Annotated in this window: 57 protein-coding genes and 2 tRNA genes (2 of these 59 cut by a window edge); 21 read left to right on the plus strand and 38 right to left on the minus strand. The window is 52.8% G+C overall.

Features of this window, described 5'->3' with window-relative positions; genetic code table 11:
• The 13 genes from AC2FNE_RS01330 to AC2FNE_RS01390 form a co-directional block, all read left to right on the plus strand.
• Positions 1–288: the 3' portion of a tripartite tricarboxylate transporter permease gene (locus tag AC2FNE_RS01330; protein WP_496804624.1), read on the plus strand. The gene continues 1317 nt to the left of window position 1, outside the view; 288 of the gene's 1605 nt are visible here — the last part of the coding sequence; its start codon lies beyond the left edge, outside the window; its stop codon occupies positions 286–288.
• Entirely contained in the window at positions 269–1525 is a 1257-nt protein-coding gene (locus AC2FNE_RS01335; RefSeq protein WP_170603917.1) for a cytochrome P450, read from the plus strand. Before AC2FNE_RS01330 ends, AC2FNE_RS01335 begins: the two co-directional genes overlap by 20 nt.
• A 7-nt stretch (positions 1526–1532) precedes the next feature.
• Positions 1533–2825 (plus strand): type I glutamate--ammonia ligase, encoded by a 1293-nt coding sequence (locus AC2FNE_RS01340; protein ID WP_170603916.1) that lies wholly within the window; start codon positions 1533–1535, stop codon positions 2823–2825.
• 1 nt (position 2826) lies between these two features.
• Positions 2827–3537 (plus strand): type 1 glutamine amidotransferase, encoded by a 711-nt coding sequence (locus AC2FNE_RS01345; RefSeq protein WP_496804625.1) that lies wholly within the window; start codon positions 2827–2829, stop codon positions 3535–3537.
• Entirely contained in the window at positions 3538–4353 is an 816-nt protein-coding gene (locus AC2FNE_RS01350; protein ID WP_170476089.1) for an IclR family transcriptional regulator, read from the plus strand.
• The gene (locus AC2FNE_RS01355) at positions 4350–5702 is read left to right on the plus strand and encodes an aminotransferase class III-fold pyridoxal phosphate-dependent enzyme (RefSeq protein ID WP_170603914.1); all 1353 of its coding nucleotides are present in this window, start codon (positions 4350–4352) and stop codon (positions 5700–5702) included. Before AC2FNE_RS01350 ends, AC2FNE_RS01355 begins: the two co-directional genes overlap by 4 nt.
• A gap of 178 nt (positions 5703–5880) precedes the next feature.
• On the plus strand, positions 5881–6270 hold the full coding sequence (locus tag AC2FNE_RS01360; protein WP_170603913.1) for a 5-carboxymethyl-2-hydroxymuconate isomerase: 390 nt from the start codon (positions 5881–5883) through the stop codon (positions 6268–6270).
• Positions 6267–7775 carry a 5-carboxymethyl-2-hydroxymuconate semialdehyde dehydrogenase gene (hpaE, locus tag AC2FNE_RS01365; RefSeq protein WP_496804626.1) on the plus strand — a complete coding sequence of 503 codons (1509 nt, stop codon included), beginning with the start codon at positions 6267–6269 and terminating at the stop codon, positions 7773–7775. The genes AC2FNE_RS01360 and hpaE overlap by 4 nt, the downstream gene beginning before the upstream one ends.
• Positions 7776–7856: 81 nt before the next feature.
• Positions 7857–8840 (plus strand): 3,4-dihydroxyphenylacetate 2,3-dioxygenase, encoded by a 984-nt coding sequence (gene hpaD, locus AC2FNE_RS01370; protein ID WP_496804627.1) that lies wholly within the window; start codon positions 7857–7859, stop codon positions 8838–8840.
• 20 nt (positions 8841–8860) lie between these two features.
• The gene (locus AC2FNE_RS01375; RefSeq protein ID WP_170603910.1) at positions 8861–10258 is read left to right on the plus strand and encodes a pyridoxal phosphate-dependent decarboxylase family protein; all 1398 of its coding nucleotides are present in this window, start codon (positions 8861–8863) and stop codon (positions 10256–10258) included.
• Positions 10255–11109, plus strand: coding sequence for a fumarylacetoacetate hydrolase family protein (locus AC2FNE_RS01380; RefSeq protein WP_496804628.1), 855 nt, complete (start codon positions 10255–10257; stop codon positions 11107–11109). The genes AC2FNE_RS01375 and AC2FNE_RS01380 overlap by 4 nt, the downstream gene beginning before the upstream one ends.
• Positions 11106–11906 (plus strand): 2-oxo-hept-4-ene-1,7-dioate hydratase, encoded by an 801-nt coding sequence (hpaH, locus tag AC2FNE_RS01385; RefSeq protein WP_170476075.1) that lies wholly within the window; start codon positions 11106–11108, stop codon positions 11904–11906. Before AC2FNE_RS01380 ends, hpaH begins: the two co-directional genes overlap by 4 nt.
• Before the next feature lie 11 nt (positions 11907–11917).
• The gene (locus AC2FNE_RS01390) at positions 11918–12712 is read left to right on the plus strand and encodes an aldolase/citrate lyase family protein (RefSeq protein WP_170476073.1); all 795 of its coding nucleotides are present in this window, start codon (positions 11918–11920) and stop codon (positions 12710–12712) included.
• A gap of 124 nt (positions 12713–12836) precedes the next feature.
• On the opposite strand, the gene AC2FNE_RS01395 is transcribed toward AC2FNE_RS01390, so the two are convergent.
• The 11 genes from AC2FNE_RS01395 to AC2FNE_RS01445 all read right to left on the minus strand — a co-directional run bounded on the left by AC2FNE_RS01395 (position 12837) and on the right by AC2FNE_RS01445 (position 24826).
• Complete coding sequence (locus AC2FNE_RS01395; protein ID WP_170603908.1) at positions 12837–13934, minus strand: M56 family metallopeptidase; 1098 nt, start codon at positions 13932–13934, stop codon at positions 12837–12839.
• Positions 13921–14316 (minus strand): BlaI/MecI/CopY family transcriptional regulator, encoded by a 396-nt coding sequence (locus tag AC2FNE_RS01400; protein WP_170476068.1) that lies wholly within the window; start codon positions 14314–14316, stop codon positions 13921–13923. The genes AC2FNE_RS01395 and AC2FNE_RS01400 overlap by 14 nt, the downstream gene beginning before the upstream one ends.
• A 68-nt stretch (positions 14317–14384) precedes the next feature.
• Positions 14385–14792 (minus strand): DUF2160 domain-containing protein, encoded by a 408-nt coding sequence (locus AC2FNE_RS01405; RefSeq protein ID WP_170476066.1) that lies wholly within the window; start codon positions 14790–14792, stop codon positions 14385–14387.
• 8 nt (positions 14793–14800) lie between these two features.
• On the minus strand, positions 14801–15598 hold the full coding sequence (locus AC2FNE_RS01410) for a carbohydrate ABC transporter permease (protein ID WP_170476065.1): 798 nt from the start codon (positions 15596–15598) through the stop codon (positions 14801–14803).
• Positions 15595–16458: a carbohydrate ABC transporter permease gene (locus AC2FNE_RS01415; RefSeq protein WP_170476063.1), complete on the minus strand. Its 864-nt coding sequence runs from the start codon at positions 16456–16458 to the stop codon at positions 15595–15597. The genes AC2FNE_RS01410 and AC2FNE_RS01415 overlap by 4 nt, the downstream gene beginning before the upstream one ends.
• Positions 16455–17531 carry an ABC transporter ATP-binding protein gene (locus AC2FNE_RS01420; RefSeq protein WP_170603907.1) on the minus strand — a complete coding sequence of 359 codons (1077 nt, stop codon included), beginning with the start codon at positions 17529–17531 and terminating at the stop codon, positions 16455–16457. The genes AC2FNE_RS01415 and AC2FNE_RS01420 overlap by 4 nt, the downstream gene beginning before the upstream one ends.
• Position 17532: 1 nt before the next feature.
• Positions 17533–18582 (minus strand): ABC transporter ATP-binding protein, encoded by a 1050-nt coding sequence (locus AC2FNE_RS01425; RefSeq protein WP_170603906.1) that lies wholly within the window; start codon positions 18580–18582, stop codon positions 17533–17535.
• An 86-nt stretch (positions 18583–18668) separates the two neighbouring features.
• A complete protein-coding gene (locus AC2FNE_RS01430; RefSeq protein WP_170603905.1) occupies positions 18669–20408 on the minus strand; it encodes an ABC transporter substrate-binding protein in 1740 nt (579 codons plus the stop codon).
• Positions 20409–20679: 271 nt separating this feature from the next.
• On the minus strand, positions 20680–21348 hold the full coding sequence (trhA, locus tag AC2FNE_RS01435) for a PAQR family membrane homeostasis protein TrhA (RefSeq protein WP_170476055.1): 669 nt from the start codon (positions 21346–21348) through the stop codon (positions 20680–20682).
• Positions 21349–21445: 97 nt separating this feature from the next.
• Positions 21446–23824 (minus strand): fatty acid cis/trans isomerase, encoded by a 2379-nt coding sequence (locus tag AC2FNE_RS01440; RefSeq protein WP_496804629.1) that lies wholly within the window; start codon positions 23822–23824, stop codon positions 21446–21448.
• A 120-nt stretch (positions 23825–23944) separates the two neighbouring features.
• Positions 23945–24826, minus strand: a complete 882-nt coding sequence (locus AC2FNE_RS01445; RefSeq protein ID WP_170603903.1) for a LysR family transcriptional regulator — start codon at positions 24824–24826, stop codon at positions 23945–23947.
• Positions 24827–24928: 102 nt separating this feature from the next.
• Here AC2FNE_RS01445 and AC2FNE_RS01450 point away from each other — a divergent pair, with 102 nt between their 5' ends.
• Genes AC2FNE_RS01450 through AC2FNE_RS01470 form a run of 5 tightly spaced genes read left to right on the plus strand, consistent with a single transcriptional unit; the run spans position 24929 to position 30682 of the window.
• Positions 24929–26374 (plus strand): aldehyde dehydrogenase family protein, encoded by a 1446-nt coding sequence (locus AC2FNE_RS01450; RefSeq protein ID WP_170603902.1) that lies wholly within the window; start codon positions 24929–24931, stop codon positions 26372–26374.
• Positions 26374–27351, plus strand: coding sequence for a membrane dipeptidase (locus tag AC2FNE_RS01455; RefSeq protein ID WP_496804630.1), 978 nt, complete (start codon positions 26374–26376; stop codon positions 27349–27351). Before AC2FNE_RS01450 ends, AC2FNE_RS01455 begins: the two co-directional genes overlap by 1 nt.
• Positions 27348–29033 (plus strand): hypothetical protein, encoded by a 1686-nt coding sequence (locus tag AC2FNE_RS01460; RefSeq protein ID WP_496804631.1) that lies wholly within the window; start codon positions 27348–27350, stop codon positions 29031–29033. Before AC2FNE_RS01455 ends, AC2FNE_RS01460 begins: the two co-directional genes overlap by 4 nt.
• On the plus strand, positions 29030–29659 hold the full coding sequence (locus AC2FNE_RS01465) for a DUF3726 domain-containing protein (protein ID WP_496804632.1): 630 nt from the start codon (positions 29030–29032) through the stop codon (positions 29657–29659). Before AC2FNE_RS01460 ends, AC2FNE_RS01465 begins: the two co-directional genes overlap by 4 nt.
• Before the next feature lie 12 nt (positions 29660–29671).
• Complete coding sequence (locus tag AC2FNE_RS01470; protein WP_170603898.1) at positions 29672–30682, plus strand: Ldh family oxidoreductase; 1011 nt, start codon at positions 29672–29674, stop codon at positions 30680–30682.
• A gap of 44 nt (positions 30683–30726) precedes the next feature.
• On the opposite strand, the gene AC2FNE_RS01475 is transcribed toward AC2FNE_RS01470, so the two are convergent.
• The 11 genes from AC2FNE_RS01475 to AC2FNE_RS01525 form a co-directional block, all read right to left on the minus strand.
• Complete coding sequence (locus AC2FNE_RS01475) at positions 30727–31848, minus strand: alpha-hydroxy acid oxidase (protein ID WP_496804633.1); 1122 nt, start codon at positions 31846–31848, stop codon at positions 30727–30729.
• The gene (comE, locus tag AC2FNE_RS01480) at positions 31848–32402 is read right to left on the minus strand and encodes a sulfopyruvate decarboxylase subunit beta (RefSeq protein ID WP_170476038.1); all 555 of its coding nucleotides are present in this window, start codon (positions 32400–32402) and stop codon (positions 31848–31850) included. The genes AC2FNE_RS01475 and comE overlap by 1 nt, the downstream gene beginning before the upstream one ends.
• Positions 32399–32905 carry a sulfopyruvate decarboxylase subunit alpha gene (gene comD / locus AC2FNE_RS01485; protein WP_170476036.1) on the minus strand — a complete coding sequence of 169 codons (507 nt, stop codon included), beginning with the start codon at positions 32903–32905 and terminating at the stop codon, positions 32399–32401. Before comD ends, comE begins: the two co-directional genes overlap by 4 nt.
• A 48-nt stretch (positions 32906–32953) precedes the next feature.
• Positions 32954–33364, minus strand: a complete 411-nt coding sequence (locus AC2FNE_RS01490) for a universal stress protein (protein ID WP_496804634.1) — start codon at positions 33362–33364, stop codon at positions 32954–32956.
• A gap of 23 nt (positions 33365–33387) precedes the next feature.
• A complete protein-coding gene (locus AC2FNE_RS01495; RefSeq protein ID WP_170603895.1) occupies positions 33388–34368 on the minus strand; it encodes an alcohol dehydrogenase catalytic domain-containing protein in 981 nt (326 codons plus the stop codon).
• Complete coding sequence (locus AC2FNE_RS01500) at positions 34365–35126, minus strand: SDR family NAD(P)-dependent oxidoreductase (RefSeq protein ID WP_170476031.1); 762 nt, start codon at positions 35124–35126, stop codon at positions 34365–34367. Before AC2FNE_RS01500 ends, AC2FNE_RS01495 begins: the two co-directional genes overlap by 4 nt.
• Positions 35119–36426, minus strand: a complete 1308-nt coding sequence (hisD, locus tag AC2FNE_RS01505; RefSeq protein WP_170476029.1) for a histidinol dehydrogenase — start codon at positions 36424–36426, stop codon at positions 35119–35121. The genes AC2FNE_RS01500 and hisD overlap by 8 nt, the downstream gene beginning before the upstream one ends.
• 12 nt (positions 36427–36438) lie before the next feature.
• Positions 36439–37767, minus strand: coding sequence for a TRAP transporter large permease (locus tag AC2FNE_RS01510; RefSeq protein ID WP_170603893.1), 1329 nt, complete (start codon positions 37765–37767; stop codon positions 36439–36441).
• 11 nt (positions 37768–37778) lie between these two features.
• On the minus strand, positions 37779–38291 hold the full coding sequence (locus tag AC2FNE_RS01515) for a TRAP transporter small permease (protein ID WP_170603892.1): 513 nt from the start codon (positions 38289–38291) through the stop codon (positions 37779–37781).
• A gap of 111 nt (positions 38292–38402) precedes the next feature.
• Complete coding sequence (locus AC2FNE_RS01520) at positions 38403–39548, minus strand: TRAP transporter substrate-binding protein (protein WP_170603891.1); 1146 nt, start codon at positions 39546–39548, stop codon at positions 38403–38405.
• A gap of 23 nt (positions 39549–39571) precedes the next feature.
• Complete coding sequence (locus AC2FNE_RS01525; RefSeq protein WP_170476021.1) at positions 39572–39757, minus strand: hypothetical protein; 186 nt, start codon at positions 39755–39757, stop codon at positions 39572–39574.
• A 137-nt stretch (positions 39758–39894) separates the two neighbouring features.
• Between AC2FNE_RS01525 and AC2FNE_RS01530 the strand changes: the two genes are divergently transcribed.
• Positions 39895–40914: a LacI family DNA-binding transcriptional regulator gene (locus AC2FNE_RS01530; RefSeq protein ID WP_170610322.1), complete on the plus strand. Its 1020-nt coding sequence runs from the start codon at positions 39895–39897 to the stop codon at positions 40912–40914.
• Positions 40915–40925: 11 nt separating this feature from the next.
• Here the strand turns inward: AC2FNE_RS01530 and AC2FNE_RS01535 are convergent, their stop codons facing one another.
• The 13 genes from AC2FNE_RS01535 to AC2FNE_RS01595 form a co-directional block, all read right to left on the minus strand.
• The gene (locus AC2FNE_RS01535) at positions 40926–42767 is read right to left on the minus strand and encodes a V-type ATP synthase subunit A (RefSeq protein ID WP_496804635.1); all 1842 of its coding nucleotides are present in this window, start codon (positions 42765–42767) and stop codon (positions 40926–40928) included.
• Positions 42764–43447 carry a hypothetical protein gene (locus tag AC2FNE_RS01540; protein ID WP_496804636.1) on the minus strand — a complete coding sequence of 228 codons (684 nt, stop codon included), beginning with the start codon at positions 43445–43447 and terminating at the stop codon, positions 42764–42766. Before AC2FNE_RS01540 ends, AC2FNE_RS01535 begins: the two co-directional genes overlap by 4 nt.
• A gap of 1 nt (position 43448) precedes the next feature.
• Positions 43449–44126, minus strand: a complete 678-nt coding sequence (locus tag AC2FNE_RS01545) for a hypothetical protein (protein ID WP_170476014.1) — start codon at positions 44124–44126, stop codon at positions 43449–43451.
• On the minus strand, positions 44126–44533 hold the full coding sequence (locus tag AC2FNE_RS01550; protein ID WP_496804658.1) for an ATP synthase subunit C: 408 nt from the start codon (positions 44531–44533) through the stop codon (positions 44126–44128). Before AC2FNE_RS01550 ends, AC2FNE_RS01545 begins: the two co-directional genes overlap by 1 nt.
• 32 nt (positions 44534–44565) lie before the next feature.
• Positions 44566–46362, minus strand: coding sequence for a V-type ATP synthase subunit I (locus tag AC2FNE_RS01555; protein WP_496804637.1), 1797 nt, complete (start codon positions 46360–46362; stop codon positions 44566–44568).
• Positions 46359–46964 (minus strand): V-type ATP synthase subunit D, encoded by a 606-nt coding sequence (locus tag AC2FNE_RS01560; protein ID WP_170603886.1) that lies wholly within the window; start codon positions 46962–46964, stop codon positions 46359–46361. The genes AC2FNE_RS01555 and AC2FNE_RS01560 overlap by 4 nt, the downstream gene beginning before the upstream one ends.
• Positions 46942–48303, minus strand: a complete 1362-nt coding sequence (locus AC2FNE_RS01565; RefSeq protein WP_170603885.1) for a V-type ATP synthase subunit B — start codon at positions 48301–48303, stop codon at positions 46942–46944. The genes AC2FNE_RS01560 and AC2FNE_RS01565 overlap by 23 nt, the downstream gene beginning before the upstream one ends.
• Before the next feature lie 379 nt (positions 48304–48682).
• A tRNA-Glu gene (locus AC2FNE_RS01570) sits at positions 48683–48757 on the minus strand.
• Between the two features lie 24 nt (positions 48758–48781).
• Positions 48782–48856 (minus strand) — tRNA-Glu (locus tag AC2FNE_RS01575).
• A gap of 109 nt (positions 48857–48965) precedes the next feature.
• Positions 48966–50708: a single-stranded-DNA-specific exonuclease RecJ gene (recJ, locus tag AC2FNE_RS01580; RefSeq protein WP_170603884.1), complete on the minus strand. Its 1743-nt coding sequence runs from the start codon at positions 50706–50708 to the stop codon at positions 48966–48968.
• Positions 50709–50800: 92 nt separating this feature from the next.
• The gene (gene glpX, locus AC2FNE_RS01585; protein ID WP_170604315.1) at positions 50801–51784 is read right to left on the minus strand and encodes a class II fructose-bisphosphatase; all 984 of its coding nucleotides are present in this window, start codon (positions 51782–51784) and stop codon (positions 50801–50803) included.
• A 71-nt stretch (positions 51785–51855) separates the two neighbouring features.
• Positions 51856–53142, minus strand: coding sequence for a homoserine dehydrogenase (locus AC2FNE_RS01590; protein WP_170603883.1), 1287 nt, complete (start codon positions 53140–53142; stop codon positions 51856–51858).
• 130 nt (positions 53143–53272) lie between these two features.
• The gene (locus AC2FNE_RS01595) at positions 53273–53521 is read right to left on the minus strand and encodes a hypothetical protein (RefSeq protein WP_170603882.1); all 249 of its coding nucleotides are present in this window, start codon (positions 53519–53521) and stop codon (positions 53273–53275) included.
• A gap of 99 nt (positions 53522–53620) precedes the next feature.
• Between AC2FNE_RS01595 and AC2FNE_RS01600 the strand changes: the two genes are divergently transcribed.
• Entirely contained in the window at positions 53621–54208 is a 588-nt protein-coding gene (locus AC2FNE_RS01600) for a TetR/AcrR family transcriptional regulator (RefSeq protein ID WP_170603881.1), read from the plus strand.
• 34 nt (positions 54209–54242) lie between these two features.
• On the opposite strand, the gene AC2FNE_RS01605 is transcribed toward AC2FNE_RS01600, so the two are convergent.
• Complete coding sequence (locus tag AC2FNE_RS01605) at positions 54243–55154, minus strand: pirin family protein (protein WP_170603880.1); 912 nt, start codon at positions 55152–55154, stop codon at positions 54243–54245.
• A gap of 160 nt (positions 55155–55314) precedes the next feature.
• Here AC2FNE_RS01605 and AC2FNE_RS01610 point away from each other — a divergent pair, with 160 nt between their 5' ends.
• Positions 55315–55794 (plus strand): hypothetical protein, encoded by a 480-nt coding sequence (locus AC2FNE_RS01610; protein WP_170603879.1) that lies wholly within the window; start codon positions 55315–55317, stop codon positions 55792–55794.
• Here the strand turns inward: AC2FNE_RS01610 and AC2FNE_RS01615 are convergent.
• Positions 55791–56330 carry a TadE/TadG family type IV pilus assembly protein gene (locus AC2FNE_RS01615; protein WP_496804638.1) on the minus strand — a complete coding sequence of 180 codons (540 nt, stop codon included), beginning with the start codon at positions 56328–56330 and terminating at the stop codon, positions 55791–55793. The two genes, AC2FNE_RS01610 and AC2FNE_RS01615, sit on opposite strands and share 4 nt — an antisense overlap.
• A gap of 20 nt (positions 56331–56350) precedes the next feature.
• A protein-coding gene (locus tag AC2FNE_RS01620) for a TadE/TadG family type IV pilus assembly protein (protein ID WP_170603877.1) crosses the window boundary here: on the minus strand, positions 56351–56708 show its 3' portion. 272 nt of this gene lie beyond the right edge of the window; the window shows 358 of its 630 coding nt (coding positions 273–630); its start codon lies off the right edge, out of view; its stop codon occupies positions 56351–56353.

Genomic DNA, 56708 nt, shown 5'->3' on the forward strand with positions numbered 1-56708 from the left:
GGGGGCATTATGGAGGTCAAACTGCGCGCTTCGTTGGCGCGGGTAAAGACGCCTCTGGATTTCATCGACCGACCAATCGCTTTCCTGCTGTTCTGTGTGATCCTTGTCATTATCGGTTCGACCATTTGGCGGCTGCGCCGAGAGTGGCGGCCAATCGACCGGCGCTCGCTGCAGAAAAAGGCATCGAATACATTTTCAAAGCGCATTTCTGGCCGTTCGCACCGGCATTTCGAAAATCGAAAAAAACAACAAAGACGGAGGCGTTTCTATGACCATGTGGGTTCCTGAAGATGACGGATTCGCCGATCTCGGCTCGCATGACAGCTTCGCCAAAGGAGCGCCATACAACACCTTTGCACGTTTGCGACGCGAAGCGCCCTGCCACTGGTCTGACTTTGATGGGGGTAAGGGATATTGGTCTATCACTCGTCACGAGGATATCGACAAGATGGTGCGTGATGTCGAAACCTTCTCGTCGGCGCAAGGTATTCGGATGGAGGATCAAACCTACGAAGAGTACATGGCCCGCCGTACGTTTCAGGAAACTGACGGCGCCGAGCATCGAAAGGTGCGGATGAAGGTCGCCAAAGCATTTTCGCCCCGGGTCGTAGCGGGTTTCGAAGACCAGATTCGCGATTTATGTGGGCCAATTTTGGATCGAGCCTTTGAAAAAGGCAGTTTCGATGCCACGCGCGAAATTGCCAGAGAATTGCCAATGCGGATGCTTGGGCAGATCCTTGGGGTTCCAGACGAAGATTTGCCGTGGCTTGTGGATAAGGGCGACGCCCTGATGGCCAACTCAGATCCGGACTTCACCGACTATGTCGTGGATAAGATAGAAACGGACCAGTTCCGTTTGATGCCCTTCAACTCTCCTGCTGGCGCCGAACTTTACGAATATTCGCGTACGCTAATGGATGGAAAAAATGCGATCGGAGACACCAGCGGAATCCTGCATTTGATCCTTCAGCCAGACGAAAATGGTGAGACAATTTCAGAAACCGAGTTCCGGAATTTCTTTTGTCTGCTCGTGGCCGCTGGAAACGATACGACGCGATACTCCATAGCAGCCGGCATTCAGGCGATCGCTCGGCAGGAGGGGCTTTTGCAAGAATTGCAGTCAGGCGATGTCTGGGGGACTGCCGCTGACGAAATCGTGCGATGGGCTTCGCCTGCCACTTATTTCCGACGAACTGCGATGAAGGATGTCGAGGTTCATGGTCAGAACATAAGAAAAGGCGACAAAGTACTCTATTGGTTCATTTCGGCCAACCGGGACGAGACCATGTTCGAGAGTCCGTATCGCCTGGATTTGTCTCGTAAACCCAATCGGCAACTTGGCTGGGGGCAGGGCGGCCCACACGTGTGTCTGGGTATGCATCTTGCCAGGCTCGAAGTGCGCGTTCTGTTTGAGGAGCTGGTCAAACGGGTCAAAACGATTGAACCCGATGGGCCTGAAGCTTTCGTCCGTTCAAATTTTGTGAACGGCATCAAACGGATGCCCGTCAGCGTCACATTGCAATAGGATCACCATGTCGAACCGTTTACGCGCCTTGTTTATTGACCACCTGTCGATCCCACGGGGCAAGTACATGCCGGCCAGCAAGATCGGCGATGCGTCAACCCGATTTGCCCGAGCCACGTTCGGTGTGCATTACGACAGAGACCTGTTGCTGGATGCGCCACATGCCAAGGTGCGCGAAGGAGCGCCGGATATGGAGCTTCGGTGGCGGGGTGACGATATCCGAAAAGGATGGGAGCCGGAAACTGCAATCGTCGTTGGTGATCTTTTCGATGCGGATGGAACGCCTTTGTCCCTGTGTCCGCGAGGCGCCTTGAAACGTGCCATAGGGGATTGGGAGAAACACGGGCTTAAACCAATGCTTGGCATCGAGCTTGAGGCTTATGCCTTGCAAGGGGGCGAGGACGGGCGGTTGCGCCCATATGACGCTCCTGGCGGGACAGTCTATGGCACTGGACCATTTTCCGATCCAATACGGATAAATGACGTCATCTGGAACAAAGCCTTGGAATTGGGGTTCCGGCTGGACCTGATAACCGCAGAATATGACAGTCCGCAATTTGAATACACATTGACTTTCGACGACGCGTTGAAAGCCGTGGATGACATAGTTTTGTTCCGACAAATGGCCCGAGAAGTCGCTTTGGATCACGGGATTGTACTGACTTTCCTACCCAAGCCTTTGTCTGAACTGGGTGGATCCGGCATGCATATCAATTTCTCGTTCCAGAATGCCGAAGGCGGTAACGCGTTGGCCACAGGAGATCTCGGTGGTCCGGATCATTTGAACGACCTTTCGCGAGGGTGCCTGGCAGGATTGGTTCACCATCACGAAGGTTTGGCTGGGCTAATTGCGCCTACCGCTGGGTCGTACCGTCGATTGCAGCCTTCGACTCTGTCCGGTTACTGGAAAAACTGGGGGGGTGATCACCGCGGCGTAACCACACGGGTGTCTGGGGAAGGCGGAGCAAAAGCGCGGTTAGAGCATCGTATGGCCGACGCCAGCGCGAACCCTTATACGGCCGCAGCCGCGGTTCTGCAGGCAGCTCGTCTTGGATTCGAAAGCAAGCTAACCCTGCCACCAATCGAGACAGGCGATGGATTTGACACTGTTGATGCCCGGGTCGGAACGGCACCGAACCTGCGCAAAGCTATTCAGGACCTACAAGCTGATACCGCGTTGGTCGATGCAGTAGGACGCGAACTGGTAGAAAATCATGCTTTCATGAAGGAGCGGGAATTCCGCAAAACGCGCGAACTGGAACCCGACGCTCTGTTGGACTTCTATGTGTGGTTTGTCTGAGATGAAAATAGCTACCCTTGTAACAAATACCGATTTCAGTGCCTTTGCGTTGGCTCGCCCGATGGATGACACCGCATTTGCAAATCTGATCAATGAAGTGAGACCGGATTGGGATGTAACTGCATTTTGGGTCTGTAAGGGCGAATTCCCGGCAGACATTTCAAAATTCGATGGTGTGATGATCACGGGTAGCCCGTCCTCTGTCACTGAAAATGAGCCCTGGATGCTCCGGTTGGAGACCTTGATCCGACAGATAATAGCTCGGAAAACTCCTCTGTTTGGTGCCTGTTTCGGGCATCAGATAATCGCCAAAGCACTGAGGGCTCCGATTGTGCGAAACCCCGACGGTTGGGCGCACGGACGGATCGAAATGCATCGCGTGGCTAAGACGAACTGGTCTGGCGAGAACGAAACTATTTATCTTTACGGTTCTCACATCGAACAGGTGGGTGCGCTTCCGGACGGTGCACAGTGTATCTTCGAAGGCGCGGGTTGCCCGATTGCCGGATTTGCCATCGGCAATCACGTTTTCACTGTTCAACATCATCCTGAGATGACCCATGAGTTCGTGACCGACCTTGTCGAAGAATACGCTTCTTATCTTGGCGAAGATGTCACGAACAAGGCGCGTCTGTCATTGCAAGCCGGTTCCGCAGATAGACTGGTCTTTGCAAACGAAGTAGCAGCCTTTTTTGAGAACGGGATGCGCTAGATGGGTACAATAACAAAAGCACTTGAGTTGCTTGGGCTTTTCGACCGCGACAGAGCCGAGATCGGACTTGGTGAGTTTGTGCGCATCACTGGACGCGACAAAGCGACCCTGCATCGCCACCTGACTGAACTTGCAGAAAACGGATATCTGGAACAGCATCCAATGACCCGCGCGTACCGGTTGGGTCCGGCTTTGCTACGTTTGTCGGCGCTGCGTGAAACTTTGTTTCCAGTTCGCAAGTTGTTGCAACCAATCGTCTTTGAGTTGTCAGAAAAGGTCGGAGAACTGGCCCATGCCAGCCTTCTGCAGGGCGAGGCCTTATCTCCGGTGGCGCATGCGGACCCGTGTTTACATGGGGTTCAGGTGAATTTCGACATTGCGGAAATGTTGCCACTGCACGCCACGTCTTCGGGAATCGCGGTATTGGCGTTTTGCCCGGATGACTTGCGGACGAAGGTCATGGCCAGACCGCTGTCAAAGTACACAGACCAGACAATTTCTGATCCCGCTGTGCTTAGGGACAAAATAGGGATGGTGCGCCAATACGGCGTTTGCACCGTTACAGGCACATTCGATGAAGGGGTAAGTTCAGTGGGCGTCCCGCTTTTCGGCGATGGGGGAAGAGTTGTCGGATCTCTGGCGGTCGCAGTGCCAAGCGCTCGCATCAGCCCTCTCAAACTTCGCGATATTGCCCTGATGCTTTTACAAGAAGCAGACCGAGCCTCCACCGCGTTGGGCGGTGTTTTCCCAAAAATTTTTCAGAGTCTGCCGTCAGGATGGGGCGAAGAAACCACTGCTAAACAGGTGATGTTATGAAGGACAGTAATTTCCTTAAAGAAAACAACGCACGCCACCTGTGGCATCCTATGGCGCATCCGGCGGACAGCTTAGCAAATCCGCCTGAAATCATTGTTGGGGGTGAGGGCGTCACCATCACGGACGTTGACGGTCGTACTGTCATTGATGGTGTTGGGGGTTTATGGAACGTGAATCTTGGCTATTCCTGCCAACCGATAAAAGACGCCATCACCGAACAGCTTGATCGACTGCCCTATTATTCGATTTTTCGCGGCACCACTAATGATCTGGTGATTGAACTCAGTTGGATGCTTCGTGAATTTTTTGCCCCTGACGGCCTTTCCCGCGCGTTTTTCACTTCGGGAGGATCAGATGGCGTGGAAATCGCGTTACGCCTTGCCCGACAGTACCACAAAGTTCGGGGCGAGAGTGGCCGTGTTAAATTTTTGAGTCTGAAAAAGGGGTATCACGGAACGCACACTTTGGGCGCATCGGTTAACGGAAACCCGAATTTCCGCATTCAGTATGAGCCGCTGATGCCGGGTTGCCACCACATTCCTTCGCCTTACACATATCGCAACCCGTTTGGGGAAACGGACTCGTACAAGCTGGCGCAGTTGTGTCTGGCGGCATTGGAAGACGAAATCAAGTTTCAGGATTCGTCGACGATTGCTGCCATGATAGTTGAGCCTGTCCTTGGCGCAGGTGGCGTGATTCCGCCGCATGAAAGCTTTCTTCCCGGAGTGCGCGAAATATGTGCAAAGTACGGAATTCTGCTGGTCGCGGATGAGGTGATCACGGCCTACGGCCGTACTGGAGCGTGGAGTGGTTCACGCCGTTTTGGTGTTCAGCCTGACTTGGCAGTTACCGCAAAGGCCATTACCAACGGATATTTTCCATTTGGAGCGGTGATGATCAGCGATTCAGTCTCTGATGTCTTTGAGAGTGACGCATCGGGCAAGGCAACCATTGGTTCGGGATACACCTATTCCGGGCATCCGGTCGGGGCAGCTGCAGCGATCGCGTGTCTGAAAGAAACACAAAGGCTCAATGTTAAAGACAACGCTGCAGCCCGCGGAGATCAGTTGTTCAAAGGGCTAAAAAGGCTTGCGCAAAAACACGATGCGGTCGGTGATGTCCGTGGCGGATACGGATTAATGTGTGCGCTTGAACTTGTATCAGATCGTACAAGCAAAGCGCCTATCGGTAAGTCTGTGATCGGTAAGGTTCAGGAAACAGCGTACGATGCTGGCGCCATGGTGCGCGTATCCGGGAATAATATCATTCTTTCACCACCACTGATCCTTAGCGAAGAAGACGTTAATACCATCCTTTCAGCGTTGGATTGCGGTTTGAACGCAGTTTGAATTCTTGCGGTGCCTGATCCGTTTGCTCAACGCTGACAGCGGCATTGCGCCTTGTAAGCGCTAATGGTCTTTGGTTCATCGAGAAAGTACAACACATGTTAAGTATTTTGTTTGACTCAGTTGAACAAACTCCGTTACTTTCCAAAATGATTAACATGTAAAATAAACAGGGTGTGTCATGCCGCATATCCAAATCGACTATTCTGGCAACCTTGAGCCAGATGTTGACATTGGCGCATTGTGCGAAGCTGTTAGGAGTTCAGCTAGTCAAATCGACGCTCTGCCTATACCGGGAATACGCGTGCGCGCCATAAAGGTGGATCATTATGCAATCGCGGACGGCGACCCCAAACACGGTTTCGTAGACATATCAGTTCGTCTGCGTGAGGGGCGTACTGCTCGGGTCAAGCAACAGGTGATAGAACGGATTTTCGAGTCGGCTCGGGCTTTTCTATCACCGGCGATGAACATCCGGTCAATCGCGCTGTCAGCTGAGTTGCGAGAAATCGATGCCAACCTTGCCCCAAAATGTGGCACTATCCGTGATCATCTAGAGGAGCAACAATGAGCACTTTAGAGCAAAACGTCAAAAAATTGTATCGGCATTTGGACAGGTTCCAATCAAACGGAGTGCTGAACCGGATTGCAGGTCAGGATCGTGCGGGTTCATTGGGGGATTTCGAAAATTTTTCTCCTGTCGACCGAAGCACGATTTGCCAAGTTGCGAGGGGTAACACTAATGACATCGATGCCGCAGCGACAGCGGCGGCGGACGCGTTTGTTGATTGGCGCGATATGGCTGCGAAGGAAAGGCAAACGATACTGATACGCATCGCCGAAGCTATTGAAGCGCGAGCGGAAGAAATTGCTTTGTGCGAATGCTGGGATACGGGGCAGGCGCTAAAGTTCATGTCCAAGGCAGCGCTGCGCGGGGCAGAGAATTTTCGCTATTTTGCGGATCAGGTGGTGCAAGCGCGGGATGGTCAGCACCTGAAGTCTCCAACGCTTATGAACATTACAACACGCGTGCCGATCGGCCCGGTAGGTGTCATTACTCCTTGGAATACGCCTTTCATGCTTTCCACGTGGAAGATTGCGCCGGCACTGGCTGCAGGTTGTACAGTCGTACACAAGCCAGCTGAGGCCAGCCCATTGACGGCGCGGTTGTTGGTTGAAATCGCAGAAGAGGCCGGCTTGCCCAAAGGCGTACTCAATACCGTGAATGGTTATGGTGAGGAGGTGGGTAAAGCTCTGTGCGAACATCCAAAAATACGCGCAATCGCGTTTGTAGGTGAGAGTCGCACAGGTAGCCTGATTACCAAACAAGGGGCAGATACGCTGAAGCGTAATCATCTTGAACTTGGGGGCAAAAATCCGGTTATCGTGTTTGAAGACGCCGATTTGGACCGCGCGTTGGACGCAGTAATCTTCATGATCTATTCGATCAATGGCGAACGATGCACCTCGTCTTCGCGCCTTTTGGTTCAGGAAACGATCCGCGAGGAATTTGAGGCCAAGCTGATCGAACGGGTCAATAACATCCGCGTTGGCCACCCGCTAGACCCAGAAACCGAAGTTGGGCCGCTGATAAGCGAAGAGCATTTTAATAAGGTCACCTCGTACTTCGAAGTAGCCAAACAGGACGGCGCAAAAATCGCCGCTGGTGGTGAGGTTTTCGATGACGAGGGCTACTTTGTCCGGCCCACTTTGTTTACGAACGCCACCAACCAGATGCGCATCGCGCGAGAAGAGATATTCGGACCTGTTCTGACCTCAATCTCTTTTTCAACCGAGGAAGAAGCTCTTCAGTTGGCCAACGATACACCTTATGGTTTGACCGGTTATCTTTGGACGAACGATCTGACGCGCGCGCTACGATTTACCGACGGGCTCGAGGCGGGGATGATCTGGGTGAACTCAGAAAATGTACGCCATTTGCCGACCCCTTTTGGCGGCTTGAAAGCATCTGGAATTGGGCGTGACGGCGGGGATTGGTCTTTCGAGTTTTATATGGAGCAAAAGCACATCGGTTTTGCCACCGGTCAACACAGAATTACCCGTCTTGGAGTGTGACCCGACCGGGCTGATAAAAACGCGCGCACCAACACCAATTGTCAAGGCAGCCAGACGCTTTGGAAGCCATGGGAGTTTAAAATGCCAGTACCCGCACCGAACCTTTACCCGGATTTCAATACAATCCGACTGAGCCATGTTTGTCTGAATGTCAAAGATTTGGCGGTTTCGCGTAAGTTCTATGTGGACATGTTTGGCCTTCAGGTGACCAACGAAACTGACAGTCACATCTATTTGCGCGCGCTAGAGGAGCGGGGACACCACAGCATTGTTCTGCAGGCATCAGACGCCCCGGGCACTGTTGAAGTCATGGGCTTCAAGCTGTTTGACGAAACAGACTTGGACCGGGCAAACAAATGGTTTCAAACAAAGGGTCGACCAACCAAGTGGATTGAAAGACCGTATCAAGGCCGGACGCTTTTGACATCTGACAACAATGGCGTTCCTTTGGAATTTTATCACAAGATGGACCGTTTGCCGACGATCCATCAGCAATACGCGCGCTATCACGGTGTGCGCCCTCTGCGGATCGACCACTTTAACTGCTTCAGCCCCAATGTGGATGACAGCGTCGCTTTTTACAGTGAAATGGGTTTTCGAGTGACCGAATACACCGAGGATGAGGAAAGTAAACGCCTTTGGGCCGCGTGGCTGCACCGAAAAGGCGGTGTGCATGATATGGCCTTTACAAACGGTACTGGCCCTCGGTTGCACCACGTGGCGTTTTGGGTAGCCAATCCGTTGCACATCATCGACTTACTGGATGTAATGTCGACGACCGGATACGTAGAGAATATAGAGCGGGGACCGGGTCGGCATGGTATTTCAAATGCGTTCTTCTTGTATATTCTTGATCCGGATGGTCACCGGATCGAAATCTATAGCTCGGATTATCAAACCGTAGATCCCGACCACGAACCTTTGAAATGGGATTTGAAAGACCCGCAACGCCAAACTCTTTGGGGGGCTCCGGCACCGCGCAGCTGGTTCGAACATGGAACGCAGTTTACTGATGTCGCAGTTAAAGAAGCCGAGTTGAATGCTACCCCGATTATCGCACCATAAAATTTACTACGGAGTTGTGAATGAACTGGGATGAGTTCAGCCATTGGGGCAAACATATTTCTGACTGGGCTGCGGATTATCACAAGGGTCTTCCTGAACTCCCAGTAAGGGCGCAGACGGCTCCGGGTGAAATTGCCGCTCAATTGCCGGAAATTCCACCTGATGAATCCGAGACCATGGAAGACATCATGGCCGATTTCGAACGGATCGTAATGCCTGGAATGACCCATTGGCAGCATCCCCGATTTTTCGCATATTTTCCAGCTAACGCAGCACCTCCTTCAATGCTGGCGGACATGCTGATCACGACTGTCGCAGCGCAATGCATGTTGTGGCAGACTTCGCCTGCAGCAACCGAGCTTGAAGGTGTTATGGTTGACTGGTTACGCCAGGCGCTTGATCTACCGCCTGAATATACTGGGGTTATTCAGGACAGCGCCTCTTCCGCAACACTTTCGGCGGTTTTGACCATGCGCGAACGGGCAACTGGCTTCACCGGCAATCGCGACGGGCTGAACGCAAAGGGTGACTTGCGCATCTATTGTTCCGACCAAGTCCATTCTTCCATCGATAGGGCATGTTGGGTTGCGGGGATCGGTCAAAACAACCTGATCAAGATTCCCACAAATGGTCCGCGCCATTCGATGGATGTTGCGGCACTGCGCCAAGCCATTTCCAGTGATCGCGATGCTGGCCGCGAACCAGCGGGCATTATCGCTGCAACCGGTGGCACCGGTATTGGTGCCAGCGATCGTTTGGGCGAGGTCTTGAAGGTTGCAATTGAACAGGATTTGTACACGCATCTTGATGCGGCTTGGGCTGGGTCCGCAATGATTTGCCCGGAGTTCAGAGGCGATTTTTGGGCGGGGGTTGAGGGTTTCGACAGCATTGTTTTCAACCCACATAAGTGGCTCGGTGCGCAGTTCGATTGCTCGGTACAATTCCTGCGTGATCCGACACCTCAACTCAACACTCTGAAGATTGAACCGGAATACCTAAAAACCACCGGTGCTGAGGTAACAAATTACTCCGAATGGACCATCCCGCTGGGACGTCGGTTTCGTGCGCTTAAGATCTGGTTCCTCATCCGCTCCTACGGTTTGGAGGGGCTGCGTGAACGTATTCGTAACCACGTAGCTTGGGCGCACGAAGTGTGCGATGAAATCCGCGCAACCGAAGGGTTTGAGATTGTTACCGAACCGATTTTAAGCCTTTTTTCATTTCGCTGCCCAGGTGATGACGCTGCGCAACAGCGCTTAGTCGATGCATTGAATGATGATGGGCGCATTTACCTGACTCAGGGCATGTTCGAAGGTCGCAAGGTGATTAGGTTTCAGGTTGGTCAATTCGACACCACACGCGAACAGGTCATGATGGCGCCTGTTGTGATCACGGATGTTTGGAGGGCGTTGCAATGAGATTTGCGAGCTTTTCCGTCGGAGGTCACTTTCATTACGGGGCAGTAACCGAAGATGGCATGATCGCGTTGGATGATAGTTTCCCTCAATGGCCGACCTTGCTGGACGTTGTAAAAAACAACGCGCTGGGCGAACTTGAACAAGCGGCGAAGAGTAGGCCGACTTCGCACAAGGTCTTCCAATACGAGATGGTTCTGCCCAATGCATCCAGAATTCTATGTGTTGGTGTAAATTTTCCTGACCGTAATGCTGAGTACAAAGATGGTAGTGTGCAACCGGAATACATGTCGTTGTTTCCCCGTTTTGCCAGCGGATTTACCGGGCATGAACGCCCATTGATCCTGCCTCCGGAAAGCCACAAGTTGGATTATGAAGGTGAAGTGGCCATTGTGATCGGAAAAGGTGGCCGCAGGATCGCTCAGGCAGACGCATACGACCACATCGCCGCTTTGACCTTATGTAATGAGGGCACGATCCGTGACTGGGTGCGCCATGCAAAGTTTAATGTAACGCAAGGCAAGAACTGGGATCGATCAGGTGCACTTGGGCCTTGGCTGGTACCGTTTAGCAATGCCGCGCAACTTGACGAAGCAAGAATACAAACGCACGTGAACGGTGAGCTTCGTCAGGATGACACTCTGAACCGAATGATGTTTCCCATCCGCCGCGAGATCGAATACATCTCGACCTTTATGACCCTCCAACCCGGTGATATAATCGTGACGGGCACGCCAACTGGTGCCGGAGCCCGGTTCGACCCGCCAAGGTTTTTGAAACCTGGCGATGTTGTGGAGGTTTCGGTTAATGGTATCGGAACACTTCGCAATACGGTTGAGGACGAAGCGCTATGACGCCAGATGATCACTTCCGTGCTGCTGCAGACCTGCTCATGGCCGAACGTACTCGTAAGCAGGTAGGCCTTTTGTCGCTGCGCTATCCCGAGATGGATATGAGTGACGCCTACGAAGTTCAAAAGGAAATTCACCGTCAGAAACTGGCCCAAGGCCGAAAGGTGATAGGTTGGAAAATCGGACTCACTTCAAAAGCGATGCAATATGCGCTGAACATCGACGTTCCGGACAGCGGTATACTATTTGACAACATGCTTTTCGAAAGCGGTGATACCGTTCCAAAGGGACGCTTCATTCAACCGCGTGTCGAAGCCGAAATCGCGTTTGTGATGAAATCGTCTGTTGGTGGAAAGGACGTGACCCGCGGCGACGTAATTGCAGCGACGGACTATGTCGCGCCATCCCTTGAAATCCTAGACACAAGGATCCACCGCGTTGATCCACAGACTGGAACTGCACGCAATGTCTTAGATACAATCAGTGACAACGCGGCGAACGCTGGGGTCGTACTGGGGACTGACCGGCATGATTTGGATGCTTTCGACCTTAGATGGGTCGGCGCCATAACCTTTCGCAACGATCAGATCGAAGAGACAGGGCTTGGAGCTGGTGTCTTAAACGACCCGATTGAAAGTGTCGTATGGCTGGCGCGTCGTATGGCGCAGTACGGCCAGAGCATTGAACCCGGTCATGTGATATTATCAGGTAGTTTCATTCGACCTATAGAGTGCCCGCCAAATACCAGAATTCATGCTGATTTCGGCTCGTTTGGGTCGGTCGATGTTCGCTTTGCCTAAAGGAGCGCCAAGTGTCTGCGCCAACCAACACCTTCAAAGCCGCTCTGAAAGCCGGAGAACCTCAGCTAGGATGCTGGTTGGCGCTGGCTGATGCCTATGCCGCCGAAGTCGTTTCAACAGCCGGGTTTGACTGGTTGTTGGTCGACGGGGAACATGCTCCAAACGATCTTCGTTCGACACTCGAGCAAATTCGCGTGGTTGAGGCCTCAGACAGCCACCCAGTCGCCCGTTTGCCGATCGGTGAGACGTGGATGATCAAGCAATATCTTGATGCAGGAGTGCAAAGCATACTTGTACCTATGGTTGAAAGCGGCCAACAAGCAGAAGACCTTGTCAGAGCCGTTCGCTATCCGCCAGCTGGCGTGCGTGGAGTTGGCTCTTCCTTGGCTCGTGTTTCCCGTTTTGGGGCGATCCCGAATTATCTAACAACGGCAGACGAACAAATCTGTTTGCTTGTACAAGTGGAAAACCGTCTAGGACTTGAAGCGCTGGGCGATATTCTGGAAACCGATATCGACGGTGTTTTTATTGGACCTGCAGATCTGGCTGCGGATCTTGGCCACCTTGGGAACGCTGATCATCCGCTTGTTGTGTCCGCAATCATGGACGCACTTGCCCGGATCGTGGACGCGGGCAAGGCCGCGGGCATTTTGACGTTAGATCCGGAAATGCAAAAAAAATGCGTTGACCAAGGGGCCACGTTTCTAGCTACAGATATCGACGTGACGCTGCTTGCCAAAGCTTCACGATCCGCTGCGAAATCCGGCGCTGCGATACTTTCCAACGCTTCGAATCAAGCGTCCTGACGAAGTTTTGGGGCCAGTGGCCGCCTCTAACGCCCAGGCCCTTTCATCGAGTTTAAAGGGTCGGGATAAAGCGCGAACTAGTCTTTGGGTCGGAGCCTTCTCATAAGAGATTACCTTGGTGGGCTCAGTTTCCCTGATTACGAGCTTGCAATCGCTCAAGGTTCACGACCGTTGACAGCATCAATCTGTCGTGGCTCCAATCCTGAGTTTGTTGCATGCCGGCTGATCCAACCGCCAGCAAGACAGCGAACATCAGCGAAAGACCTAGAAAAGCCATCGGCACAGCAGATTGAATTGTTGGAGCGTCTGCCAATGCGATGACGCGTTGACGCAATACGCGCTTAGCTTTTCCCTCGGAAACCAAGGCGACATTCAAAACCTTAGGATGGTTTCGCGCCACAGTCCGGGCACAGTAATCGAGTAAACACGACGTATAATCGCGCGCATCGATACCTTTTCGAGTTACAACAGATTGATCGCACGCAAGTTCGCGCAGGCGGTTGAATTGGTATTTCAGGACCAGATAAGCCGGATTCCAGAACAACAGTGGGCGCAAAAGTTCTAATCCCAATTCCCATTCAACGTCGTGAGAGCGCACGTGCTGGAGTTCATGTGCCAGGGCGAAGCGTAGTTCCCGCGGCGTGTCCAGTAAGTGGCTTGGCAAAACTATATGGCATCGGCGTAATCCTCGAACTGCAAAGGGTACGGAAACGCGATCTGACAAGCGGATGTCGACTTTGTTCGAACTCCGCCACAAAAAACTGTTGTGAACCGTTTCACGAATGACCAGCGCGTCGCGGAACACGCGAAACGCCAAAAGCGCAGAGGTCGCGGCCAACAGGTAGAAAATGCCGGTCAACGCTGAGTTTTCGCCTGACATCAAGAGCTCGACCAAATGCTGGCGGGTGTTTAGCAGTGCTTCGAATTGAATTGCCGGAATTGCGATGTCGCCACGTAAATATGCCGCAACTGCAATGTCTCCGAAGGCCACAGTTTGGCCCGGCCAAAGCTGGGCGGCTATTGACGTGGCACCCAAAGCCAGTAAGGGGCTAAGAATTACGCATACGCACAGCGCCTTAAGCGCCTGTAATTGAACGACATAGCTGTGGCCCAGACGGGTTCGTGACAACAACGCTCTAGATGCCAGCCAAACAATCGCCGACAAAGCCAATACAAGATTCAATTCGAGATACGCATCGAGAACCGGTTTAACCGCTGTCATTTTGCAGTCTCCTCTCTACCAGTGCCCGAATTTCCTCGAGATCCGCTTCGCTCAGCCCCGCATCGTCGACTAAACGCGCAACCAGAGATGCGGGCGTGTCGTCGAATAGTGTGCGGGACAGGTTCTGAAGCGAGCGCGCCTGATACCTGTCTTTCTCCAGAAGCGGCCTGTAGATCAGCGTCTTGCCGTCCTTGTGACTTTCGACAAAACCTTTTTCATCGAGAATTCGCAGGATCGTTGCGCCGGAAGTGTAGGCCAGGTTTCGCTCTGGCGGAAGGCGGTCCAGGACATCACGCACCGAGCCTTGCCCAAGGCCCCAGAGTTCGTTCATGAACTCAAGTTCAACCTCGGTCAGAAGATTTCCCGTCTTTCTTTTTCGCATAGATCTCGGTGTCACCATTTTACCTAGTGTGCTTGTAAAACAAGCATCCTTTTGCCGTTACGCAAAGCCTAAACTTTCCAAAAGACGAAAAAGCCCCAGCCAATTGAAATGAAAAGCGGGGTCCAGACCGGTTGCCCCACTAGCCCGAGCCATGCCAGAAAAATGTAGGCAGAACCCAATAAAGTGATGAACAGACGATCACCCAGTGTGGTTGTAAGACCCAGAACACCGCGCCGTTCAATGCCGTCTCGAAACTTAAAAATCTCAAGGACGCCGATGATCGCAATTGCCGAGAAGATGCCAACAAATACGGCCAGAGTCGCGGGCGTCCATGCCATCCAGAAATCAGGCCACAGCGGGGCGGTCCAAGAGAATCCCGCTTCTTCCTGCTGGCCCACATTACCCCAACCGGCCTTAGCTTGTGCTAATGCCGAGGAAGGCAGAAGAGCAATGAGTGCTGTGAGAAGTTTTTGCATATCGAACCTCAAACTCGACCCATCGCGAAGCCGCGCGCGATGTAGTTTCGGACAAACCAGATGACGATGGCGCCGGGGATGATTGTCAGCGTTCCCGCCGCCGCCAATAACCCCAACTCGTACCCAGCGCTGGATGCCGTTCGGGTCATCACCGCCGCTATGGGTTTTGCCTCAACTGCAGTAAGCGTCTTGGCCAGAAGCATTTCCACCCATGAAAACATAAAGCAAAAGAAAGCGGCGACCCCAACCCCGGCTTTGATGTTGGGGAGGAAGATTTTCACAAAGAATCTAGGGAAGGAATAGCCATCCACATAGGCGGTTTCGTCCAACTCTTTTGGGATGCCTCGCATGAATCCCTCCAGGATCCAGACCGCCAGCGGCACGTTGAACAAGGTGTGTGCCAGCGCTACGGCCAGGTAGGTGTCGAAAAGATGAATTGACGAATAAAGCTGAAAGAATGGCAGCGCAAAGACAGCAGCGGGCGCCATCCGGTTGGTCAGCAGCCAAAAGAACAGCTGCTTGTCGCCAAGAAACCTGTAACGTGAGAATGCGTAGGCCGCGGGCAATGCAACACAAACAGAAAGCACCGTGTTGATCGTTACGTAAATGATCGAGTTGATATAACCCCAATACCACGTTGGATCGGTGAAGATCGTTATGTAGTTATCCAACGTAAATGTCTGTGGAAAAAGCGAAAAACCAGAGAGAATTTCGTTGGTGGTTTTGAACGACATCGCTACGAGCCAATAGATTGGCAGCATCAGGAATGCGATATAGAGGATGGGTATCAGGGAACGCTTTCTCATTCGGCGTCGTCCTTTGTCATCAGAGTGTAGAAGACCCAGCTGACCAACAGCGTGATGGCGAAATAAATCAAGCTCATTGCCGCTGCGGGGCCAAGATCGAACTGCCCTAAAGCGATCTTCACAAGGTCAATCGACAGCAACGTGGTCGAGTTTCCGGGACCACCGCCGGTCAACACGAAGGGCTCTGTGTATATGTTAAAACTGTCCATAAAGCGCAACAGGATCGCGATCGTCAGAACAGTTTTCATTTTGGGCAACTGGATGTAGCGAAAGACCGACCAGTTGGATGCACCGTCAATCTTTGCAGCTTGATAATAGGCGTCTGGTATCGAAACCAGCCCGGCATAACAAAGCAACACTACCAGCGAAGTCCAATGCCAGACATCCATTACGATAACGGTAATCCAGGCCGAGATTGGTTGTTGGGTCATGTCATAGTTGATGCCAAGGACATCATTCAGGAAATAGCCCAACAATCCAATCTTGGGCAGGGTGAAGATGTTCCACATCGATCCCACCACATTCCAAGGGATCAACATTGGTAAAGCCATCAAAACCAAACACACCGGCACCCAAATCCCTTTACGCGGCATCGAAAGGGCCACGATTATACCCAAAGGTACTTCGATCATAAGGATCAGGGCAGTAAACAGAAATTGGCGCCCCAGTGCTGCTTGGAACCGATCCGAGCGGAGGATTTGCTCGAACCATCCCAACCCCTCCCAGAAGAATTGGTTGTTCCCAAATGTTTCTTGCACCGAATAATTGACAACTGTCATCATCGGCACCAATGCGTTGAATGCGACCAGCGCCAGGACTGGAAGCACAAAGAACCACGCCCTTTGGTTTTCTGTTCTCATGTGCCGCGCTCCTCGGTTGCGATCCAGCCGTCGCGATAAACACGGGATTGTTCAGGTTTGAACTGCAGGAATACTTGTGATCCAGGTTCCGGCGCGCTGTGTTCTGACACTACTTTCAAAGCGGTGTCGCCAACAATTGCGCTTACTACATAGTGACGGCCGATATCAGAAACTTTGGTCACATGCGCAGGGATGCCCGTCTCGCCAAAACCCACATATTCGGGGCGAATGCCCAGATTGGTGTTACCTCCGGTCCCTTGTACAGGTCCTTCCAAATGGACTTCGTGGCCTTCGAAGATTGCACGATCGCCTTTGGCCTCGCAGGGTAGGACATTCATTCCGGGTGAGCCGATGAAGTGACCGACAAAAGTGTGTTGAGGTCTCTCGAACAAATCTACGGGTGTACCGATCTGCACCACTTCGCCTTCTTGCATCACAACGACCTCATCGGCGAATGTCAGTGCCTCGGTCTGGTCGTGAGTGACGTAGATCATCGTGGCTTTCACTTGTTGGTGCAGTTCCTTCAGTTTCGAGCGCAGCTTCCATTTAAGGTGCGGATCAATAACCGTCAGGGGTTCGTCGAACATGACGGCATTCACGTCGTCGCGTACCAGCCCCCGGCCCATCGAAATTTTTTGCTTGTTGTCCGGGCTGAGCCCAGAGGCTCGGGTGTCAAGCATGTCCGTGACGTCCAGCATCTTGGCGATTTCATCGACGCGCTGGTTGATTGTCGCTGCATCCACACCCCGGTTTTTGAGAGGGAACGCCAAGTTTTCGCCAACGGTCATAGTGTCGTAAATAACGGGAAATTGGAAAACCTGCGCTATATTGCGCTGGTCTGGGGGCAGGGCGGTTACATCACGCCCGTCGAACAGAATCTGCCCCTCGGATGGGGTCAAAAGACCTGAAATTATGTTCAGCAATGTGGATTTACCGCAACCGGAAGGACCAAGCAGAGCGTATGCCCCGCCATCACGCCAAGTCACGTCGATTTCCTTAAGGGCATAGTCTTCTGGGCCCAGGGGCGACGGCAAATAACTGTGTTTGAGGTTGGAAAGCTTGATCTGCGCCATGTCAGGCCACCCTTTTGCCGTTTTGGCCGAAATAACGGCAATGAGCCGGGTTCATATAGAAAATGTGATCCTCACCCACTTCATAAGGGTGAACTCCAGCCGCCAGTGAAACCCACGCTTCATCCCCATGTTGGAAATGAGCGCTGGAATCGGATCCAGATAATTCAGTCACAATCACACGGCCGGTCAGCTCAACATCTGCTTCCGAAGTGCGGAAAGGTGTCACGCGATGTGGACGTACGGCGACCACATAGTTTCCGTCAGCCATTTCTGGCACGGCCCAGTCACCACCGCCCGCCAGTCGAGCCGTTGAGTCCGACACATTTATTGGTGCAACGTTAATCGGGGGGTCCGAGAACACGCGCGCTGCAGCGAGGTTTTCGGGGTTTCGGTAAATATCTGCTGTTGATCCGAACTGGGTCACGTGCCCGTCTTCCATTAGGGCTGTCCGGCCACCCAGCAGCAAAGCCTCTTCGGGTTCCGAGGTGGCATAGACAACGACCGCGCCACGACCAGCGAACAAATCGGGTAGTTGCTCTCGTAGTTCCTCGCGCAGTTTGTAGTCCAGGTTGGCCAACGGCTCGTCCAGAAAAACGGCGCGGCTTTCCTTTGCTATCGCGCGGGCTAGGGCGGTGCGTTGTTGTTGCCCACCTGACAACTCGTGCGGACGACGTTGCAGCATCGGGCGCAGCTGCAGTAGATCGGCGGCCTCTTCCACACGTCCGTCGATTTCGGATTGGGCCATACCTGCCACGCGAAGCGGCGAGGCTATGTTCTCAAACACCGTCATGTGTGGGTAATTCACAAAGAACTGGTGCACGAGGCTGATCTTGCGTTTCTGAGTGTTCAACCGCGTAACGTCTTGCCCGTCCATCAGGACGCTGCCAGAAGCGATCGGATCCAACCCGGCCATCATCTTGATCAGAGAGGTTTTTCCCGAGCCAGTTGCACCCAACAATACGTTAAAATGGCCTGTTTGCAGCGTCAGGTTCGTTGGCTTGATATGGATGACGTTGCCGACCCGTTTTGTCGCGTCTTGTAGTTCAATCATGTCCGTGGATTCCGATCCCGCAGCAAATTTCGCTGCCTTGGTCTTGGGTGGGGATGCCTGAAACGGCACCCCCGGGTTTCAACGCTTTACTGGGACTGCCAGCGCTGAACCAGTTCGTCATAGTTGACGGTCTGGCCCTCTGGCTTTTCGTTTTCCAGCTTAGCCTTGGGAGAACCCTCTTTCTCTAGCCAGAAGGCGGGATCCTGTGGCTCGTTCAAACGTGGGCCACAGCCGCCGTATACACCGGCACCTTCATCCGCGGCTTGCATGCGGGCCATGGTGATGTCCATTTCTTCAGCCAGACGGTCCATTGCCTCTTGCGGAGTGAATGCACCAGAGTTCACGTCTCCAATTTGCTGCCACCAAATCTGGGCCAGCTTCGGATAGTCCGGAACGTTGATGCCGGTCGGCGACCATGCGACGCGGTCAGGCGAGCGGTAAAACTCGACAAGACCGCCCAGCTTGGGTGCGCGTTCGGTGAACGATTCGTGGTTGACCGAGCTGTCGCGGATGAAGGTCAAACCAACGTGGGACTTCTTCACATCGACAGTTTTGGAGGTCACGAATTGAGCGTACAGCCAAGCAGCCTGTGCGCGATCCTCAGGAGTTGATTTCAGGAACGTCCAAGAACCCACGTCCTGATAGCCAACTTTCTGTCCATCTTCCCAATAAGGGCCGTGTGGGCTGGGAGCCATCCGCCAAAGCGGTGTGCCTTCGTCGTCCACAGTATTGTTGCCTTCGGACTTCGGCTTCACCATGTCGGCTGTAAAGGCTGTGTACCAGAAAATCTGCTGAGCCACGTTGCCTTGGCTGAGTGCCGGAAGCGACTGATAGAAGTCATAGGACGCAGCACCCGGAGGAGCATAGTTCCGCAGCCACTCATCCCACTTACGGATCGCATAAACCGCTGCTGGGCCGTTTGCTGCACCACCACGAGACACCGATGCACCAACCGGATTACAGGTGCCCGCTTCCATACGGATTCCCCATTCGTCGACGGGAATGCCGTTCGGCTCGCCTTTGTCGCCCGCGCCAGCCATCGACAGCCAAGCGTCGGTCATGCGCCAACCTAGGTCTGGTGCGCGTTTGCCGTAGTCCATGTGGCCATAGATCGCCACTCCGTCGACTTCCTTTACGTCGTTAGTAAAGAACTCGGCGATGTCCTCATATGCTGACCAGTTGACCGGTACTCCAAGATCATAACCGTACTTTTCTTTGAAAGCGGCTTTGTTGTTTTCGTCATCAAACCAGTCCTTACGGAACCAATAGAGGTTCGCGAATTGCTGGTCAGGCAGCTGATACAGTTTGCCATCAGGTCCGGTCGTGAACTGAATGCCCATAAAGTCATCCAAGTCCAGCGTAGGTGAAGTTGTAGCCGCCCAATTGCCGCCCATCATGTCGGTTAGCGGATAAGCAAGCTGCAAACGTGAATGAGTGCCGATCAAGTCACTATCGTTTACATAACCGTCGTACAGATTCCGTCCGGTCTGCATCTGGGTTTGGACCGCCTGAACCACTTCGCCTTCGCCAAGTATCTGATGGTTGACCTTAATTCCCGTGATTTCCTCGAACGCTTTGGTCAAGACCTCGGATTCGTAGGAGTGTGTCGGGATGCCTTCGGAAAGGACGTTGATTTCCATGCCAGCATAAGGCTGTGCGGCTTCGATGAACCATTGCATTTCCGCCATCTGTTCGTCTTTCGACAGTGTCGATGGCTGGAATTCGTCGTCGATCCAGCGTTGTGCTGCGGCTTCGTCGGCCCACACGGGACCGTGCCCCGCAATGACGGCAGCCGCCGCCACTGCGGAAAGTAGATGTCTCCGCATCTGTTTCCTCCCAAAAATTATGGCTCTCCGGTCTAGACCGGATGAGGGACAGCATCAGCGATTTTTCGCCATGCTGTCAAACTAAAAATTTAGTATTTAGATTGCAAATTGATTTTAAACACTTTTTACGTCTCTGATGTGATGGGAGACCAAGCCATATCGCAAATGTAATTTCAGATTGAATGCGATCTACCGCAAGTGAAGTAAAAACCACGCAAAGCCGGAAAACGCCGAGATATGGGTAAAGAGGGGTGGGGTTTCTCACCGACGTTCAGAGTTGAATTTGTGGAACCAGTGCTATGCGCACCGCCACAGCAATGAAAAACAAAACACTGCCTGTAAGGACGAATACGTGCCAGATCGTGTTATGAAACGGCAGCCACTCCATAAGGTAAAAAATAATCCCCAAGGTATAGACAACACCGCCCGCAATCATCAACGCCAAGACGGTAGGTGAAAGTTCCATCAAAAGAGATTCTCCGGCCCAGACTATAGCCCATCCCATCCCCACATACAGGGTAAGGCCAAACCACCTGAACCGATTTGGGTCGACAAGTTTTAATGCAGAACCCAAGGTTGCAGAAGACCAGAGGCCAATGAGCAACCCCGGAGCTTGAACGCCAGATAGCAGTAAGAACGGCGTATAAGTTCCAGCAATCTTTACGTAAATTCCAGAGTGGTCAAGACGGCGTAAAAGCCCCGACCATCTTTCGCTGTCAATCATGTTGTAAAGGGCGGAAAGCGTCAGCATCAAAATTAGAGTGATCCCATATACCGAAGCACCCAATACTGCGTCAGGATCGGAACGATGATGCGCGGTCAAGGTTATCAGTGTCGGAACCGCCACTATCGCCGCTGCCAGACCTGCAATGTGCACAACACCGTCGCTTATTCGCTCTGCCTTGCTGTAAGCAGGCCGGATATCGGCAAAAGACCACATAATATTAAACTAGGCGCCGATCCCCTAGCCGACAAGTCGCTTTGGCGGGGTTATTGTCCAACTAATCTAGACTGCGAATTTAGTTGTTTTTGTGGTGTCAGGTTGGATCGTCTTCTTTTTTTGGATCTGTGTAGCGGTTGAGATCCAGTATGCCGGCCTCAATCGGACTCTGATCCAAAAAGTAAGTATTCAGGAAATCACTGGTTTCCCAAAAATCGGGGCTTGTTCTGCGCACACCGTATTCGGCCACTAACTCCATCCATTCATCTTGAGACTGAACAGCTTTTGTTTCTTTAATGAAATCACCCAATTTTTCTTGGCGAACATTGAAGAAAAAGTTCGGATAGCTGGCAAATAGCCCCGGGATAACCGTCAGTACATCGCTTTGCGGTTCTCTGCGTGCTTCTTCGTCGAAGAGGAACGCGACATTGGTATGTGCTTTGTCATGTGCAAGAGAAAAGATTCTTGATGAGCCATCCTCTGTCTCGACAATAAGAATTGATAGATCTGGCAGATATTGCACCCAAGGGCCGCGTTGATTTGCAAGGCCTCGTACGGTCTGATCAATTGGATCTTGCAAGTGCTGTAGGCAATCACCAGGTGAACATCTGTTAATTGCATCAGAAACAGGCCATAAACCCTTGCCATTACGCAATAATTCCACAAGGAATTCTTTCTTAGGGTTGGGGGTTGTAAACTCAATTCCAGACGGGAAATCGTTGTCGACGTGACGGCGATGCCAATATGTATGCAGTTCTGCGAGGGTGCCTTTGTACCAGCCATTGTGCATTTCTTGCCGCACGTCTTCAGGCATGAAAGAGAGGAACAGATCTTCGCTCTCCATTCTCAGCTCGTCCATGTAAAGGCGTGTGGAAAGTTGATGTTCCACCCTCCCGAACACATCGTACCCAGCCACCAAGTCATAATAGATGCGTTCGAATATCGGAAAGTCGATTATCCAGGCGGTTTCTGGAACAGCACCGTGATAACCAGTCATCGCTGAAGCATTGTCGAAATGCCTGAAAACAGTAATGCGCGCATCAGGATTAGCGCCGTCGCCGTCCCAGATCGAGCTATAGTCAAATCCCGTCGTGAAAATCGAACTGTTACGGTACTGGCTGTCGCGATATTCGATGTAGCGCACCTGGTTTTTATGCGAAAATGCCTGCAAATCTCCCAGCGCACCGTCATTCATATCCGAAACTGGTAGTTCGAGATATTGAGCCCCGTTTTCAAGAAAGTCGGGGTCTGTAACAGATAGGTCTGCGTCCGGATCGAGAAAGCTAACCCAAAATCGGTCTTCGATCACGTCTACCGCAGTTTCGCCATGACAAACCGGGCCGCGAATAAAACTGCGGACGAAAAACAATGCGTCATCCAGCAGGAATTGATATCGACTTCGGGCTGGGATTGCCGAAAAAGTACTAAATGGGTTACCCCCTTCGGCTGTGCCATAAGGTGGCAATTCGAACAAATTCCAGTCAGTGTCCAGAAATAGCTCCTTAAATCGGGACATCCGGTCTGGGCCAAGCGTGTACACGAGGTGTTCCTTGTGCACGATGCTCTCATCAATAACCTGCAAACGGTAGTGGACCTGTTCGATACCGGGGTTGTCAAAGGGTCTCCGGGTTGCGACGACGTCAATCGCCTTACCCGGAGGCGTGATAGACCGAACAAGCTTAAAGAATCTTCGTGAATCGTCATTGTCAAAATGAAGACGCGCAAGAAAAAGGTGTTCGTAAAGATAACGGCTCATCAATCGATTTCGCAGATCAGAACCATTTAGAAATGCTTCCCAAGCGTCGATCTGGCTTTGAATTTCTGCGGGCATCTCCGCAAGGGAAGACGAAATCGGTGCACCTCTGCGCACCCAATTCGTAAGTACATGAAAATCGTTTTCTGATAGTGGCGCCGCTGCATAAGGCATGCCGGCTAAGGGATGTGAATTGCGAAAATCGCCGAATTCCGATGATGTAGGGCAGACAAGCGGTCGATCGATTGCTAGGCCCAAATCGTCAGGTACGGGATTATTTGCTGACAGCGGATATTCAAGACCAAGGTTAAGGTACTTTTCCAGTAAAGTGCTGTCTTCCTTAGATTGCTCTTCAGTATGTAAGATCGGAAAAAAACCAAGCCTTACCCATTCGGGCACTGTCTGTGCATCAATGCCAAGACGCGTGGGCTGTGCATCCTTCAGACGTTCGGTGTGATAGACGGCTTCTTTGCTAGCCCCGCGCAAGAGACCTTGGGGCGAGGTCAACTTTAGCTGGCAAGGCGCGTCGTAACAGCTGTGGCAAACGACACAGCGTCGATCAAGGATCGTTTTGACCTCCGCCCAGTTCTGCTGGGGTTGTGACACAACGCCTGCAGTTTTTGTATCGGCCAACGCAATATTTGTTGGGCTAAGCACTATGACGAGAACGACTGCGGCGAAGACGATTTTTGCCCAAGTTCCAAACTGTCGGACAATTGGCATACTTCTCCTCCCACCCGGCAAAAGCTTTTTACTCGCTCCAATTTTGCCCGCTCTTGATGCAAAGTCGAGTCCGGTGAGCGAGCCTCGGTTCCAGCGCCCGAAGGAGAAAAAGAAATTCGTTTAACAGTATGACGCAAGACGTTGATCTAGAATGAACTCTCTGCACTCGTCGGTTATGTACTTAAAGCGTGCTCTTTCCCTTACATAGAGGTAAACTTGCCGCGTGTCTGGCAAGTCGGATATGGTGCGAAACGCCGTGGTTTCTGGAATGAAGTTCGCGACCATCCGAGGAAGAACAGTGACCCAAGCGCCAGTTCTTACCATGGTTATCAGCGAATGTGTGTTTTGTATGGTGACGTCGGCTTGTTCGATTGCGCGCTGAAAGCTTGGTGTCTGAATGAGGTCACACAGGGCATTGCGTATGAACGGCGCTGAAACAACGTCTTCGACTGTAGGCGGTTCGTCCCTGGTAATAAGCGGGTGGTCAGAAGCGCATACTAGTCCAAATTGATCCTGGAAGAGCGGTACAGCATTGAAGCCATTCATTGGATGATATCCCGAAGCTATACCCAAGTCGGCTTTGCCCTCGACCAGTGCATCCAGCACCTGTTGTGTATCGGTGTCCCGCAGTTCGATTTTCAATCCGGTAAACTTTTTAGTCATATGGTCGAGAACAGCGGGGAAAATTAGTGCTGCAACTGACGGAACAGAAACGATGCGCAGCAGTCCACGTTCGGCGTCTGCCGCTGCTTGGATGGATTGAACCGTCTGATCGAATTGACGCACTTGTTTAAGTGAAATTTCAAAAACCTGCTGACCCAATGGTGAAAGTCGGTTTTTCCGTTCTCCTTCGAACAACTTTTTGCCCAGATGATCTTCAAACTGTTTCAGGGTCATAGAAACAGCGGATTGAGTGCGCCCCAAACGCTCTGCGGCTTCGACAAGGTTACCGGACAGCGCCACCGAACAAAAACATCGAAGCATTTCGATTTTGATCGCCATATTTCAGAATTCCTGAAGCTTCGTTAAATAACTTGAATTTGACTGATGTTGGCTCAAGCGTCCATCATATTGCAGAACGAATATTAGGAATTGGTGCGCAACGTGACTGAACTGAACCTGATTGCCGGCGAATGGCTGGCGGGCGAAAGCGAGATCGAAAACCGCAATCCTTCTGACCTCAGCGATCTCATTGGCATGTATGCTCAGGCCAATCTTGATCAACTTGAGGCAACACTGGTTCAGGCACGAGTAGCGCAAACCGAATGGGCAGCCTACGGCATTGAACGCAAGCAAGCGGTTTTGATGAGTATCGGCGATGAGCTAATGGCGCGCGCCGAAGAGCTAGGTAGGTTGTTGTCGCGGGAAGAAGGCAAGCCATTGGCAGAGGGCAGGGGTGAGGTCTATCGGGCAGGGCAATTTTTTACCTACTACGCTGCAGAATGTCTTCGTCAGATCGGTGAAAACGCTGACAGCGTTCGGCCAGATATCGAAATCGATGTTCGTCGTGAGGCCGTAGGCGTTGTCGCGGTCATAAGCCCGTGGAACTTTCCTACTGCCACGGCTTCTTGGAAAATTGCCCCTGCATTGTGCTATGGGAACGCCGTTGTATGGAAACCCGCCAATTTGACTCCGGCCTCTGCCGTAGCCCTTACCAAAATCATTGAACGACAAGATATTCCAAAAGGTCTGTTTTCTTTGGTGATGGGATCGGGTCGCCGAATTGGTCAGCACCTGGTCGAGAGCCCAAAGGTCGATGCAATTTCCTTTACTGGGTCAGTACCCGTCGGCAAAGGTATCGCGACGGCCGCGGTTCAGAACCTGACAAAGGTTCAAATGGAAATGGGTTCAAAAAACGCATTAGCAGTCATGGATGACGCAGACTTAGACTTGGCCGTGACGTTGGCGCTGGGTGGTGCCTTTGGCGGCACCGGTCAGAAATGTACTGCTTCGTCACGGCTAGTTGTCCATGCCGCAGTGCATGACGCGTTTGTGGAAAAGCTGGTTGCTGGCGCAAAGGCGATGAAGGTTGGTCACGCTTTGGAAGAAGGTACTCAAATGGGCCCAGTCGTCAGCGAACAGCAGTTGTGCGAAAACCTTGCCTATGTAGAACTCGGGCGCTCCGAAGGTGCCGAGCTGATTTGTGGCGGTCAAAGGTTGGACCTGCCATATAACGGATATTACATGTCACCAGGTGTATTTATTAACACTACCAATGACATGCGCATTAACCGGGAAGAGATGTTCGCGCCGCTCACTAGTGTCATCAAAGTTGACAGCTATGAGCAGGCACTTTCGACCGTAAACGACACAAGTTTCGGCCTTACGTCGGGTATTGTGACCACAAGCTTGGCCCGCGCGACGCATTTCCGCAAAAACGCCCGGACCGGTGTAGTGACCGTGAACCTGCCCACTGCTGGCACCGACTATCATGTCCCCTTTGGCGGACGCGGCGACAGCTCTTATGGCCCGCGGGAGCAAGGCAAGGCAGCAGCCGAATTCTACACCACGGTCAAGACTGCGTATATCAGCGCCGGGAATCCTGCCTGATGCTCATCGACGGATTGCAATATGCAAACTGGTCCGAAAAGGTATTTCGTCAGTTGCGAGAGGGTGGCGTCGACGCGATTCACGTCACAATTTCCTATCACGAGAATTTCCGGGAAACGGTTCTGAATTTTGAAAAATGGAACCGTTGGTTCGAGCAGTTTCTGGACCTTATCGTCAAAGGTCAGTGGGCCAGCGACATTGACAAGGCCAAGGAAACTGATCGAACTGCTGTCTTTTTTGGGTTTCAGAACCCAGCCCCTATTGAGGACGATATTGGTTTGGTTGAGATTGTGCACACCCTGGGTGCGCGATTTATGCAATTGACGTACAACAACCAGTCGCTTTTAGCGACTGGGTGCTACGAGGCCGAAGACACCGGCATCACCCGTATGGGGCGGCAGGTTATCAAAGAAATGAACCGTGTTGGCCTAGTCATCGACATGAGCCATTCGGCAGATCGGTCAACAATAGAGGCGGCCGAACTATCCGAAAGGCCGATAGCTATTACGCACGCCAACCCACATGACTGGTCGCCAGCATTACGCAATAAACGCGATGCAGTGATCCGGGCAGTCACGGAAAACGGCGGGATGTTTGGATTTTCGATTTACCCGCATCATCTTAAAGATAAATCGGACTGCACATTACAGAGTTTCTGCGAAATGATCGCCCGCACTGCTGATAGATACGGCGTACAGAATCTGGGAATTGGTTCAGACCTTTGTCAGGACCAACCGGACAGTGTCGTGGAATGGATGCGGGTTGGGCGATGGACCAAGGGAATCGATTATGGTGAAGGGTCGGCCAGCAATCCGGGCTTTCCTCTGATGCCAGATTGGTTCCGCGACAATCGCGATTTTGGTAACATTGAAACAGGATTGCGTGCCGTTGGTATGAACGAAGAAGAAGTTGCGGGCATAATGGGCGGCAACTGGTATCGCTTTTTTGCGGATAACTTCGGACCGATGGCCATATGACTTTGCAAGGCAGACATATTACCCGCAGGGAACCTGCCAAAGTCATGCGCCTCAGCCGGCTTGGGTCTATGCACCAATGCCGCCTGAGTTTCATGAGGGTATTGACCCGCAGAATGGCCAGCGAAGGTTGGCAGTTCACACGACCGGTCTTTGATGTTGACGACCGAGGCGTTGGCAGCGCTGTTTATACCGCACAAGGCCCACATCGCGCCTATTCACTTGTGGCCTTCGCGCATGATTTGCCCGACGAAAAACGTTCTGACCGGGTGATTGCAGAAGCTTGGGACGCTACGTTCGCTTTATTTGACGGTGTCCCATCCAAAGAGGACATCGATCGCTTGTCAAAAAACGTACCGTTGCAAGAAGCCGGACGTGTTTCTGAAAGTGAATTGTCGCTATCGCGAGCAAACCGTTCGGTTCGGCTGTGGGCACACGTGGTCGACAGCCTTGCAGCCGGAAAGCAACCAAACCCCAAGCGCATTGATGAAGTGGGCTACCTGATGCGCACAACAGCCGTCTACGGGTCGGGCAAATTTGGCGCAGCGGATCGCGATGTCATTGCTGAACGGGACGAAGCTCAAGCACCGTTCCAGATCGAGATGCTGTCTATTTATCTTACCCGCACATTCGTCCGCGATTTGGTGCAACACATGGCGGTTGCGCAAGGTGGAAATCGGGCTGTGCCGCTTCGACCAGACATTGCGAGGCGATTGGGCATCGGAAATTCAACGGGCCTTGGAATGGCGCCTTTCATCATTAATCACCCGATCTTGTTCAATAATTGGATCATGGCCCGCGAAGAGGCTGTTGCCTGTGTCCGCTGTATTCAGTCTGCAACGAAGGATGAAACTAACACCTTTCAAGAATTGGTCGGGCGAAGTGTGCTTTCAGTAGAAAACTGGCGGTCCGAACATCCGATACAAGTGAAGAAACTTGGGGCGCTAAACAAGGACTTGCAGACGCTGGTCGCTTACCTGGCAGGGGACGTTCTGAAACAAATTCATCCGTGGGACCGTCTAGTAACTTGGTCAGAGAGTGCGCTTAGTGAAGAAGGGCAAGAGCTCGTGGCTTCGTTGATTTTAGAGCCATACGGGCATCTGGTGGATGGGCTATCCAACTGCATGTCGGACAGCAATACGGATGCGTTTCGAATTGATGGCGCGATGCCAGTGGCCGCGGTCCGCGATCTGATACAAGACAATTTCGATTGGGCGCTTAGCTTGGACTGGACGGCAAGGGAACACTGCGCCAGGGCATGGTATGTGTCCGAAGAAAAGTTGGAGCCTCGCCTAGGCGAACGGTTCGAAGAACCCATTGAGGAATATGAGCAACCCCTCGCCCCGGCGCGTGACGCTGTCGCCGCATTTGCGGCATTGGAAAAGTGGGAGGCAGATCAACCCATCGCGGCGTTTTTGCTAAGTCATCCGGAACACCGCCACACCGTTCGTCGTGCTCAGATGAGCCGCCTTGCGCCTTATAGTGAGATTCAGGACAACACCATTGGCGCGAAAACTCTGCCGATCGATATGCTGCGGGCGAAACTGTCCTTTTTCGGTGCAACTCACTTTGATCCGCGATCCGACCGCTGGGTGAGAATTTGCATGTATGCAGGGGCGCCATATCCCGAGGAATTGACGCAGAATAATGCTGACCTTTGGGTGTATCCGGAGGATGATACGTGAACTTGTCTCTCAATGAGGTCGAGGCGACAGCAAAAAGAGCGGCTCGCGGGGCTGGATACAGTTGGGGGCTTGCAGAAGAGGCAGGTAAAGCGTCGCGCTGGTTATGTACCAATGGTTTGGACGGTGTCTCGGCTCTGACTCGACTGTTGGAGTTGGGCCTTGCGCCTTCTGCATCAGAACACGCTCCAACAAGACAGCAAGAACGGTGGTCTTGCGAGAGTATACTTTGTCCCCTGGTCACAGGGGCGCTGCTGTCGGACAGCGCCAGTCGTTTGTTAGACGGCCAGATTGATACTAGCCCGATCGCAATTCCCGAGATTCTGTTGCCGTTTGCGGCTAATGCTTCCCTCGTAGTTTCTAACTGTGTTTCGGTAGACATCGACGGAGAGATCGCGATCACTGACGGAAAACAACTACTTTCTGTAGAAAGCTACCCTGATGTCGCGGCGCGCGTAACCATTCAGTTGGGGGACGATCTGAACAGGCCAACGTGCAGCCAAACACGAGCCACGCCTGACCGGGCAATCTGGAACAGGTTGAACCAATTCGCCCAACGCACTTACGCCCCGGCAACCGAAGAATCCCGTCAATTGGGCGCGGGTGCAGGACTAACTGATAATGATTAAAGTGGCGCAAAGATGACTGATACAAAAACACTTTCTATTGCTGAAATCGAAGATCTTGCATTTCGCGCATTGGTGGCCGCTGGTACAAGCGCAGAGAACGCCAGACCGTTGGCCGTGGCAACTGCGGCCACCGAGGCTGATGGCGTGGCCAGTCACGGTCTCGCCTATATTCCAATCTACTGTGAGCATGTGCAATGCGGAAAGGTTGATGGTCAAGCGGAACCCACGTTGGCGCGACCAAGGCCGGGGGTTGTTACTGTCGACGCGGCCACGGGCTTTGCCCATTCTGCCATCGAACTGGGCTTCGCAGAATTGGTGCCAGCAGCGCGGGAACAGGGCGTGGCGGCGCTTTCAATCAGAAACAGTTATAATTGCGGCGTGTTAGGGTATCACACCCATCGATTGGCGCAGGCTGGGCTTGTTGGGTTGGGCTTTACGAACGCGCCGGCTTCGATTGCGCCGTCAGGCGGTTCGATACCAGTCGTTGGCACCAATCCGTTTTCTCTTGCCGTTCCGGGAGCAGGTGGTCAGCCCGCTTTGCTGATCGATCAAAGCGCAAGTACCATCGCTAGAAGCGAAGTTATGAAACACGCACGCGAAGGCAAACCAATTCCGATTGGCTGGGCCCTGGACCCCGATGGCAATGCTACTAACGACCCAGCAGTGGGCCTGAAGGGGTCAATGGCCCCTTCCGGCGGGTACAAGGGTGTTGGGATCGCGCTCCTAACCGAGGTTATGGCCGCGGCACTCACTGGGGCTACGCTGGGAATCCACGCTTCGCCTTTTTCGGGAACGGCGGGCGGCCCGCCGAAGACCGGTCAGTTTTTCATTGCTATAGATCCGAGCGCCACCTCTGACGACTTGTTCTCGACGGGGATTGCCGGGCTAGTCGATGCAATCCGGATGCAAAAAGGCGCGCGTCTGCCCGGCGATGGACGCGGGGCAAAGCGTTTGCGCGCCCAAGCGGATGGGGTTGCGGTAAATATTGCGACTTTGGAGAAGATTGAAGCCATTATGAATTGAACATGCAGCGTGTACCTCCGGTCCGCTGTCGGTTTTTTCCAAAGCTATTGCGCCGGAGCATTTTTTTTGGATCGCAGTTGATTGACCTCGGTGATCCCAAGCTGCGCCATCGCGATGTCCACTTCGTCGGTCAGGATAGACCACAGCTGATGAAGGCCATTTTCTCCTTCCGCTGCGATTGCAAATTGCATGATCCGACCGAAAAAAACGAAGTCCGCACCAGACACAAGTGCTTTCAGAACATCCTCTCCAGATCGCAGACCGCTATCATAGAAAAGGGGATAATCTTCACCAACCGCTGCGCGGATTTCAGGCAGCATCAAAAATGGTGATGGGGCACTTTCCAGCTGTCGGGCGCCGTGGCTCGACACCTGAATAGCGTCGACCCCAGCATCCTTGAGCGCTACCGCGTCTTCGACGTCCAATACGCCTTTGACGACCAGATTGCCGGACCAGCGTTCCCTGAGGCGCGCCAATGTTTGCCAATCTGCCTTTGCGCGGCTTTCGGTTCGGTCGAATTCATAGCCTTCCATCTGAAAGTTTGCCATCTGGGGCTTACCCCGCATCAATGTGGTCAGGGACCAGCGTGGGTGAAGTGCGAAATCCAGAACTTGCTTGGGACCCATCCGAAACGGCATCCGGAAGCCATGGCGCAATTCGCGCGGACGTCGACCCACTTCGGGAACGTCCACGGTTAGTACAAGAGTTTCGTATCCAGCCTCCTTTGCCCGGTCCACCAGTTTAAAAGTCCCGGTGCCATCGCCGCTGAAATATAATTGAAACCACGCATTTCCTTCTGCCGCGAGGATTATCTCTTCCATTGATGTCGAAGCGACAGTTGAAACCCCAAGTGGAACTGAATACTTCGCCGCCAGCCGGGCCAGCATCATATCTGCACCCGGAGCCGAAAGGTTGCACATACCCATTGGTGCGATACCAAACGGCGCTTTCGCTGCTTTGCCAAAAACTGAACTTGCTACGGACCTCTCGCTGACATCTCGAAGGATTCGAGGGCGCAGGGTCATTGCGTCCATTGCTGCGCGGTTTCGTACGGCCCCAGTTTCGCCACCTGCCGACCCGTCGATATAGTCAAATACCATCCACGGCAGACGCCGCCGCGCTAGGCGGCGGGCGTCGTCTGAACAGTGAATGGCGCTTTGCGGCATTATGCCTGTACGGCTTTCATGAACCTGTCACGGATAACGACCGGGTCCATTGTGATAACTGGCATCTTGGCGTTACCACTTTCACATTTGCTGACGATGATCGTCATTTTCTTGGCATCAAGCGCTTCTTGCAGCGCGCGACCAGTATCTTCGGCCGTACATTCTATGACGCGTTCGCATCCAGCAGCCTCAGCCATTTTCGTAAGAGAGGTTTTTTGTCCTGCATAGGTAGGCTGATCACCCGTTGAACCGTAAGATCCATTGTCGATGATCAACAGAATGTAATTGTCGCTCACGTTGTTGGCGATTGTCGGCAAGGTGCCAAGATTAGTCAGGATTGACCCGTCACCATCGATCACGATCACCGGCTTCGGCTGAGAAAGGGCCAAACCCAAACCTATGCTCGACGCCAAACCCATGGTGCCCAGCATATAGAAATTGGTCGGCTGGTCATCGATAGCGTGCAGCTCCTGGCTTGGAATGCCGATGTTGCAGACAACCAGTTGATCGCGCAGGATCGGAGCTATTTCTTTTAGGATTTCAGAACGGATCATTGGTCGCCATAGCCTCCCCAAAAGTTGGCATCGGTCAGGATTGCGACCGGTTTGTTGCACATGAACGTGTACTTGAGGATCATGTCCAATTCCTCGACATCCTTCTGATGGTGAAAATGATAGGTCGGGATGTTCATTTGTGCCAACAGCGCTTTAGTATGAACCGCCATTTCCACCTGACAAGCAACAGGTTCACGTAATTCCCCGCGATAAGAAATAAGCATCGGCAGAGGCATGCGGTAATATTGGATCAGTGTAGCAAGAGTGTTGATCGTCACACCGATGGCTGTGTTTTGCATTATGATTGCAGGACGCTTTCCACCCATCCAGGCGCCAGCGCACAGACCCATCCCTTCGTCCTCTTTATTCGAGGGGATGTGAAAAATTTCATCATGTGCATCGATTTCCTCGATTACTCCGGCCAATTGCTTGCATGGCACGGTGGTAACAAACGAAATATTGTTTGCCACAAGATCGTCGGTGATCTTTTTGTCTATGTTCATTTCCGGTCTGTCTGTCCTTTGTGAGGCGCAAGAGGCGCGATTAACGGTTCAAGGATTGCGGTGAACATGCACGGCACAGGGCGCATGTCGGACGACCCGCGATGCGGTCGACCCAAGAAAATAGTCGCTTATTCCGGGCTTGTGTGAGCCGATTACAATGCAATCGACTTTATTCTCAGTGGCATAATCTATGATTGTACGCGCTGTATGGCCCTTGGTGATTTCGGCTGTAACACCTTCAAGATTGGCAGTTTTTTCCAGCAAAAGCTGGCGTGCACGCCGATAGGATTCTTCGACCAAGGAGTTGTCCAGATAGGTGCTGACCGAGCCCTGCGGTAACTCGTAAACGTGAAGCGCCACGATCTGTGCCCCTTCACACGACAGTGCACGGGCTATTTCGAGCGTATTTTGCGAAATGTCATGGTCCAGCGCCATTGGGACAAGAATTTTCTTATACATGTGTGCCTCCGGTTGTTTCGGGTCTATGCCCATGGGGACAGAATAATCTTTGGTGCAGCGACCGTACCAGAACGGATGTCTTGAAAAGCGCGCGCGCCATCAGACAAGGCGCGCTCTTCCGTCCAATCAAGTGTTCCAAGTCGCCCATCAAAGATCGCTTGTGCCGTTTGACGAAAATCTTCGACAGTATAGGTATACGTCCCGATAAAGGTAATTTCCTGCAAGGTCATGCGCCGCACGTCCAACCCGCCGGCATCTTCGCCTAGACCAACATGCGCGATTACTCCGCCTGGCGCGGCGCAGGCAGAGGCGGTCGCGCGAGTGGCTGCATAACCGACGGCATCGATGACAATTGAGTAAGTCCCATCAGGTTCAGCACAGACTTCGAGTCCGCCCAAATCCACAAGAAATTCCCGGCGCACATTGTTTGGCTCTGAAATCACCGTGTCCGCAACTCCCATCGCCTTAAGGGCTAACGCTGCAGCCAGACCGATGGCTCCGCCGCCAATAACGAGGGCGCGTTGCTCCATCGCAGGGTTCAACGCCTCGAGCGCCAACCTGACAGCATGCCAACTTACAGCCAAAGGCTCTGCCAGAGCTGCTTTGACCATTGGAACGTGGTCAGGAACCTGAACAAGATTTGCCTCTGGCATGGCGACGAATTGTGCAAAGGCACCTTCGCGCGGTGGCATCGATATTATTTGACGGTCCGGGCAGAGGTTTTCACGACCAGACGTACAAGCCGGGCAATTGCCGCAAGACACCAATGGGTTGATAGTCACGCGCTTTCCGTCTTTTGGTCCGCCCACAATAACTCCGGCCGCCTCGTGGCCAAGGATCAGCGGGGCAGGGCGCCGGGCATCGTGCCCAAGATATGCATGCATGTCTGAGCCACAAATCCCAACGGCCTCGACTCGGATCAGATGCTCATTGGTATTGGGAGCAGCATCCGGCACATCTTCGAAAGTTAATCGTTCTACACCTTGATAAACCAGAGCTTTCATTTTGCTGTAAATCCCCCGTCCACCATAAGGATTTGTCCAGTCACATAATCCGAAGCCTTAGAGCACAAAAACAGTATTGGACCGTCGATATCCTCCATTTGACCATTTCGTCGTATGCAGGTTTGCGCAGCGTTACGTGCAGCACGCTCAGGGTCGTCAAACACTGCTTGGGTCAGTTCTGTCGGGAAAAACCCTGGTCCGATGGCATTCGCGTTAATGCCGTGGGGCGACCACGCTTCGGCCATAGCCCGGGTCAATTGTCCTATTCCGCCCTTTGTGGCGCCATATGCAACGCCACCTGGAAAAGCTCGACTGGTTTGCAGAGAGGCAAAATTAACAATCCGTCCCCATCCGCGTTCCTTCATGGCGGGAACCATCGCTTGGCTTAGAAAGAATGGAGCACTCAAATTCAGTGCCAAAGTGGTATCCCACCCTTCCGGAGTCACGTCGTCCGCAGCTTCACGTGTGTTAATGCCTGCAGCATGGACCAGAATGTCCGGTGCACCGAATTTTGATGAGACTTCCTTCGCCAGCGATGCAACACCTGATCGATCCGCAACATCGCCAACGACAGCTGCGGCACGCTCCCCGATCTCGTCACACATTTGTGCCAGCGCTTCGGTGCGTCTTGCCAAACCGACGACACAGGCGCCAGCATCAGCCAACGTTTTCGCGGCTTGCCGGCCAAGGCCCGAGCTGGCGCCAGTGACGCAAGCCACCCGTCCAGACAGGTCAAACAACGTTCGTGGATCAGCCATCGGCGGTCAGGTCGAACTTTTCGTCGGGAAAATACTTCGCAAGACGTACATCTGCCGCCCGGGCGTGTCCTTCCATACCTTCAAGGCGGGAAATACGCGCAGTCGCTTCGGCGATCGATTTTGAACCCTCTCGCGTTGCTCGCTGCCATGTCACGATTTTCATGTATTTGTGCACGCTCAGTCCGCCAGTGTAGCTGGCGGCACCGGATGTCGGTAGAACGTGGTTCGTCCCTGTCGCCTTGTCTCCGTAAGACACAGTTGTTTCCTCGCCTAGGAACAGCGAACCATAACAGGTCAGTCGGTTCAGCCACCAATCCAGATCTTCGGCCTGAACAGTTAAATGCTCGGGGGCATATTCGTCCGAGCAGGCGGCCATCTCTTCGCGGTCAGAGCAAACGATCACTTCGGCATAGTCACGCCACGCAGCAAAGGCATTCTCGCGGTTCAGCTCTGGCAGGTCGTCGATAAGGGTAGGGACCAAATCCATAACCTTCTGTGCAAGTTCGCGGTCGTCCGTGACTAACCAGACTGGAGAGTTGTAGCCATGTTCGGCTTGGCTGACCAAATCGGTTGCAACCACATGCGCGTCGGATGTGGAATCCGCAAGGATCAGACTGTCGGTTGGGCCAGCGATCATGTCGATGCCAACTTTGCCATACAAAATACGTTTTGCCTCGGCCACGAACTGGTTGCCAGGGCCCACAAGAATGTTAGCTCTTGGTAGGCCAAACAAGCCGTATGTCATTGCGGCCACACCCTGAACGCCTCCCATGGCCAGAATACTGTTGGCCCCGCAGATGTGTGCGGCGTAAACAATCGCAGGTGCCACGCCTTCGCCTGGACGCGGCGGTGAACAGGCGGTGATGTGACGGCAGCCAGCAACTTTGGCAGTTGTAACGGTCATGATTGCGCTGGCGATGTGGCTGTATCGTCCACCTGGCACATAACACCCTGCGGCGTCGACGGGGATCGCTTTTTGACCTGCAATGAAACCGGGTACAATTTCCATCTGTACATCCGACACAGTAGCTTTTTGCGTTTCCGCAAATCTGCGAACGTTGTCGTGTGCAAAACGGATATCAGCCTTAAGTTTTTCAGGCACCAGCGCGCATGCAGCGTCGATTTCCTCTTGGCTCAGCAACACGTTGCCTTCGTACTTGTCGAACTTGGCTGCATATTCCAGCGCCTTTGCGTCGCCGCCCGCCTCAATGTCGGCGAGGATGGTTTTGACGGTGTCATGCACTTCTGAGGCATGCGATTGCGCCGTCAGGGTAGCCTTTTTCAGATAGTCACGAGGCATATTAAGCTGGTCCTATTGGTAGATTGCAGGAAGCAAAGTTGTAGATACGGATGGAACATATGCGATCAGGAGAACAACGATCAGCATAGTTAATACAAAAGGAACCGCGCGCGCCGCAATCTTCAGAATCGACTCACCTGTAATGCCAGATACGACGAACAGGTTCAGGCCCAGTGGCGGGGTGATAAAACCAACACCAAGCGCGGTTATCATCATGATGCAAAACTGAATCTCGTTCATGCCGATGTTGTCGGCCAAAGGCTTTAGAATGGGCGCAAGGATCACGATGTTTGGTGTCGTTTCCATAACACAGCCGGCAGCGATCAGTATGCCAATCATTAGAAGGATCAGCAGGTAGGGATCGTCTGTAAGAGAGGTGATCGAGGCGACGAAGCCCTGAGGAACGCCCATGATGGCCAGCGCTTCGGCAAGCGGAGCGGAAAAGGCGATAATCGGGAGAATGACGCCGTTTACCTTAGCAGAGCTCACCAGCATCGAAGGGAAATCAGCCAGTGTAAGCGTACGCAGGATGAAGCCCATGATAATTGTGACGACGACCGCGGTCGCGCCCGCCTCGGTTGGTGTCAATCGGCCAGAGAAGATACCGTAAAAAATGATGCCCGGCACAATGAATGCATACCAACCTGATTTCAGGGCTTTGCCCAGATTGGCCAGCCATTCGCCAAAGGTCATCATGCCGCCGCCTTCGTAACCGTAAATACGGTTAACGACGATATTGGTAATCAGGATTGATACGAGAATTGCCAGGCCGGGTATCAGCGCCGCCAGAAACAAAGTTGACGCGGATATTCCTAACACCAGACCAATAATGATATATGCAATTGAAGGCGGAATGAGAATGCCGGTGCAAGCACCCGCAGCTACCAAGGCGCAGGCATAGGGACGTGGATAGCCGCTTTCGACAAGTCGGTTAATTGTCATACGGCCGACAGCGGCTGCGCCTGCGGCGTCTGAGCCGGAGATGGCCGCAAACATACCGCAGACCAAAACGGTGGCCGAACCAAAACCGCCCTTTGCGAAGCACGTAAGCGCCTCGGCAACGTCCAGAAATTTCCGCGAAAGGCCGGTGCGAACAAGCACGTCGCCTGTCAAGATGAACAGCGGCACAGCGGTGAGTGCAAAAGCGTCAATTCCGGTAAAGAGGCTCTCACCAACCAGGCTAAGCGGCAAGTCGCCCGACATGATCAGCATAACAATCGCTGCGGTGCCGATGGCGGCCCAAACCGGAACCGCTAGGGCGATTAGGCCAACAAAAAGAATGACCGGAAGATAAAAATCCCAGCCGAGTTCGACCGTTTGGTTGAGGGAATTCCAGAGCATTCTTGATCTCCTCAGTCAAACAGTTTGTCGCCTTCGAAGACGGGAGTGCCGTCGCGAAGGGATTTCAGATCACGTAACAGGGATTGGATTAAGCGCCAGATCATAAGCGCGAAACCTGTCGGCACAGCCATCAAGAACCACACTTTGGAGACCCGAAGCCCGTCAGTGACCGATCCAAACTTGGCCGAGACATGCACGGCCTCGTATGACCAGTAGAGAGCAATTATCGCCACGGCGAACATCACCAGATCACCAAAAATATAAAGAACTGCCTTAGGCCGGGGGCCGAGGTAGTGCATTATCACATCGATGCGAATATGCGCGCGCTCCTTGATTGCAGCGGCGGCCCCGATCCACGCGAGATAGATAAATGAATAGCGGACTATTTCTTCTCCCCAGATGGAAGAGTACGCGAATATTTCGCGCCGAAGGACCTCGATGGCCATAGTTATGACCAACATCACGTAGAACACCAGCAACAGCCAGCGTTCGGCGTTTCGATCTATTTTTTGAAGTGCGGTCATCGTTCCCCTCGGCAATAGAACAGCCAGGCTGGAACCTTTTGGTTCGGGCCCTTTGAGGCATGGCTGACAGATTAGGTGGCGGACGCAGAAATAGCGTCCGCCTGACTTATTTTACGCATCGTGGACGTAATATTTTCCTTGAGTTCCAGCTGCTTCGACCAACTTCTCAAAGTTATCCATCGATCCGGCTAGCTCGGTCTTGAACGGATCCCATTCAGACCGCTGATAACCGCCGGCATCCTGCCATTCAGCCAATTGATCTTCGCTGAGGGAGTGGAATTCAACCCCCGCTTTAGTTAGTTCAGACATCGCGTAAGCGCGCGCCGAAGGCACCTTGGACAGGTTCTGATGACCCGTCATTTCCGCGCCCCACATGATGCCTTCCTGGACATCGGCGGGTACCGAATTGAACCATTCAAGGTTGCAGGAGTAAACCTGACTGTCCGGAACGGCCTGAGTGAAAGTCACGTGGCTAAGGATGTCTTTAAACCCGAATACATAAAGCGCTCCAACCGATGGATCGAGAGCGTCAGCAACACCTTGCTTGATCGCTGACGGAGTTTCGCCCCAAGCAACCGGCGTTGGGTTTGCACCAACCATGCGATAGTATTGCTGCAACATTTTTGAGCCGGGAACGCGGAACTTGATACCGCTCATGTCACCGGGCGTTATCACTGCGTTGCCGCCCTGACGGACCGCGACGACACGTGGATCAATTACCACGTAAAACAGTGCCTTAAAGCCGGCAGCCTCAACCTTGGGGTGGACCTCGCTTTTCCAGGTGTCAGAGTGAACCAAGTTGGTGAATCTTTGGTTTGAGCCACACAGGTAGGGCATATTGATCAGGTCAACCGTCGATGCAAAGGGAGCAAAATTCGACAGTGAATGTTGCGCAGCTTGAATCGTTCCGCCCTGAACTTTCTGCACAAGTGAACCGCCAGCACCCAGCTGTCCACCCGGTGCCAGTTTAACATAGACCTTACCATTGGTCGCGTTCTGGATATTTTCTTTCAGATCCAGCTGCATGATCGGGTAACTGCGCGATGCGCCGAGCACATAAGCGGTCGCGATGGTCATGACGTGGTCGGCGGCCTTTTCCCGTTCACTTTCTTCTTTTGCGGTCTGCGCTGCGGCTTCAGATGACCACAGTATTCCGCCAGCACCGGCAACCAATGCAGCAGTGAAGGCGCCACTGGCACTCAGCTTCAGGAAATTACGGCGCTCTGCCGATGCAATTTCATTTCTATCGTCGTTCATTTATTGCCCTCCCAAGCAAAAATTCAGCTGCCATCACTGGCATCGCGGTCAGCTTCTTTTTTAAGAATTGCGACAACGAACAAGATCGATGCCGCGAAAAGAACCAACATCTCTTGCACATCCCCAAGAAAGGCGTCGCCTGCAAATGCGCCCAAAGCCACGTTCGTGAAATAGATGACAAACACGATGATGGATGCAGCAAGAAACATTTTTCCGGGACTCCTTATAGAATCGGTCCATTTATACTTGTAAGCGCTTACATTGCAAATGCAAGCGCTTACATATTTACTTTCATCTCCGCCTGGATGTGTTAAGAATTAGGAAAACGCAAAGCTCAGGTTCAGAAATGTCAAAACTCCGGTCAGTTCCGACCTTGGATGATGTAGCCAAAAGGGCAGGAGTTTCGACCGCGACTGTGTCGAGATGTCTGAATGATCCCAAGCGCGTGGTCGCGGCGACGCGTGAACGTGTGATGTCCGCTGTTGAGGCATTGGGCTATACCCCAAATTTCGCGGCGCGAGTGATGGCAGCCAAACGATCATTCACGATTGGGGCGATCATTCCCACAATGGAAAACGCAATTTTTGCGAGAGGTCTGCAAGCTTTCCAGGAAGAAATTCACAAGCGTGGATATACGCTTTTGGTCTCCAGTTCCGCGTACAAGCCAGAAGTCGAAGAGGAGCAAATAAGGACGTTGGTGGCGCGTGGCGCCGATGGATTATTGCTGATTGGACATGACCGACAAGCGCGCATTTATGATTATCTCGAACAGCAAAAAGTTCCTGTAATGGTCGCATGGTCGTTCATACCGGGGAAACGGACCCCTTCGATTGGGTTCGATAACCGACAGGCTATGATGGCTCTGGCCGATGAGGTCATCAAGCTGGGCCATCAAAGTTTGGCGATGATTTCGGGGATGAGTCAGGGAAACGACAGAGCACGGTTAAGGATTCAGGGCGTTAAAGACGCGATGCAAATGCACGGACTGTCCCCAGAGACACTGTCTATTGTCGAAACTCCCTATGAAATTGAAAATGGAGCGGAGGCGTTTGAACATTTGATTGCAGAGGACAATCGACCAACTGCGATTTTGTGCGGCAACGACGTTTTAGCAGTCGGAGCAGTGAGGCAGGCTGAAAAAATGGGGCTTCGCGTACCGGACGATATATCAATTACGGGATTTGACGATATCGAACTGGCGCGCATTGTACAGCCAGGATTGACGACCATTCATGTTCCGCACAGAGAAATGGGTCGCAAGGCGGCATCTGAGTTAATCGAGATGATAGAACATTCAAAACCGGGGCAATCCATTCGTCTGGATACCAAAATAGTGTCGAGACATTCGCTGACGTGTCCGCGCTAGGTGCGCCCTGGTCAAAGGCCGAATTTTTCGTGGCACAAGTTGCTAATCTGCCCCCAGATGGACTTGAATTCCGGTGTGTTTTCAGCGGCATAGTGGAAGTTCTTCATTAAGCCAGTCAGTTGCGTAAACACCTGACGAGCCTCAGCTTTGTCGGCAAAAGGCGGATTGGATCGGGCGATATCGTAAACCTGCTTAAATGTCATCTTTTGACGTTCCAGTGGCACTGTGGCGTCCACTTTGTCAAATGCGTCTTGCTGTAGGTAGACCATATCGACAAACAGTGCTTTTTGCTGGGTTACAAAGTCGTCGATTGTCACGCCTTCTTCGCCGGTTACCTGCATCATTTGGTCGACTTGTTCTCCTTTTTCGATCAGCTCCAGCAGGTTCTTGACTTTATGTGTCCATCCGGGCTCGGCGTTTTTGTCATACCAATCGGAAAGTTGATCCAGATACCGCGACCAACTCAGCATGGGGTCAACTGCCGGATAGAAACGCTTGTAAGCGCGCTCTGAAGAAAGGCCTAGAAAACACTTGACCGTCGAAAGCGTCGACTGCGTGACAGGTTCATCAAAGTTGCCACCTGCAGGAGAGACGGTACCGATTAGTGTCAAGCTTCCGGTGTCACCGTCATTGGTTCGCAACGCTCCGGCACGTTCGTACAAACCCTTGATCGAACTTTCCAGATAGGCTGGAAATCCTTCCTCTCCGGGAATTTCTTCGAGTTTGCCTGATGTTTCACGCATTGCCTGCGCCCATCGACTTGTACTGTCTGCGATCAGCAAAACTTCGAACCCCATTTGCCGGTAATACTCGCCCAGTGTGATCCCAGTGAAAATCGATGCCTCGCGCGCGGCCACTGGCATGGACGAAGTGTTGGCGATGATAATTGTGCGATCCATCAGGCTGCCGCCTGATGTGGGATCAGTCATTTTTGGAAATTCAGTTATAGTTTCAACAACTTCTCCGGCACGCTCACCGCAAGCCACCACGATAACGATATCGACCTTGGCATTTCGGGCGATCAAGTTTTGCAGCACGGTTTTACCTGCACCAAATGGGCCGGGAATACATGCAGTTCCACCGCGGGCAATCGGAAAAAAGGTATCAATCAATCGCTGCGATGTCAGAACAGGTTCTGTGGGGTATAACCGCTCGCAAAGTGCTCGCTTCAGAATGCTTTCCGGCAAAGCCCGCCTTACAGGCCATTTTTGTGACAGGGCGAGAGTATGTTCTCCGCCTTGTTCGTCTTCAAGGCGTGCAACGATATCCTGGATCGTTGCGGCACCCTTTTGAACCCAAACGACTTTGTACCGGCCAGTCCAATTGAATGGCACCATGATTTTGTGGGTAAAACGACCCTCGGGGACTGACCCGATGCTGTCGCCCGCCGTGACCATATCACCGACTTTGACAATTGGTGTGAACGACCATTTAGCTAGGGTATCCAATGCCGGTACTTCGGCGCCACGGGGAAGAAAAGTGCCAAATTCAGCCGCCACCTTGGGCAAGGGTGCCTGAAGTCCGTCATAGACCTGCCCCAATAACCCAGGCCCCAATTCGACCGAAAGCAATTGCCCACTTTGTTCAACTGGGTCACCGACGGCAACACCATCCGTATTCTCATAAACCTGAACATCGGCAGTGTCGCCGCGTACGCGCAACACTTCGGCTTTCAGCCGTTCTTGTCGCATATTCTCGACCAAACGCGAGGGCAGGATATAGACAACTTCGTTTTTGACCAACTGTCCGGGTCGCCCCGTTGCGTCTGGAATAGCCTGAATTTCAACCAGCCCTTCCTGAAATGAAACGACTCTTGCAGTCACTGTGTCAGAAGATGTGGATCGGGCTGTCATGCGCTTATTCCCTGATATTCAATATCGGCCATTGCCTGTTGCGCCAAATTCTCGAAACGTGTCGCCGCTTCTTGCGCGTTGCTTTGTGCCCAGCGGTCAAAAATATTCCAGATTAATACGTAGATCGCGACGGCCTCGAAATCGAACATGTGACGAGCAGCGTGCCGCTTTAGCTGTGTATGGCTCACAGACAAAAGTAGTCGTTCAAGTCCCAGCGGATCGTCGTTATCCAGCAGTTGGTTCGCTTGTGATGCCCATGGCACCTGGGTCTCAAGTCTAAAGGTCGGGTCGTTCCAATTGGCAGGGATATGTCGGCTCCAACGGCTGAAACCGAAAGGCCCAGAAGGAGGTTCAACGCCGTGTTTTCGCAACCGCATTGCGGCAACAATGGTGCGCATATCCATACGCTCATTGAACAGAGTGCGCAGTGACGCGTGTGGGATATTCTTCAACGTGCATTTACACCGTTCAACCGCCTGCGCGTCGGTGACATCCATGTCATAGGCGCTCCAACTCAGCGTGTTCTCAATGGAGTTTAGGATCTTAGCATCTTTGGCCGACAAAGCCTTCAGGCGGCGATCTAGCCTAAGCCGTGATAGAGGCGGCTGTTTGGCGACAAACAAACGCTCGGATCCGGGAAGGCTGCTGATCAGCGCGATATAGGCGTCAGCGACTGACATCTTACCGGATTACCCCCTCGAGAATGGCACGGAAACGCGGTTGAAGATGTTCCATAAGCAAGGCCGCCACCGCCTTATCGCTTAGGTCCAGAACAACACCCTCATCCTCAGCCCGGACCCTAATCCCACCCTGATTATCGTCCGCGGCGTGTAACTCGACATTCTCGCGAAGCATTTTGGCCGTCAGGCCCAGCACATATTTCGTAAGTTTTCCGGACTGAATGTCGTCCGCGTTCTGTTTGATATCTTCTTGGGTTGCGACTTTTGCCGGCAGTATAACTTGTACCTTTCCTTCGAGCTTTGCCTCGTCAGCCGCGCGCCCCACGACCTCTAGTATCATCTGCTTTAATAGTTTGGGGTCAGCCAATTCTTTTGTCACAAGTCGTTGGACGTCTTCTGCAAATCTATCGGTCAGCCCGGCCTTCATTGTCAGAACTGCGTCCCGCATAGCAGTGTTAAGCGCCTCTTCTCCTGCTGAACGATAATTATCGGCCTCTGTACGAGCTTTTTTTTGGTACTCATCTGCTTCACGTTTTGCGTCCGACAAAATTTGCGCTGCCTCGGATTTTGCCTCGGTGCGTAATTTTTCACCATCGGCTTGGCCGGCTGTGACCCCTTCGCTGCGCAGCCTTTCGATCAACTCATCTACGCCATGTGAAATCGTACCATTCTGTCCCATCAACTAATCCCCGCGCTGATTACTAGTGCGAACACAAATGCAAAGACGCCGAAACCTTCGATAATCGCGGCTGGCGCCAGCGCTAATCCAAATATCTCTGGTTTTTCCTTGGTGGCATTGATTGCGGCGGCGCAAGCCCGACCTTGCCAGATGCCGCAATACATAAGGGCAATCCCGGATAGAATTCCGATACCGAATAAGCCGCCGGCATTTTCCGGCGTCACGTCGCGGTTCAACGTGAACATTATAACGATACCGTAAATGACCATGGTGGAGGGAAAGGCAGAGACGCCGACAAAGCGGCCATATCCGCCATCAGTTTCGGTCATCGCCCCGATGCTGGCTTGACCCGCGATCGCGCAGCCAATTGCACTGGCCGCGGCACCCAACGCCATTGGAGCGTAGATACCAAGCTAACCCAATGTTAGAACAAGCTCATTCATTCCTGAACCTCCTTGCGGGCAAACGGGCGAAAGACAATCCCTTCATCCGGAAGACCCCATTTAAAGAATTCGATATAGTTGAGGCGCAATCCATGAACGACGCCGCTCATCATCGCGAGGGCGAAATTCAGAATGTGGCCAATGATCAGGATAAGTAGACCGAACAGGATCCCAGGCCCTTTTAGCGCCTGCATTACAGATACCGCCAGATCGTTGAATGTGATTGCGAGCGAGGCCGAGGCTAGTCCAAGCGCAAACAAGCGCATGTAACTTAGTACATCCCCGAACGCGCCCATAGCACCAGCAAGGCTTTGCAGCCCTTCGACAAGGCGCCACAACCAGTCGGTCGGTTTATTGATAACCCGTTCACTTGAAAATAGGATGATGACCAACACACCGACTGCTAAGATTGATGCACCGGGTAGGGGTGCATTACCTTTCATGTAACTGAGCCACAAAACAAACCCACCGATCAGCGCAGCGATCCATCCAAGGTTAGCAACAGCTTTGCGCTGACCCCATGCTGCACGCGCGGCCAATGCGTTGGCCAGCACAAGATGGAAAACGCCGACAACAATGGACACCATCATCATCGCGCTGAAGTTGTTCAAATCGAGAATCTTCAGCTTTGCCCATAGCGATCCATCGGGTGGCGAAGCGCCAAAATAACTTCCGACAAGAATGCCGTATAAGACTGTCGCACCCGCAACTATTAAGCCATATCTGCGCCATGACCGTTCGGATACCGTTCGATCCATTCGGCGCCAGAACAGAAGCATGCCAAACAGGATTACGGCGCCATAGCCCGCATCTGCCACGATCATCGCGAAAAAAATTGCGAAAGAAACAGAGACAATGACGCTTGGGTCCCAGTCTCTGTAACCGGGCACCTGATAGAATAATGCCAGATCGACGGCGGCACTACGATTATCGGGCTGTTCCAACAGGGTCGGAGGGGTTTCGTCTGGCCCTGGCTCTTCGATAAGAACAGCCGCATCTTGGGTTTTCGCCATTTCTAGAACTGCGTCTACCTGTTCTTCCGGTACCCAACCCTGTACGGCGAACATCTGTTCTTCATCTCGAACTTTTTGGATTGCGTGTGCCAACTCCGCTGCACTTTCTGCTAAGGACAGATTCTGACGCATCAGTGTTAGGTATCTGGTCTGTGCAACGCGCTCCGCATCCAGAGATTCCAGAGCGATTTCAGCGTCTTCCAGCTGCGCCTCAAGCTCGTGGATTGGTAGTAAACCGACATGAGTGCGGGGCACAGGTAGAATATCATTCTCGGGTTCGTCGGCTGAGATCAAAACCGCGTAAAGGTATCTGTGATCCTGTTCCAGCACTGCCCAGGGCAATCTTATACCGTCCAAAGATGCGCGGTGCTTGATCGGCAATTGATAGAACCAAAGTCGATTGCCCGCCAAAGCATCCGAAGGAGGAAAATCTAAATCCCCCCACGGACGCACTTGAGAAATTCGATGCTCCAGAAAGTCCCGACGGTCAATTGTATCGCGAGTGCGCTGCATCAGATTACGTATATCTTTGACAAAGCGATCCATATCAAAATTGTTGTCGCGCTGAATCTGGCGTCGCGGGTTTGGAACTTCGGTAAGAAAACGCAATGCTTTATAGGCTTCACGCGCCCCGCGTTCACTGATCTTTTCTGGCTCGCTTGGGATTTCCGCCAACGGCAACACATGCATGCAACCCAAATCTTGCAGAGCTTCTAACGTGGCTGGCTTTTGTGAGGCCATTCCAACCACTGAAAGCTTTTTGAGCCGAGCGACCGTCATAACGTGACCTCATTTGCGTGTTTGCGTTTCGAGATTTTCGAACGCACAACAGCCTGCATTTGCTCATCACTCAAATATATGCGGATTTTCTTGATATTTGCCTTTGCTCTAGGGATAAGCACTTTTTCGAACAGGTTGACCCGTTGCGTGATGGTGGCGACAGACTTATCGAAAATCTTGACGCGCTCCTTGGCGATTTTGACGCGCAGCCTTGCTTCGATCATGTCATGCAGCAGCCGCGCCGCAGCGTCGACCCAATGCGGCTTGGCCAGCGTCGAATATGATCGAACCGCAACTTCAATTCGGTCAAGATCGGGCATTTTCACCCCAACCACGTTGACCTCTTTGACCTTGTAATCCCTCAGTTCGACCAATCCGTCCAAATTAATGCCCCGCTGGGACAGCATTGGCAGTTTTTCCCCAACTTGCTGCGCAAGCTCATTTACCTGATCCTGCAAACGGTCCACTTCTGCGCGTGCTTTTACACGCTCCGCCATCAACTGTTGCCGCTTTAGGTCCAATGACGGCAGAAACCGTTCGAAGCTTTCTAATTGCTTTTGCTCGCGAGCTAGCGAGGACTTATTCAGCTGCAACCGCGCCATTGGTTTCCTTTGGGAAGTACTTGTCGATCAGGGATTGCTTCATTAGCAACTGTTCTGGCGCAAAACACTCGGCCAGTGTTTTCCAGCCCAAATCCAGCGCCTCTTCCAACGGGATCGATACGTTGATGTCCATGAAACGAGTACGAAACAGGTCACCGAATTTCAGTAATTGATGATCGTATTCCGATAAGTCAAAAGCCATCGCTTGCTTCTGCGATGCGTCGCGGCTTTCTGAATATAACCGGATCATTGTGTTCATGATCTGCCCGTGATCCTCACGCGTGGTTTTGCCAATCACATTTTGCTTGAGCCGCGAAAGGCTGCCGAACGGATCAATCACGCCGGAATGCAGATAAAACTGTCCCTCGGTGATGTACCCCGTATTGTCCGGCACCGGATGTGTCACATCGTTACCAGGCATTGTTGTCACGGTCAGAACCGTCACAGAGCCACCCTTGGCGTAGTCGCAAGCTTTCTCATACCGCCGCGCCAATTGGGAATAGAGGTCGCCCATGTATCCGCGCTGAGATGGTACACGTTCTTGGCTGATCCCGACCTCTTTCATGGCGTCAGCATAGGCGGTCATGTCGGTCAAAAGGACCAAAACCCTCTTGCCTTCCTCCAGTGCGAACTTCTCTGCTACGGCCAGTGCCATGTCTGGAACAAGCAGGCGTTCTACCAGCGGGTCCATGGCTTGATTGACGAACATCACGGTCCGAGAGAAGACACCTGCATCTTCAAAGGCGGTTCGGAAAGTATGGTAGTCATCAAATATCAACCCCAGCCCACCGAAGACAACAATATCTGCGTCTGCCTGGATGCCTATTCGACTCAGAAAGGGGTTAAATGGCTCTCCGGAAACCGAAAAAATTGGAATCTTTTGGCTTTCAACCAATGTGTTGAATACGTCGATCATTGGTACATCGGTACGGATCATCTTGTTGGGGACAGCCCGTTCTGCCGGGTTAACCGAGGGCCCTCCAATATCGATCCGTGGCTCTGCCGAAAGGTCTGGTCCACCATCGATAGGAACACCCGCTCCGTCAAATACACGTCCTAAAATATTGGACGAATACGGAGTCCGCATTGGATGCCCCAGAAACGTAGCAGTTGCCTCGGTCGAAATGCCTTTGGTTCCAGAAAAGACCTGCAGGGTTACAACGTCCCGATCAATAAAAATCGCTTGAGCCAGCGTTTTTTGCCCGTCTACGGTTTCTATCATCGCTAAGTCGTTGAATCTAATGTTTAGATCCGTCGTGTTTTGCGGCGGAACCCGAACCTTGATCGTGTCTCCAACAATTTCCAGCACACGTGTATATTTCAGAAGTGTCTGAGACATGGGCTATACTCACGCGGGACGAGCAACTTTAAACTTCGCCGTTGATATTCATAAATATCATTTAGTTAGTGCGACCACCTTACAATGAATCCGGCAATTCTCAAGCACTGGCAGTACTATTCAGCCCGGAGCGGCATGCGACGTGCGGACGTTTCCGACCTTACGTGGGCGACTATTGTGCAGCCGGAATTCAGCGGCTGACATCTTGGGAAAATCGATTGCCACACTCGGTTCGGTCAGCAAAAATTTCGACACTCTGATGGCAAAATCAGGTCGTTGTGACAACGGTTCTAGCGAGGACATCAGAAGAGAAGTTATCTTGCCTCTCAAAACGAGCGTTATTCGACTAGTACTTAGCGATTTCAGGACTTCAACGTAATGGTAGCCCGTAGGGGAATCGAACCCCTCTTTCCAGGTTGAAAACCTGGCGTCCTAACCGATAGACGAACGGGCCGCAAGCTCTCTGGCCAAGTACAAGTGGTAGCCCGTAGGGGAATCGAACCCCTCTTTCCAGGTTGAAAACCTGGCGTCCTAACCGATAGACGAACGGGCCACGCTGGCTTGTGGAGGGCCTTTTACGGATTACCTAGCACCCCCGCAAGCCGAAAAACGCAAGGCTTTGCAACTTTTTTAAAGACTTTCAAAGACGGTCGTTTGCGACTTCAATTCGCTTCGGCCGCGTCTTCGAGCCTCAACTGCACGTTCTGACGTCCACCCCACGAATTTATCTCTAGCCTGCCCGCGAAATGAAATCGGGCGCCGCCGTGGTTCACAAGTCGATCTCCCATCGGTCCGTCAAAGGCACCAAAAGCAATGGCGTCCAGCCCACCGCTCATGCCGTCGGACAATGACAGCTTTAGGTGAGTTTCCCCGACGCGCTTTGCAAAACGTACCTGCAAATCTGGCAACGCGTAACGTGGGGCAGGGGCGGCGGCACCGAATGGTCCTGCCTTTTCAATATGTTCAATAAGGTCAACGGTTGCAGCACCTGGCATCAGGGCACCGTCAAGTTTCAGGTCACTTGGTCCACTATTTTCCGCGCCCTGCTTGGCCAAAAGCTCGCTCAATCGCTTCATCGCAGGTTCCAGATTGGCGCGCATAACCGTCAGGCCTGCCGCCATTTTGTGACCGCCACCTTTGACCAACAATCCCTCGGCAGCAAGCCTCTGTATTGATGCGCCCAAATCAATTCCCGCGACTGATCGACCCGAACCTTTGCCCTCGTCACCTTCAAAGCCGATTACAATCGCGGGACGGTTCGCTGTTTCCTTTAGTCGTGATGCCACGATTCCTACGACGCCCGGGTGCCAGCCTTCGCCTGCTGCCCAAACCAAAGGTGCGTCCAAACCTCGTTCCTCGGCCTGAGCCATCGCGGCAGCGCGAACCGAATTCTCGATCTCGCGTCGCTCAGAGTTCAGCGCATCCAGTCGCTTTGACAGGGCTTCTGCTTCGGTTGCCGAGTCCGTGCTCAGTAATCTTGCGCCTAAATCAGCTTGTCCGATCCTACCTCCGGCGTTTACACGCGGTCCTAACAGGAAACCAAGATGGTAGCTGTTTGGCGCAGTGTCCATCCGAGCCACATCCGACAGCGCAACGAGGCCCGGCCTTTGACGTGCTGCCATAACCTTAAGCCCTTGGCGCACCAATGCCCGGTTGGCCTGTATCAGGGGGGCGACATCTGCCACGGTGGCCAGAGCCACCAAATCCAACAAGGCCATTAGGTCCGGCCCCTTTGCGCCCTCGGCTCGCAATTGTCGACCGGCTTCAACAAGCATTAGGAAAACTACTGCGGCAGCACATAGGTATCCCAAATCACCGCTTTCATCCTGTCGATTTGGATTCACCACAGCCAGACAATCTGGCAGCGTTTCACCGCCAAGATGGTGATCAAGAACTAAGACATCCGCTTCTTTTGCTGCAGCGATAGGTTCGTGGCTAAGCGTACCGCAGTCGACGCATACGATAAGATCATGGGATGCTGCCAGTTCAGTCATGGCTGGCACATTTGGCCCATAACCTTCGTCAATTCGATCAGGAACGTACAGGGTTGCCTGCAACCCCATCTGCCTGAGCCAGACAATTAGCAAAGCCGCAGAACTGCCGCCGTCAACATCGTAATCCGCGAAAACCGCGATTCTTTGCCGGTTGCGTACAGCAGATAGAAATCGCGTTGCCGCAGTCTCCATGTCCTTGATCGCACGTGGATCAGGCAATAATTCTCGGAGTTTGGGTTCGAGAAAGCCTTCGGCCTCTATTGCGGGGACACCCATACGTGCCAATACCTGACACAGAGCGCGTGGCAGGTCGGTTTGTTGCGCCATCATTTCCGAGGCGCGCTCGACGTTCGGCGCTGGTCCAAGCCAGCGCCTACCGGTCATAGACTGTTCCACCCCAAGAAAACTCATCCTGGCACCTGTTGAGAGCAAGGCCGGATCCTAACGGATTCGTCCTATTTCTAACTTTTCGAAAACTCCCGAAAAAACTTCGGTTTGGGTTTCTAGACGTTGTCGTGCGGCCAGGTCGGTGTACGATATGACATACGGCGAACCGATCCGGTCTTGGATCGCATAAGCAAAGTCGTCGTCTCTACCCACCCGGGTTCGCGTTTGATGCGCGGCAATAGCGAGCCGCCAGTCACACCAGTCGCGGCAAAGATCACATCTGATGTAACCATTTCGTCGCGAGAATATACGCGATCCAAATCTGTGATACCGGCTTTGGCTGCACGTCCGCGTTCGTCGTCGTTTCGAAACAGCAAACGGCCAAAAATTTGCCCACCCATACATTTCAGGGCCGCCGCAGCAAGAACTCCCTCGGGCGCTCCCCCTTGGCCCATATACATATCAATACCTGTAACTTCGCTTTCTGCGCAATGCATTACACCAGCTACATCGCCGTCGGTAATCAAGCGGATCGATGCACCAGTTTCGCGAACTTCAGCAATCATCGCCTCGTGGCGCGGGCGCTCAAGAATGCAAACAGTTATGTCACTGGCACTGCATCCCCTTGCTTTGGCCAAAGCGTTGACTCTTTCCTTGGGACTCATGTCCAAGTTTACCACTCCAGCTTCGTATCCCGGGCCAATTGCCAACTTGTCCATGTAGACGTCCGGCGCATGCAACATTGATCCGCGCGGGCCCATTGCAATTACGGTCAAAGCGTTGGGCATATCCTTGGCCGTCAAGGTCGTGCCTTCCAGCGGGTCCAAAGCAATATCCACCCCGGGTCCATTACCGGTGCCGACTTCTTCGCCGATGTAGAGCATTGGCGCTTCGTCGCGTTCACCCTCTCCGATGACGACAACCCCCGCGATATCCAGCATATTCAGCTGTTCACGCATGGCGTTCACCGCTGCTTGGTCGGCGGCCTTTTCGTCACCTCGACCAACCAGTGATGCCGAGGCAAGCGCGGCCTGTTCCGCTACTCGCGCAAGGCCAAGCGAAAGCAGGCGATCGTTGAAATCGGTCTTGGCAGCGTTCATGTTCGGTATTCCTTTGGTCGGATCGGACGTTGCTTCTGGCATAGCCTGCGACTGCTGCAGGCTGCAAGGGGTCAAACTTGTTCGATTCTCAGCGCTACAGGCTCTTCGGCAACGGCTTCTGTATCGCGCAGCCCATTCAGGGCGTAGTCGAGCGTCGATCGTGTGGTTTTATGCGTCACAATCAAAACAGGTGCAGTACTTTCGGAATGGGCGTATTGCCTCATCCTGTCAATTGATACTCCCGCATCGCCCAGAATTGCGGCCACCTTGGCCAAGGCACCAGGTTTGTCTAGTAAAGCCAGCCGTAGGTAATAAGGAGCAGGCGTACCGGTTTGGGCGGGTTGTGCCTCTTCCAAAGACGTCGCCGCACGGCCAAAAGTCGGAATTCGTAATCCCCTGGCCAGATCACAAACATCGCCCATGACTGCGCTTGCGGTCGGGCCTTCTCCGGCGCCGGGACCACGCAGCACAATTTGGTCAACAGCGTCACCTTCTATGACCACCATGTTGGTCCCGCCTTCCAACTGCCCAATCGGTGAGTCGCTGGGAACAAGGCACGGCTGCATACGCTGCTCAAGCCCGCGCGGAGTTCGTTGCGCCACGCCTAACAATTTAATGCGATAACCCATGTCAGCGGCCTGATGTATATCGTCGAGGCTGATATGTTGAATGCCTTCAATCTGGATTCCGTCGAAGTTGGGCTTGGTGCCAAATGCAATCGAAGACAAAAGCGCCAGTTTGTGCGCAGCGTCAATGCCTCCCACGTCCAGATTGGGATCGGCTTCGAGGTACCCTAGCTTTGCGCATTCCTCAAAAAGTGCGTTGTAACCCAATTCCTGAGACTGCATTCGCGTAAGAATATAGTTGCAGGTGCCGTTCATTACGCCCATGACGCGCGAGATTTGGTTGCCGGCAAGTCCCTCTGTCAGGGATTTGATGACCGGAATGCCACCTGCAACAGCGGCTTCAAACCTAATCGCGCGGCCCGCTGCTTCGGCCTGTTCAGCCAATTCCTGACCGTGGATGGCCAGTAGAGCTTTGTTCGCGGTAACGACATCCTTGCCGCTGGCAAGAGCCGCTTCTACTGATGTCTTTGCCGGGCCATTTTCACCCCCCATTAGTTCTATAAAGACGTCAATGTCATCGCGTTTTGCCAGCGCGACCGGATCGGTTTCCCACATATAGCTTGACAAGTTCACGCCACGGTCTTTGTTCGGATCCCGTGCTGAAACGGCCACAATTTCAATGGATTGACCTGTTCGAGCGGTCAATAGCTCGGCGTGGCGGCGAATGATCTTTACAACCCCAACGCCAACGGTTCCCAAACCCGCAATTCCAAGCCTCAGCGCCTGTGCCATTCCTTTGGGTCCTTTCCGCTCGAATGTGCCGGTTAGGGCATGTTCCCTTTGTCGGCTGCCTTACCGGGTTCATCGGAAGGGTGCAATCCATCTCCGGCGGATCAGGCTGATTTTGAACGCATATGTCCGCTTAGTCGGTATTAGCTTCTTGCAGGGCTTTTGCTTTTGCAGCCAATGCTTCACTGCGCTCGGTTAGCTCCTCCTCGACTTCCTCTGCCTCGCTCACTGGATCTGCCGGAGGCCCCAGGCTTTCGGAAATTGGAATTAGTCGCGGATAAGAGGTTTTGCGCAATTCTGGCCCTTCGCTGCCTTCAAGCTCGGGAATATCGGCGCAGGCTGCGCAAACAAGCAAAGAGATAATCAGCGGCAGAGGTTTCATAAAGGACCTTTGGATTGCGGCTTCGGTTGGTCATGCACCTTTTAGCGTCGCGGTTCAAGCGGGGTTCTATTTGAACGATTGTTCAGATAAGTTGGCCAAATGGCACGTACGCAAGGTTCTCATTCCGATATAACCGGCCCGCGCATCCGAAAGGCTGCGCTGAGACTGTTTTCAAGACGTGGCTACGCCGCGGTATCCATGCGGCAGATCGCTGCCGAAGTCGGTGTGCAAGCCGGTGCGCTTTACAACTACACTCCAGATAAGCAAAGTCTGCTGTTTCGACTTATGCAAGAGCACATGCAAGAGCTTTTGAATGCCGCCGCCGAATTGCCTGCGACTGAAAACGCCATCGAAGCATTGAAGCAGTTTGTAGGTTTTCATATCCGGTTTCATCTTCAACGCCCTGACGAGGTGTTTATTGCCTATATGGAACTTCGCAATCTCACCCCCGAAAATTTCGCTGAAATTGAAGCACTGCGCCGAAATTACGAGGACACGCTCGAAGGAATTTTCAAGCAAGGACAAGTCGAAGGTTTATTTACAGTCACCGACAGCAAGATAGCAACGTTGGCGGTGATTGCGATGTTGAATGGTGTTATGACTTGGTACCGGACAGAGGGTAGGCTGACTCTCGATGCCGTCGAGCAAATCTATTGGGATATGGTGCGCAGATCCGTAACGCGCTGATCCGCCTTGCCGGAATTCGGCAAGGCGGGTTCCGTTATTGTGCCGGACGAATGAATGTGCCGTTGCGAAGTTCGCGAAAGGCCTGTTCCAGCTCAGATTGTGTGTTCATCACGATCGGGCCGTGCCACGCAACCGGCTCATTGATGGGCGCGCCGGAAATCAACAAAAAACGAACCCCTTCAGGACCGGCCTGCACCGTGATTTCGTCGCCCGTGCCAAAGCGTACCAACGTGCGGTTCCCTGACATGTCGCGGATATTGACCTCTTGCCCGGCGATTTCTTTTTCCAACAGTACTCCAGTGGGTTGAGACGCATCGGCAAACGCGGCTTGGCCTTGAAAGACATAGGCAAATGCGCGTCTGTAGGTGTCCACTTTAAACGTCTTTTTCACTCCTGCAGGGATTGAGACGTCCAAATACTGCGGATCGGCCGCGATCCCGTCGACGGGCCCTGTCTTTCCCCAAAAGTCACCCACGATGATGCGCACAGTGGTTCCATCGTCATCGATGACTTCTGGAATTTCAGCGTTACTTACATCCTGATACCTTGGCGCAGTCATTTTTTGGTCAGCAGGAAGATTGCCCCAAAGTTGAAACCCGTGCATCTGTCCGCGCGAGTTACCCTTAGGCATCTCCTGATGTAAAATTCCGGAACCGGCGGTCATCCATTGCACGTCCCCGGCACCCAAAGTTCCGCTGTTGCCAAGCGAGTCACTGTGATCGACATTGCCTGACAGAACATAGGTAATTGTTTCTATTCCCCGGTGGGGGTGCCAAGGAAAACCAGCCTGATAATCCTGCGGGTTTTCATTTCTGAAATCGTCAAACAACAGGAATGGGTCCAATTCGGATGGATCCTGAAATCCGAACGCGCGATGCAGTTTCACGCCGGCGCCTTCCATGGCTGGGGTAGCTTTTCGTGTTTCTAATGTAGGTCTGAGGGACATTGCATCCTCCTGATTGCTCAATCTGCAATGTAAATCCTGATGCGAGGCAATCAATTGGCGCAGAAACACTGATAATGTGCAATGATGCTCAGATTTTTCGGGGTCTCTGTCCTTCTGCCGCCAAAGGCGCTAAGGCAAAGGCGAATATTGGGAGACGCACATGCAACAGGACGTATTAGCCACTGTACAGGCCTCATCGCCAAGGCGTTGGATCGGGGTAGGGATGCTGGGCATTGTCGCACTGTTGGTGATTTACGTTGCACTTGCATCGCCGCCGGAAACAGGGTGGCAGGTATTTCTGTTGGTGGTTGGCTTTGCTTCACTGTGGTTGGCACAGCGCATGTGGGTATCGACTAAGGACGCAATTGAATTGACTAAATCGCAACTAAGGACCCGGTCTGGACGACCCATTTGCGAGATTGCTGATATCGTGTCAGTGGATCGGGGTGTGTTCGCATTTAAACCATCCAACGGGTTTCTGGTGTTGACCCGTGCAAGGACAAAAAATGCTTGGGAACCAGGCCTATGGTGGAGAATTGGCCGTCGGATAGGTGTCGGTGGCATGACTTCTGCCGCCGAAACAAAGTTTATGTCGGAAATGCTATCCGCTCTGCTGATGGAGCGGGCGGAGAGCAGTTAGCAGGGGGTCGATGCAACAATGTTGTCGAAAACGCGTGGGTGCGTGAAGACGAAATTGCCCATCGAAAAATCATCAAACCCAAAACCGATGTTGAACGGCGCGCGATATGTGTTGTTGGTTTCAACAACAATCATTTTGCCGTTGTCCGGCATCGTCGGCAGAAGCGGTTTCATCAGCTTGGCATCTCCGTCGTTCAGCGAGTTGTAAACGCCCCCCCGGACACACGACCACAACACTGTGTGGCTGTCTGTCGGTTCTTCGTAAAGCAGGAACGAAATGCGCATAGATACCGGAGCCCGAGTAGACACCATGGTTTCAAGCAAACTATGCATCGTATTGATGTAGGTTGCGTTGATCATGTTGCGTTCACGCGAAATGATATCGGCAACGGCATAAGCAGCTTTGATGTTGCGGGCGCTTTGACGATAGCTGTCGTAGTAGGTGTAGGATGCAAAGATCGACCAAAACATCATCGGCAGAACCAGCACTGCCTCAACCGTAATAATGCCATCCTCCCGGTCGAAGAATTGCTTCAAAAAACTTGCGATGGCGCGTTTTATGTTGCGCCTCCAGTGTCAGAAGTACCGCCTGTCGCCGCCGGGTTGGTTATTGGGTTCGACGTGTCGCCGCCGAATGGCTCGTGCACGAATACCGTCGTGGCGTGCAATTCCCATTGTCCATCCGGATCTTGGCTTGCCAAGCCGCCGGTCATGGTAAAGCCCCAAACCGGGGAAACTTCTAGACAGGCCCTAATGATCATCAGTTCGTTTGATGTGCCTCGGTCGAAATCAACCTGATCCGGGTTTCGAATCGTCTCGGGCGTGTCAACGCAAAATACCTGTGTGTTCAGTTGGTTGCCGACGCGCGGATCAATCGACTTCATCTCAAGCGCAAGATGAGTGGAGCAGTTCGAG

This window comes from Ruegeria sp. YKSD179, from assembly GCF_059612885.1.

Coding starts and splice junctions, on each gene's coding strand:
- AC2FNE_RS01515 (WP_170603892.1), bottom strand. CDS start 38,291: ATGACCGCACTTCAAAAAATAGATCGAAACGCCGAACGCTGGCTGTTG.
- AC2FNE_RS01595 (WP_170603882.1), bottom strand. CDS start 53,521: ATGAAACCTCTGCCGCTGATTATCTCTTTGCTTGTTTGCGCAGCCTGC.
- AC2FNE_RS01560 (WP_170603886.1), bottom strand. CDS start 46,964: ATGGCGCGGTTGCAGCTGAATAAGTCCTCGCTAGCTCGCGAGCAAAAG.
- AC2FNE_RS01345 (WP_496804625.1), top strand. CDS start 2,827: ATGAAAATAGCTACCCTTGTAACAAATACCGATTTCAGTGCCTTTGCG.
- glpX (WP_170604315.1), bottom strand. CDS start 51,784: ATGAACGCTGCCAAGACCGATTTCAACGATCGCCTGCTTTCGCTTGGC.
- AC2FNE_RS01530 (WP_170610322.1), top strand. CDS start 39,895: ATGTCAAAACTCCGGTCAGTTCCGACCTTGGATGATGTAGCCAAAAGG.
- AC2FNE_RS01520 (WP_170603891.1), bottom strand. CDS start 39,548: ATGAACGACGATAGAAATGAAATTGCATCGGCAGAGCGCCGTAATTTC.
- AC2FNE_RS01475 (WP_496804633.1), bottom strand. CDS start 31,848: ATGCCGCAAAGCGCCATTCACTGTTCAGACGACGCCCGCCGCCTAGCG.
- AC2FNE_RS01470 (WP_170603898.1), top strand. CDS start 29,672: ATGACTGATACAAAAACACTTTCTATTGCTGAAATCGAAGATCTTGCA.
- AC2FNE_RS01340 (WP_170603916.1), top strand. CDS start 1,533: ATGTCGAACCGTTTACGCGCCTTGTTTATTGACCACCTGTCGATCCCA.
- AC2FNE_RS01440 (WP_496804629.1), bottom strand. CDS start 23,824: ATGCCAATTGTCCGACAGTTTGGAACTTGGGCAAAAATCGTCTTCGCC.
- AC2FNE_RS01610 (WP_170603879.1), top strand. CDS start 55,315: ATGCAACAGGACGTATTAGCCACTGTACAGGCCTCATCGCCAAGGCGT.
- AC2FNE_RS01590 (WP_170603883.1), bottom strand. CDS start 53,142: ATGGCACAGGCGCTGAGGCTTGGAATTGCGGGTTTGGGAACCGTTGGC.
- AC2FNE_RS01600 (WP_170603881.1), top strand. CDS start 53,621: ATGGCACGTACGCAAGGTTCTCATTCCGATATAACCGGCCCGCGCATC.
- AC2FNE_RS01400 (WP_170476068.1), bottom strand. CDS start 14,316: ATGCGAAAAAGAAAGACGGGAAATCTTCTGACCGAGGTTGAACTTGAG.
- AC2FNE_RS01335 (WP_170603917.1), top strand. CDS start 269: ATGACCATGTGGGTTCCTGAAGATGACGGATTCGCCGATCTCGGCTCG.
- AC2FNE_RS01415 (WP_170476063.1), bottom strand. CDS start 16,458: ATGAGAACAGAAAACCAAAGGGCGTGGTTCTTTGTGCTTCCAGTCCTG.
- AC2FNE_RS01495 (WP_170603895.1), bottom strand. CDS start 34,368: ATGAAAGCTCTGGTTTATCAAGGTGTAGAACGATTAACTTTCGAAGAT.
- comE (WP_170476038.1), bottom strand. CDS start 32,402: ATGATCCGTTCTGAAATCCTAAAAGAAATAGCTCCGATCCTGCGCGAT.
- AC2FNE_RS01525 (WP_170476021.1), bottom strand. CDS start 39,757: ATGTTTCTTGCTGCATCCATCATCGTGTTTGTCATCTATTTCACGAAC.
- AC2FNE_RS01500 (WP_170476031.1), bottom strand. CDS start 35,126: ATGGCTGATCCACGAACGTTGTTTGACCTGTCTGGACGGGTGGCTTGC.
- AC2FNE_RS01430 (WP_170603905.1), bottom strand. CDS start 20,408: ATGCGGAGACATCTACTTTCCGCAGTGGCGGCGGCTGCCGTCATTGCG.
- AC2FNE_RS01460 (WP_496804631.1), top strand. CDS start 27,348: ATGACTTTGCAAGGCAGACATATTACCCGCAGGGAACCTGCCAAAGTC.
- AC2FNE_RS01405 (WP_170476066.1), bottom strand. CDS start 14,792: ATGCAAAAACTTCTCACAGCACTCATTGCTCTTCTGCCTTCCTCGGCA.
- AC2FNE_RS01510 (WP_170603893.1), bottom strand. CDS start 37,767: ATGCTCTGGAATTCCCTCAACCAAACGGTCGAACTCGGCTGGGATTTT.
- comD (WP_170476036.1), bottom strand. CDS start 32,905: ATGAACATAGACAAAAAGATCACCGACGATCTTGTGGCAAACAATATT.
- recJ (WP_170603884.1), bottom strand. CDS start 50,708: ATGAGTTTTCTTGGGGTGGAACAGTCTATGACCGGTAGGCGCTGGCTT.
- AC2FNE_RS01545 (WP_170476014.1), bottom strand. CDS start 44,126: ATGGGACAGAATGGTACGATTTCACATGGCGTAGATGAGTTGATCGAA.
- AC2FNE_RS01350 (WP_170476089.1), top strand. CDS start 3,538: ATGGGTACAATAACAAAAGCACTTGAGTTGCTTGGGCTTTTCGACCGC.
- AC2FNE_RS01535 (WP_496804635.1), bottom strand. CDS start 42,767: ATGACAGCCCGATCCACATCTTCTGACACAGTGACTGCAAGAGTCGTT.
- hpaD (WP_496804627.1), top strand. CDS start 7,857: ATGCCAGTACCCGCACCGAACCTTTACCCGGATTTCAATACAATCCGA.
- hpaH (WP_170476075.1), top strand. CDS start 11,106: ATGACGCCAGATGATCACTTCCGTGCTGCTGCAGACCTGCTCATGGCC.
- trhA (WP_170476055.1), bottom strand. CDS start 21,348: ATGTGGTCTTTTGCCGATATCCGGCCTGCTTACAGCAAGGCAGAGCGA.
- AC2FNE_RS01410 (WP_170476065.1), bottom strand. CDS start 15,598: ATGAGAAAGCGTTCCCTGATACCCATCCTCTATATCGCATTCCTGATG.
- AC2FNE_RS01455 (WP_496804630.1), top strand. CDS start 26,374: ATGCTCATCGACGGATTGCAATATGCAAACTGGTCCGAAAAGGTATTT.
- AC2FNE_RS01360 (WP_170603913.1), top strand. CDS start 5,881: ATGCCGCATATCCAAATCGACTATTCTGGCAACCTTGAGCCAGATGTT.
- AC2FNE_RS01605 (WP_170603880.1), bottom strand. CDS start 55,154: ATGTCCCTCAGACCTACATTAGAAACACGAAAAGCTACCCCAGCCATG.
- AC2FNE_RS01420 (WP_170603907.1), bottom strand. CDS start 17,531: ATGGCGCAGATCAAGCTTTCCAACCTCAAACACAGTTATTTGCCGTCG.
- AC2FNE_RS01555 (WP_496804637.1), bottom strand. CDS start 46,362: ATGACGGTCGCTCGGCTCAAAAAGCTTTCAGTGGTTGGAATGGCCTCA.
- AC2FNE_RS01540 (WP_496804636.1), bottom strand. CDS start 43,447: ATGTCAGTCGCTGACGCCTATATCGCGCTGATCAGCAGCCTTCCCGGA.
- AC2FNE_RS01355 (WP_170603914.1), top strand. CDS start 4,350: ATGAAGGACAGTAATTTCCTTAAAGAAAACAACGCACGCCACCTGTGG.
- AC2FNE_RS01565 (WP_170603885.1), bottom strand. CDS start 48,303: ATGTCTCAGACACTTCTGAAATATACACGTGTGCTGGAAATTGTTGGA.
- AC2FNE_RS01425 (WP_170603906.1), bottom strand. CDS start 18,582: ATGATTGAACTACAAGACGCGACAAAACGGGTCGGCAACGTCATCCAT.
- AC2FNE_RS01375 (WP_170603910.1), top strand. CDS start 8,861: ATGAACTGGGATGAGTTCAGCCATTGGGGCAAACATATTTCTGACTGG.
- AC2FNE_RS01445 (WP_170603903.1), bottom strand. CDS start 24,826: ATGGCGATCAAAATCGAAATGCTTCGATGTTTTTGTTCGGTGGCGCTG.
- hpaE (WP_496804626.1), top strand. CDS start 6,267: ATGAGCACTTTAGAGCAAAACGTCAAAAAATTGTATCGGCATTTGGAC.
- AC2FNE_RS01395 (WP_170603908.1), bottom strand. CDS start 13,934: ATGACAGCGGTTAAACCGGTTCTCGATGCGTATCTCGAATTGAATCTT.
- AC2FNE_RS01380 (WP_496804628.1), top strand. CDS start 10,255: ATGAGATTTGCGAGCTTTTCCGTCGGAGGTCACTTTCATTACGGGGCA.
- AC2FNE_RS01490 (WP_496804634.1), bottom strand. CDS start 33,364: ATGTATAAGAAAATTCTTGTCCCAATGGCGCTGGACCATGACATTTCG.
- hisD (WP_170476029.1), bottom strand. CDS start 36,426: ATGCCTCGTGACTATCTGAAAAAGGCTACCCTGACGGCGCAATCGCAT.